Here is a 44,858-nt window from a genome sequence, read left to right as displayed (position 1 = left end):
CATCCGGGGGGGGTCCGGGCTCGCCCCCCCCGGCAAACCCCCGGTCGGCGTCTCGCGCAACGGGCTGCGGACCCCAACTCGCGTGTACGCAGGGTTACTTGACGGGCCTCGGCGGGCGGCGCGGCCCGATCACGCCGGTCGGCTCCGGTGCTCGGCCGCCGCGGCGGCCGCGATGTTGCGGGCCATCCCGCCGAACACCGCCGCGTGGAAGGGCGAGACGAACCACCAGTAGGCGTGGCCGGTCAGTCCGTGCGGGTGGAACAGAGCCCGCTGGCCGTAGAGCGTACGGCCGTGGGCGTCGCGGCCGACCGTCAGTTCCAGCCAGGCCAGTCCGGGGAGCCGCATCTCGGCGCGCAGCCGCAGCAGCCGGCCCGGCTCGACCTCCTCGACGCGCCAGAAGTCGAGGGAATCGCCGACCCGCAGCCGGCCGGCGTCCCGCCGTCCGCGGCGCAGCCCCACCCCGCCGGCCAGCCGGTCCAGCCAGCCGCGCACCGCCCAGGCGAGCGGAAGGGAGTACCAGCCGTTGTCGCCGCCGATGCCTTCGACCACCCGCCACAGCACCTCGGGCGGGGCGTCCACGGCCCGCTCCCGCCGGTCGGTGTAGAGGCTGCCGCCGGCCCAGTCGGGGTCGGTCGGCAGCGGGTCGCTCGGCGCTCCGGGCACCGCGGCGTTGGACCAGCGGGTGGCGACCTCGGCGTCCCGCACCCGGCGCAGCGCCAGTTCCAGCGCGTCGTCGAAGGCGATGGGGTGACCGGGCGGGTCCGGGTCGGGGACGTAGCGGGCGATGTCGTGCTCGTGGCAGACGACCTCGTGGCGCAGGGATTCGGCGAGTGGGCGGGCCAGGCCGGGCGGCACGGGGGTGACCAGGCCGATCCAGAGGCTGGAGAGGCGCGGGGTGAGCATCGGCACGGGGAGGATCAGCCGTTCCGGCAGCGCGGCGACCCGTGCGTAGCGCTGCATCATGTCGCGGTAGGTGAGGACGTCGGGTCCGCCGATGTCGAAGGCCCGGCTGACGTCGTCGGGGAGGCGGGCGCAGCCCACCAGATAGCGCAGCACGTCGCGGACGGCGATGGGCTGGATGCGGGTGCGCACCCAGCTGGGGGTGACCATGACCGGCAGCCGCTCGGTGAGGTAGCGCAGCATCTCGAACGAGGCCGAGCCGGAGCCGATGATGACGGCGGCGCGCAGCACGGCGGTGGGGACGCCGGACGCCAGCAGGATGTCCGCGACCTCGGCACGGGAGCGCAGGTGGGGCGACAGGTCCTGCGCGGGGATGCCCGCTGGGGTCAGGCCGCCGAGGTAGACGATCCGGCGGACGCCGGCGGCGCGGGCCTGCCGGGCGAAGATCTGCGCGGCCCGGCGGTCGGTGTCCTCGAACCGGCCGCCGCTGCCCAGGGCGTGCACCAGGTAGTACGCGACCTCGACACCGGCCATCGCGGTACGGACCGAGTCCTCGTCGGTGACGTCGCCGCGCAGCACCTCCGTCCGCCCGGCCCAGGGGTGATCGCGCAGCTTCTCCGGTGTCCTGGCCAGTGCCCGTACGTCGTATCCGGCGGCCAGCAGCTCGGGGATCAGACGGCCGCCGATGTAGCCGGTGGCGCCGGTGACCAGGGCGCGCGGGTGCGCCGCGGGGTGCCGCCTGCCGTCTGTGCCGGCCATCCGCGCGGCCTCCTCCGGACTCGGTAGCAGCATGATCAGCCTGCCCGCCAAGTCTGTCACCCGTTCCGCTGCCGGGCATCACGGCGCGGGTCAGGGGGTGTCCGGCCGGGCCTCCTGATCAGGTGCGCCTGGCGCGGCGGGCGGAGCCTGCCCACGCACCGGGCGGCGGCCCGTGTGGTCAGCGGGGCGAGGGCGCCGCGGTGCTCTCCCGCGCCTCCAGGTGCGGCAGTTCGCCCTGGACGGTGCGCAGCGGGCCGCCGTCGAGGACCGCGAGGAGTTCCTGGGCGGCGAGCCTGCCGAAGCCGGGGGTGTCGCGGACGAGCGCGGTGAGCCGGGGGTGGGTGACCCGGCACAGCGCCGAGTCGTCCCAGGCCACGATCGACAGCGCGTCCGGCACGGAGATGCCGCGCTCGGCGGCGACCGAGGCGCCGGCCACGGCCATCACATCGTTGTCGTAGACGATCGCCGTCGGCGGCCGTGCGGCGTCGAGGAGGCGGCGGGTCGCCTCGGCTCCCTCGGCGTCGGAGTAGTCGGTGGTCACCGAGCGGACCTGGCGGTGGTCGAGCCCTCGCCGGTCGGCTTCGGTGCGCAGCGAGCGGATCCGGCGTGCGGTGTGGGCGAGGCCGGGCAGCCCGGCGATATGCACGATCCGGCGGTGGCCGAGGCCGTAGAGGTGGTCCAGGACCCGTGCCATGGCCTTGGCGTCGTCGGCCCAGACGGTGGAGAGCAGCGGGTGGGCCGGGGCGGCGGATTCGGCGGCGGATTCGGCGGCGGATTTGGCGGTGGGTTCGGCGGCGGATTTGGCGGTGGGTTCGGCGGTGGCCGGCCCCGAGGGGTCCGGCCCGGGTGTGGCGGGGCCGCCGACGACCACGGCGGGCAGGCCGAGTGCGGCGAGCAGTTCCGGGCGGGGGTCCTCGGTGCGCGGGTCGACCACGAGGACGCCGTCCACCCGTCGTTCGGCCCACCAGCGGCGGTAGAGCGCGCACTCGGTGCCGAGGTCCTCGACGACCTGGAAGAGGAGCGCGATCTGCCGTGCGGAGAGCACTTCCTGGATACCGGAGACCAGTTGGAGGAAGAAGGACTCCACACCCAGGGTCTGGGCGGGCCGGGCGAGCACCAGGCCCAGGGCGCCGGCCCGTTCGCCGGACAGGGCGCGGGCGGCGCTGTTGGCCTGCCAGCCGAGTTCCTCCGCGACCCGGCGTACCCGGGCGCGGGTGTCCTGGGAGACGCCCGGCCGGTCGTTGAGCGCGAACGAGACGGCGCTCTCCGAGACCCCGGCCCGGCGGGCGATGTCCTTGATCGTCGGACGGCGGGCCGGTTTCCGCCGGGCCGCCTCACCGGGCGCTGTCATGGCGGGCTCTCCCTCGTACTGAACCGCATTAGTGCGCACAGTCTGATCAGCGTCGAGTGGCCTGTCAAACATCGTCGGGCTGTCCGGAATCAGGTCGGCCCGGCCCGCCGTCGGGGAAATTGACCGACGAGGTATTGACACCTACTAAAACGCATTAGTAGCGTCTGCCGCATCGTCGCCCGAGGACTCGCGCAATTACCTGCTCAATGGCCGGAAAGGCCGCCGCGTTATTTTCGGCTGCCGTAAAACAATGGGAATTCCCGGCCGCTCGTGACAATGCCCCTGATGCCCGGTCCGAGCAAAGGAGCCGCCAGCCATGCGTCTACCCCGTCGAGCCGCCACGACCGCGGCCCTGGTCACCTCGGTGCTCGCCCTGACCGCCTGCGGCTCCGCCGGAGCCGGCGGACCGGACAGCGCGTCGGGGAAGGTCGAGGGCCGGGTCACCTTCCAGACCTGGAACCTCAAGGCCAATTTCACGAAATACTTCGAGGGCGTGATCGCGGACTTCGAGGAAAAATACCCGGATGCCAAGGTCACCTGGGTGGACCAGCCGGCCGAGGGATATCCGGAAAAATTGAGCGCGGATGCCGCCGGCGGCACGCTGCCCGATGTCGTCAATGTCTCGCCGGATCTCGCCTATCCGCTGGCCAGGGCCGGGCTCGCACTCGATCTGGAAAAAACCGCCGGGAAATATCGGAAGGAGTATCTCGACGGCGCCTGGGAGAGCCATCGGATGCCGGGGATGACGGGCGTCTATGCCTTCCCCTGGTATCTGAACACCGGCCCGATGTTCTACAACAAGGAGCTCTTCAGCAAGGCCGGACTCGATCCGGAGCGGCCGCCGACGTCGTACGACCAGCTCTTCAGGGACGCGGTGACGATGGCGCGGAAGAGCGACCGGAAGATAGCGATGCTCGCCGGCACACCGTCGATCGAGGACTTCGGGCGCTATGGCGTGCGCCTGATGAACGCCCGTGGCACGGAGTTCACCTTCAACGAGCCGAAGGGCGTCGAGCTGCTGGAGCAGTACAAGAAGCTGTATGCGGCCGGGGCCCTGGACTCCCAGGCGCTCACCGCGCAGGCCGAGTCCGCGGGGCGGAAGTTCCAGCAGCAGTCGGTGGCGATGAATCCGGGCAGTGCGCACGACCTGGAGAACTTCAAGAAGGAGGCGCCGGGCCTCTACCGGCACATCGGCATCACCGACGCGGTCAACAACACCGGTAGGGCCAATATGTACGTCCAGGGCCTGATGGTGAACGCGCAGAGCAAGGTCAAGCCGGCGGCGGTCGCGTTCGCGCATTTCGTCACCGGCCGGAAGAACCAGATGGCCTTCGCCAAGGAGGTCACGATCTTTCCCAGCACCAAGGGCTCGCTGGACGATCCGTACTTCACCAAGGAGGACGGCACCGATGCGACCCGGGTACGGGTGGCCTCGGCCAAGTCGCTGAAGACCGCGGTGAATTACACCCCGGTGCTGCTCAGTGACCAGATGAAGACCGTGCTGCGCAATGCGGTCGCCAAGGCCGTACAGGGAAAGCAGTCCCCCGAGGCGGCGCTGGACGGAGCGGTGGCCGCGTGCAATCGCCTGCTCAAGACCGCCTGAGTCCGGGGCGGGTCGTGAAGACCGGAAGCACAGCGCGCGCCCGGGACACCGCGGCCGGGGCATCCACAGTCGCTCCCCCGCCGGGCTCGTCACGGCGGCGTGCCGGAGGCCCCCGTACACAACTGCCGGCCGGCCCTTGGCTCTTCCTGGCTCCCGGCCTGTTGGTCGTCGGCGCCTTCAGCCTGTATCCGTTCCTGAGCACGGTGGCCCATTCCTTCACCGATGCGCGCACGCTCACCGCGGGGCACTTTGTCGGCGGTGCCAATTACCAGGAGCTGGTCCATGACCCGATGTTCTGGACGGGGCTGCGCAACAGCCTGCTGTACGTTCTCGGGGTCGTACCGCTCCTGGTGCTGCTGCCGCTGCTGCTGGCGATGCTGGTGCAGCGCCACCTCCCCGGGATGACCTTCTTCCGCGCGGCTTTCTACACGCCGGTGGTCGCCTCCGTCGTGGTGGTCGGGCTGATCTGGGTGTGGCTGCTGGACGACCGGGGGCTGATCAATGCGCTGCTGGAGGGCCTGGGCTTCGGGAAGGCCGGCTTTCTCAGCGATCCCTGGTTGCTGCTGCTCAGCGCGATGGCGGTCACGGTCTGGAAGGGCCTCGGCTACTACATGATCATTTATCTGGCGGCGCTGGCCAATGTCCCCCGGGAGCTGCACGAGGCGTGCGCGGTGGACGGCGCGGGGGCGGTGCGCCGCTTTCTGACCGTCACCGTCCCCGCGGTGCGCTCCACGATGGTGCTGGTGGCGGCGCTCTCCTCGGTCGGGGCGTGCAAGGTGTTCTCCGAGGTCTATCTGATGGCCGGTCCGACCGGCGGCCCCGGCGGTGAGGACACCACCTTGGTGATGCTCGTCCAGCAGGTCGGCACCGGTCTCAGCGGCCGGGTCGGCTATGCCTCGGCGCTGTCCGTCGTGGTCTTCGTCCTCACGCTCGGGCTGATGCTGCTGGTGCTGCGGGCCCACCACAAGGAGGACGCATGAGCGCCACGGTGGAGCGGGAGCCGGAGCGCCGGGCCGGGTGGGCGCCCGCGAAGCGCCGGGCCGGGTGGACGCCCGCCGGGCGCCGGATGCCGCGGTGGCAGCTGCTGCTCCGCTATCTGCTGCTGCTCGCCGTGCTGGCGCTGACCGTCGGGCCGTTCCTGTGGCAGCTGTCCACCTCCCTCAAGGGGCCCGGCGAGGACATCTACCGCTATCCCCCGAGCCTGCTGCCGCAGCACCTCACCCTGGACAACTACGCCGGCGTCGCCGAGACCATCCCGGTCTGGGACTTCGCGCTGAACTCCCTCAAGGTGGCCGCCACCAATGTGCTCACCAACTGCGCGGGCGCGGCGCTCGCGGGTTATGCGCTGGCCCGGCTGCGCTTCCCGGGCCGTCGGAGCGCACTGGTCGTGTTCATCATGGCGATGCTGGTGCCGGTCGAGAGCATCCTGATCGCCCAGTTCGTGACGATGCGGGAGCTCCAGCTGAACAACACCCTGCTCGGGGTGGTGCTGCCCGGCTGCATCGGCGCGATGAATGTGCTGCTGATGCGCAATGCCTTCGCGGCGCTGCCGTACGAGGTGGAGGAGGCCGCGTATGTCGACGGCGCCAACGCCTGGCAGCGCTTCGTACGGATCGCGCTGCCGTCGGTCAAGGGCACCCTCGCGGTGGTGGCGATCTTCGCCTTCATGGGGGCCTGGGACGACTTCCTGTGGCCGCTGATCGTGCTGAGCGACCAGTCGAAGTTCACCCTGACCATCGGGCTGAACTTCCTCCACGGCACCTTCGCGGACGATCAGCGGCTGGTCGCGGCCGGCACCGTCATCGCCGTGCTCCCGCTGCTCGTGCTGTTCGCGGGTCTCCAGCGCTTCTTCTTCCGCGGCGTCGGCGAGGGCGCCGTCAAGGGCTGACCTGCCCGCCCCGCCCGTGAGTTTCCACCCCATACCCACAGGAGCCCCATGCGCTTCGGTGTCAACTACACGCCCACCCAGGGCTGGTTCCACCACTGGCTGGACTTCGACCTGGATTCCGTACGCGCCGACCTCGACTCCCTCGCCGGCCTGGGCCTGGACCACATCCGGGTCTTCCCGCTCTGGCCGCTGTTCCAGCCCAATCGGACCCTGATCCGGCCGCGCGCCGTGGAGCAGCTGGTGCAGCTCGTGGACGCCGCGGGCGAGCGCGGCCTGGACGTCAATGTCGACGGCTTGCAGGGCCATCTGTCGAGCTTCGACTTCCTGCCCGCCTGGACGCGGACCTGGCACCGCCGCAACCTCTTCACCGACCCCGAGGTGCTGTCCGGCCAGGAGGAGTACCTGCGGACGCTGGCGGCCGCGCTCGCCGACCGGCCCCACTTCCTCGGGATGACGCTCGGCAACGAGATCAACCAGTTCTCGGACCGGCCGCACCCGGACCCCGACCGCATCACCGACGAGCAGGCCGGGGCCTGGCTGACGCGGATGCTGGCCGCGTGCGAGCGGGGCGCGCCGGGCCGGATGCATCTGCACGCCGCCTACGACGCGGCCTGGTACCAGGACGGGCATCCCTTCACCCCGGCGCACGCCGCCCGGCTGGGCGCCGTCACGGCCGTGCACTCCTGGGTCTTCAACGGCACCGCACAGCGGCACGGTCCGACGGGTACCGCCACCGAACAGCACGCCGCCTACCTCATCGAGCTGTCCAAAGCCTGGGCGACGGACCCGCACCGGCCGGTGTGGCTCCAGGAGGTCGGCGCGCCGGCCCCGCACATCCCGGCGGCGGGCGCGGCGCGGTTCACCGAGGCCACCGTCACCGCCGCGCTGGACTGCCCAGATGTCTGGGGCGTCACCTGGTGGTGTTCGCACGATGTGCCGCGGTCCCTCGCGGACTTCCCCGAGCTGGAGTACGGGCTGGGGCTGCTCGGCAGCGACCGTACGCTCAAGCCGGCCGGGCGGGCCCTCGCGGCGCTGATCACGGAGCTGCGCGGGCGCACCCACCGGCCGCCGGTCCGCGGCACCGCGCTGACCGTCGATGCCGGCGGGGCGGAGGGAGCGCCCCGCCGCTCGGCGTGCGCACCGGGCGGCCCGGTCTTCGATGCCTGGGCCGAGCTCACCGCCCAGGGGGCCCGGCCCGCCCTCGTCCTGGCCGAACTCGCCGCCGACACCGCACATCTGACGTCCCGTGGCATCACCGAGGTCTGCACACCCGAGGACATCGCCCGGCCCCGGCGCCGCTCGTCACCGGCCGCCCCCCACCGGAGGAGCAGCTCATGAACCGGCCACCGTTCCCCGTCTCCCGCCGCCGGGTGCTGCTGGCCGGCGCGGGCACCGCGGCCACCCTGCTCGGTCCGGCCCCCGGGGACGGCACCGCGGTGGCCGCCGGACCGCCCCGGACCGGCGCCGTGGACTCCTTGCGGCCCTGTGCCTCGTACTGGTTCCCCGACTCGCTGCCGTCGGGCACCCCCGGCGAGGGCATCACCTGGCGGAGTCTGGCCGCCTGGACGCCCGGGACCGACCGGGATCTGCCGTTCAACACCGCGACGGTGCCGCTGGCCGAGCGGTTCACGCCGGTTCCGGCGAACACCACCGCCCGCGCCGGACAGGCCCGTATCAGTGCGCTCGCGGCCTTCGACCACACCGCCGGCAATCCGTCACAGGGCTCGGCGACCGCTGACTACTACACGCCGACCCACTGGGCGTACCTCGATGAGCTGGTCTTCTGGGGCGGCTCGTCCGGCGAGGGCCTGATCCTGGCGCCCAACGCACCGGTCGTCGACGCCGCCCACCGCAACGGCGTCCCCGTACTGGGCACGGTCTTCCTCCCGCCGGTCGCCTACGGCGGGCAGCTGCGCTGGACCCGCGATCTGGTGCGGCGGGACGCGGCCGGGCACTTCCCGCTCGCCGCGAAGCTGGTGCAGGTCGCGCGGGTGTACGGCTTCGACGGCTGGTTCCTCAACGCGGAGACCGGTGGCGGCGACGCCGCGCTGGCCGCCGAGATGCAGGCGTTCCTGCGGGCCCTGCGCACCGCGGGCGCCCGGCACGGGCTGCGGATCACCTGGTACGACGCGATGAACCGGACCGGGCAGGTCGGCTGGCAGGGCGCGCTCGACGAGCTGAACCGGCCGTTCTTCCAGGACGAGGCCGGGCCGGTCGCCGACTCGATGTTCCTGGACTTCCGGTGGACCGCCGGGCGGCTGGCGGACTCGGGACGGCTGGCGGAGGAACTGGGCCGCGGCCGCTATGAGTTGTGGGCCGGGGTCGATGTCGAATCGGCGGGCTGGGACAGCGCCACGGACTGGGAGGCGATCCTCCCCACCGGGCGCGACCATGTCGTGTCGTACGGCTTCTACCGCCCCGAGTGGACGCTCAGCCATCTGCCGGCGGGGCGTACGCCCGGCCAGTTCCATGCCGCGGACGACCGGTTCTGGTGCGGCGAGGGCCTCGATCCGGCCGGGCCGGGCGGCCCGGGCGACGGCTGGCGGGCACCGGCCTCCGCCGTCGCCGACCGTTCGACGCTCACCGCGCTGCCCTTCGCCACCACCTTCAACACGGGCCACGGCCTGCGCTGGTACGAGAGCGGCGCGGCCACCTCCGACACCCCCTGGAACCACCTCGGGCTCCAGGACCGGCTGCCGCCGAGACGCTGGGCGGTGCGCACCGGGGGCCGGCGCCCGGAGGTGTCCTTCGACTTCGCGGACGCCTGGCGCGGTGGCAGCAGTCTGCTGGTGCGGGGCGCCCTCGACCGGCCGGCGACCCTGGACCTGTTCCCCGCCCGGCTGCCGGCCGGCGCCGCCACCGTCCTCGACCTCACCCATCGCCTCGATCCGTCGTCGGGTCCGGTGACCGTCGAGGTGGCCGTCGCACCGCGGGACGCCCCGGCACCGGGCGAGCCCGCTCCGTACGTCCATCTGCCGGCCGGGACCCTGGAGCCGGGCGACGGCTGGCGCACCGTCTCCCTGCGCCTCGGTGCCGTCGGCACCGGGACCCTGTACGCCCTGGGGGTGCGGCTGACCGGCCGGGGTGGCGCCGCGGTGGCCTGGCGGCTGGGGGCGCTCGCGGTCCGCGACGGCACCGCGTCCCCCGCCGCGCCGAGCGGGCTGAAGATCACCGGGACCGCCGCCACGGACGGGGCGACCGCGGCGCGGCTGAGCTGGCGGCGCGCCACGGGCCCGGTGCGCCACTACGAGCTGCACCGCCAACTGCCGGACGGGCGGCGGGAGTTCCTCGGCGGCACCTGCGGCACGGCGTACTACGTCGCGGGCCTGCGGCGCGCGGGGCACGAGCCGGCCGCCCGGCTCGAAGTACGCGCGGTGCATGAACTGTTCACCGTCTCGAAGCCGTCGACGGTCCAGCTCCCCTGGTAAAGCGCTTTCAGCCGGCCGGCCCCTCCCCCCTCCCACCCGACGCTACGGAGCCTCTCCCATGCATGACGACCGTGCACTGACCGAAGCCCGCCTCAAGCGCGTCCTGGACGAGCGCATCCGGCCCGCCCTGTATCCGGCATCGGTTCCCCTGGAGGTCGCGGCCTGGGTCGCGCCGGACACGGGGGCCTCGCCCACCGGAGCGGAGCCGGGAGCGCGGGAGACCGTGCCGGTGGCGGAGGGCCTGGCCGCCGCCCATACGCCGGTGGCGGTGGGGGACGCCTGGGGCGCGCCCTGGGCCACGACCTGGTTCAAGGTCCGCGGTGAGGTGCCGCGGGAGTGGGCCGGCCGCACCGTGGAGGCGGTGCTGGACCTGGGCTTCGACGAGCGGATGCCGGGCTTCCAGTGCGAGGCGCTGGTGTATCTGCCGGACGGCAGCCCGGTCAAGGCGCTCAACCCGCGCAACCAGTGGGTGCGGGTGGGCGCCCCGGTGCGTGGCGGGGAGCGCGTCGAATGGCACCTGGAGGCCGCGTCCAACCCCGTCATCCTCGATGTCCACCCGTTCCGGCCGACGCCGCTCGGCGACCGGGAGACGGCGGGCAGCACACCGCAGTACCGGCTGGCGCGGATGGATCTGGCGGTGTTCGACACCGAGGTGTGGGAGCTGATCCAGGACCTCGAAGTGCTGGGCGAGCTGATGGCCGAGCTCGCGGTGGACAGCGCACGGCGCTGGGAGCTGCTGCGGGCAGCGGACCGGGCGCTGGACGCGGTCGATCTCCAGGACGTCAACGGGACGGCGACGGCGGCCCGTGCGGCACTGCGGGAGGTGCTGTCGGCGCCCGCCGGGGCCTCCGCGCACCGGATCAGCGCGGTGGGGCATGCGCATATCGATTCGGCGTGGCTGTGGCCGCTGCGCGAGACGGTGCGGAAGGTGGCGCGTACGACGTCGAACATGACCGCGCTGCTGGCGGACGAGCCGGAGTTCGTCTTCGCCATGTCGCAGGCGCAGCAGTACGCCTGGATCAAGGAGCACCGGCCCGAGGTCTACGCCAAGGTCAAGAAGGCGGTCGCGGAGGGCCGGTTCGTTCCGGCGGGCGGCATGTGGGTGGAGTCGGACACCAATATGCCCGGGTCGGAGGCGATGGCCCGGCAGTTCGTGCACGGGAAGCGGTTCTTCCTGGAGGAGTTCGGCGTGGAGAACGAGGAGGCATGGCTGCCGGACACCTTCGGTTTCGCCGCCGGGCTGCCGCAGATCATCCGGGCGGCGGGGTCGAAATGGCTGCTGACGCAGAAGATCTCCTGGAGTCAGACCAATGCCTTTCCGCATCACACCTTCCGCTGGGAGGGCATCGACGGCACCCGGATCTTCACCCACTTCCCGCCGGTGGACACCTACAACTGCCAGATGGCCGGCGGGGAAATCGCCCATGCGGCACGGAACTTCAAGGACAAGGGGGTGGCCCGGCACTCGCTCGCACCGACCGGCTGGGGCGACGGCGGCGGTGGCACCACCCGCGAGATGATCGCCAAGGCGCGCCGGCTGCGCGATCTGGACGGCTCGCCGACGGTCGAGTGGGAGCGGCCCGCGGACTTCTTCGCGAAGGCCGAGGCGGAGTACCCGCAGGCGCCGGTCTGGGTGGGCGAGCTGTATCTGGAGCTGCATCGCGGGACGCTCACCAGCCAGGCGAGGACCAAGCGCGGCAACCGGCGCAGCGAACAGCTGCTCCGGGAGGCCGAACTCTGGTCGGCCACCGCAGCCGTGCTGGCGCAACACCCGTACCCCTACGCGGAGTTGGACCGCATCTGGAAGACCGTGCTGCTCCACCAGTTCCATGACATCCTGCCCGGTTCCTCCATCGCCTGGGTGCATCGCGAGGCGGCCGCGACCTATGCGGCGGTCGCCGCCGAGCTGGAGGGCCTCATCGCCGCCGCACTGACCGCGCTGACCGGCACCGGCGGGACGGAGCTGGTGGTGAACTCCGCCCCGCACGCCCGCGGCGGCGTCGCTGCGGGAGCCGTGGGGCCCGCGGTGTACGAGGGGCCCGAGGTCTCCGCCGTACCCCGCGACGACGGCGGGTTCACCCTCACCAACGGGCTGCTGCGGATCGGGATCGACGGCCGCGGCCTGGTGGTCTCCGTACACGACCTGGTGGCCGACCGCGAGACGGTGGCGCCCGGCGCGGCGGCGAACCTGCTACAGATCCACCCGGACTTCCCCAACATGTGGGACGCCTGGGACGTGGATGCCTTCTACCGCAATGTCGTCACCGATCTGACCGGCGCGGACGAGGTCGTGCTCGGCGCGGTGTCCGGGGAGGCGGCGACGGTGCGCGTCACCCGCACCTTCGGCGCCTCACGGGTGGTGCAGACCCTGACGCTGGCGCGCGGACAGCGGCGGCTGGATCTCGGCACCGAGGTCGACTGGCACGAGACCGAGAAGTTCCTCAAGGCCGCCTTCCCGCTGGACCTGCACGCCGAGCGCTATGCGGCCGAGACCCAGTTCGGCCATGTCCACCGGCCCACCCACACCAACACCAGCTGGGAGGCCGCCAAGTTCGAGACCTGCGCCCACCGGTTCGTGCACCTCGACGAGCCGGGCTGGGGCGTCGCACTGGTCAACGACGCCACCTACGGTCATGACGTCACCCGTACGGTCCGGGAGGACGGCTACCGGGGCACCACCACGACCGTCCGGGTCTCCCTGCTGCGCGCCCCGAGGTTCCCCGACCCGGAGACCGACCAGGGCGTCCACCGCTTCCGCCATGCCCTCGTACCGGGCGCCGCTCTCGGGGACGCGGTGCGCGAGGGCCATCGCATCAATCTGCCCGAGCGCCGGATCACCGGTGCCGCGGCGGTGGCGCCGCTGGTCACGGCCGGCAATGACGCCACCGTGATCACCGCGGTCAAGCTCGCCGACGACGCGAGCGGCGATGTGATCGTCCGCCTCCACGAGGCACACGGCGGGCGGGCGCTCACCACCCTCACCACCGCCTTCGAGCCGGCCGGCGCGGTCACCACGGATCTGCTCGAACGCCCCACGGAGGACGGCCCGGCGATCGAGCGGCAGGGCAGCACCCTGCGGATGCGGCTGCGCCCGTTCCAGATCGTGACCGTGCGGCTGACCCGGGCGGGCGGCCGGTAGCGGCCGGAGGGGGAGCGCCCGGACGGGGGCGGAGCGCCCGGGGCGTGGGTCACGCCCGGGGCCCGCCCCATCGTGACCGGACGTCCCGGCGCGGCTCCGCCCGCCGCTCCCGTCCGGAGCCGCGCCCGCTGCCCGGGCCGCCGTCACAGTCCTGCCCGCTCCCCCTCTCATGGCCGTACGCCGCCTCATGGTCCGGATCACGGCTCGGATCCAGGCCCAGCATGTCCATCAACAACGACAGGTCGTCCGCGTTCCGCGCATGACCGGCCAGCGCCTTCCTGGCGAGCCGTCGTTCCTCGTCACACGGCACGGCGCGCGGCGCGGGGTCCTCGGCACTGCGGTGTTCATCGCTCACCGCTGCATTCTCGGCCGGACCACGGGACCGTGCCCGTCGAGCGGGCCGGGGACCGCCCCGTGGAAACCGCCCGGGAGACGCTGCTCCATACGGGTGGGACGAGCCCCGCGGCCCGGCTCGCGGCAAGGGAACCCGCGGGACCCCTTTTCCCTCTTTATGAGCACTTGAACGTGATCACCCAGCCGCGGAGTCCTCTGTGAAACGCCCCTACGCCGTTGTGCTCGCCGCGACGCTCGCCGCCTCCTCCGTGCTGCTCGCCGGCTGCTCGGACACCGGTCAGCCGGTCGACTTCAACCCCGGCGGGAAGGGCGACGGCGCCGCGCGGGCCAAGCCCGTCGACGACGACACCCTGATGCCGACCGGCCCGAAGAGCGACTTCCGGATCACCCGGACACTGGACGACGGCACCCATATAGCGCGGGCGACGCTGCACGGCCAGAAATCCGGTGTCACCGGAAGCGTCTGGGTATGGGCTCCCAAGGAATACGGGGACCCGAAATACGCCAAGAGCGGATTTCCGGTGCTGATAGCCCTGCCGGGCGGCCTGGGCAGCCCCAAGGAGCCCGGCGGGGTCACGAATTACTGGGTCGGCGGCGACATCGAGCTACCGGAGAACATCACCCGGTGGACCGCGGAGGGCAAGAGCCTGCCGTTCCTCGTGGTGATGCCGATGCTCAATCCGGACACCCGGTACCACGACGCCAGTGACATTCCCGGCAGCCAGAAGATGGGGACCTGGCTGACGGAGGACGTCGTCCAGCTGGCCCGGGCCAACTTCCGTACCTTCAAGTCCCGCGACGGCTGGGCCTTCATGGGGTCGTCCTCGGGCGGCTTCGCCGGGCTCAAGTCGGTGCTGAAGCACCCGGACAAGTTCAAGGCGGCGATAGCCAGCGGCCCGGATCTGGCGCCCGACTCGCCGTTGTGGGCGGGCCACCAGACGGAGAAGGACGCGAACGATCCGGCGAAGCTCGCCCAGCGCCTGCTGCGCAACGGCGGTCCGGACGTCTATCTCGCCTTCCAGGCCGGCTCCCGGGAGTCCACCAAGGTCACCGACCCCATCCGCCGCTTCCGGCAGACCTACGGCAAGGGCCCGATCCACACGCCCTACAGATCATCCCCGGCGGCCGGCACAACGCCTGGGACTACCAGAAGGGCATGGCGGCCGGTTCCATCAAGTTCATCAGCGACCGGATGAAGGCCCCGGTCCCGAGCGGTTCCTGAACGGGGCGGCCCGGCTGCCGGGGCCCTGGCAGTGCCCCTGGCGCGCGGATGCAGATCGCCGGGGAGGGGGTGATGCTGGAGTCGTGGGGGACCTTCGTGAGGAGGACGCATCATGTCCATGATGGACAAGATCAAGAGCATGCTGAAGGGCCACGAAAGCCAGACGGAAAAGGGCATCGACAAGGCCGGCGACATGGCCGACGACAAGAGCCAGGGCAAGTTCAAGGGCCAGGTGGACACCGGCCAGGAGAAGCTCAGGGACGAGTTCGGCGGCGGGCAGGGCCCGGATCAGCCGCCGCGGCCCTGAAGCACGGCCCTGAACCGGTGGCGGTCACCGCCGCCCCACCGCTTACGCCGTACGGATGAGCACCGCGTGGTCCGTCCGGGCCGCGCGCCACACGACGGTGCCCGCCCCGGGGGTCGGGAGCGGGCACCGAGGGGCGAGTCGGCCGGACCTACGCCAGCCGGATCTTCTCCGCCTGCGGGCCCTTGTGGCCCTGGGTGACCTCGAAGGTCACCTTCTGGCCCTCCTGAAGCTCGCGGAAGCCCGTGGCGTCGATGTTCGAGTAGTGCGCGAAGACGTCGGCGCCGCCGCCGTCCTGGGCGATGAAACCGAAGCCCTTCTCCGAGTTGAACCACTTCACTGTGCCGGAAGCCATATTCCGTCTCCTTCGTTCAATGGGCTCGAATCGGCTTCCGCGTGCTGCGGAACCCGGAGGTGATCGCCCTGGCCCGGAGACGCGCTACACAGCAAGGACGCCCGTGAAGGCGACACGGGCGTCCGGCACTTCGGAACCACGACAGCTGATCAGGACGCTACACCGAGCAACGCCCGGCAGGCCGCACAACCGTGGCTGACGCGTCGCCCTTCACCGGGCAAGGCCATCGGCTGTCCTCCGTATCCCTGACCGATCGGATGGATGTACGACGGCCGGCGCCGCGGGGACGGCCTCAGGCGGACCCGGACTCGGACCCGCCCCCGGACCCGGACTCGCCGCCCGCGTTCGCGCGCGCGGTGCGCCGGCGCCGCCACAGCGCGGTACCGAGCCCGGCGGCGCCGATGACCCCGACCGCGCCGGCCGCGGACAGGAACCACCAGTACCGCGTGAACGGCGCGCCGTCCGGCTGTCCGATCCCCGCCTTGTGCAGCGGCACCGGCCGGTGGGCGACGGGCCGCGGTTCACCGGTGACCTCATCGGGCTCCATGGCGGGGAGCACCCCCACGGCCGCGGCCCGGGGGGCCGCCTCGAACCCCCAGTCCAGCAGGGCGCGGGTCTCCTCGTAGACGGCGTTCCGGCCGCCGGACCGCGGATTCATGAGGGTGACCAGCAGCGTCCGGCCGTCGCGCCGGGCGGCGGCGATCAGGGTGTTGCCGGCATGGGTCGTGTAGCCGTTCTTCACCCCGATCAGGCCCTCGTACGGTCTGACGCCGTGTGAGCCGACCAGCAGCCGGTTGGTGTTCTGGATGGTGAACGCGTCCGGGCCGCCGTCCTCCGGGAGCTGGGCCCGCTTCGTCGAGGCGAAGTGGGCGAAGTCCGGATTGGTCAGCCCGGCCTGCCCGAAGAGCGTCAGATCGTAGGCGGACGAGACCTGTCCCGGCGTGTCGAAGCCGTCCGCGGACGCCACCCGGGTGTCGCGGGCGCCGAGGCGGCGGGCGGTCTCCTGCATATCGTCGATGGTCTTGCGCCAGCCGCCGTTCATGCTGGCCAGGGTGTGCACCGCATCGCTGCCCGAGCTGAGGAACACACCGCGCCACAGGTCGGCGACCTGGTAGGGCATGTCCTCCCTGAGGCCGGCGAGGGAGCTGCCCGACTCGATCCCGGCCAGGTCCTCCAAGGAGACGGTGTGCACCTCCCCCTGGGAGAACTTCGGCAGCACCGTCAGGGCGAAGAGGGTCTTGAGGGTGCTGGCGGGTGGCAGCGGCCGGTGGGCGTCCTTGGCGGCGAGGACCTTGCCGCTCGTCAGGTCCGTCACCATCCACGACAGGGCGGTGACCTCGGGCAGCTCGGGCACGTCCGGCCGGGGCCGGAACCGCACTCCGCGCCCGTCCAGCCGGCTTTCGGCCTCGGCCGGTTCGGCCGTGTGCGCCGCGGGCCGCAGGTCGTCGATGCCGTGCGGGCCATCGGCGGCTGCCGGGCCGGGCACGGCCCACAGGCTCGCGGCACAAACAGTGGCGGCGGTAACGACTCTGACGGAGGCCCAACTCACGCTAGACATGTGGCCCACGCTAAAAACGACCGCGGCCGGGCGCTGGTTGGCCTACTCCATCCGGTGCGTGAGCGCCCCGACTGCCGTAGGCGGTGGGCCGGGCCCGGCGGAATGACCGCCGGGCCCGGCCGGAAGGGCTACCAGATCTCGCCGACCCATTCGGGGTGGTCGATGAACGGGTTCCTGTTGTGCTGGTACTTGTCGAATATCACCTGGTTGCGGTGCTTTTCGAAGGTGTCCGGCGGGTCCTGCTCGCTCCACTTCTTGAGGACGGAAAGCCGGCCGATATGCGGCTGGGTGCCGTTGTCGACCTTGTCATTGGGCTCCAGATCGGCGAATCCGTCGCCCCCGTCATAACGGACGGCCATGTACAGGATCATGCGGGCGACATCGCCCTTGACCGCGTCTCGGGGCTCGAAGGAGTCGTCGTCGGTGTTGTTTCCGGGCGCCTCGTCGACCTTCGTTCCACCGTTGTCGAAGTCCTTGTTGCCGCGGATGCTGTTGACCGACACATCCTCCGGGCGCAGATGGTGGATATCCGTACCGGGGCCGGTGTCGGTGCCGAAGTCGCCATGGGACTTCGCCCAGACGTGCTCACGATTCCAGTCGTCCGGGTTGCCGCCGTTGGCGTTCTTGCTCTGCGAGCGGCCGGTGTACAGCAGAATGACGTTGTCGCTGTTGTCCGGGTCCTGGTCGGTTTCCTTGAGGGCGTCCCAGACCTGGTCGTACGTCAGCTTTCCGGTCTGGGTGCTGCTGATGATCTGGTGCAGCGCGTCCTTGAGCGCCTGGCCGGTCTTGCCCTCGGCGTCTTTGTAGTACGTGTCGTCATACGACGTGCCGTCAGCCGTGCCGGCGGACCGGGACGCATGCTGTGCGGCGGATGCGGCAGCGGCCCGGTGCGGTGCGGCCTGACCGGCCGTCGCATTCGCCGGAATCTGTGCGACCACCGCCGTCAATGCCGTGCCGCCGGCGAGAGCCAGCGCGATACGGGCGCGACGGGTCACGCGTTTGTTGTCCACGAGGGGTGTCCTCTCCCCGAATTGTGGTGCCGAGTCGTGAAAATGTGGGGCACGACCGGCACCGGCCGTTGGGAGCGGCCATCAGCAGCTTTCCATCGCGGTAATCACCACAGTGTGAACACCAGGGGAGAGTTATGTGTCCACCCCGTGGCAATCACCGAATTCCCCCGAAAATGCCGCCGGTTCACCAACGGTCGTGCGCCGTCGGTACGTTGAATGCATTCGGCCCGCCGGCCCGGCCCCGCCCCCGAAGTACCGGCTCCCTGCGCGGTGTTCAATGACGCGGTTTGTCCCACACCAGCGAATAGCGCCACAGCAGATGGCGGCGGAAGCGGCTGCCCGGCAGACACTCCCGGGCGGCCAGCCGGACCTCGCCCCAGGCCATGGCCGGGTCCAGCATCGGCATCTCCGGCGGCCCGGTCTTGCCACCGTGGCGCCGGGCCAGGAAACGGGCCGCGGGAACACCGGCGCCGCTGATGGCCCAGTCCAGGGGCGTCCGGTTCCTGGCGAGCCCGACGAGGACGAGGCGGCCGCCCGGGGTGAGCAGTTCGGCCATCCGGTGGACCGCGCCGGCGAAGTCCAGGTGATGGACGACCGCCACGGCGGTGAGGAAGTCGAAACCGCCGGACGGGGGACCGTCCGGCGCCATGAAGTCGGCCTCGACGAACGCGGCGTTCGGGACCTGTGCACTGCGCCGGCGGGCCAACCGCACCATCGCGGCCGAACGGTCCACCCCGGTCACCTCGCGGATCCGCTCCGCCAGCTTGCGGACCAGCAGCCCGTCGCCGCAGCCGACGTCCAGCGCCCGGCCGCACCCGTCCGGCACCGCATCGAGCACCAGCCGGTGGTAGTGCACATTGTGGTTCCAGTACAGGTGCGGTGCTTCGTCACGTCGCGGCATCCGGCCACCGTAACGAGGACGGCGGCACCCCTTGGGCTCATCGGGTGAACCCACGCGCCCTGCGCAACCGAACAGGCGCCGCCCGGCTTCCGGAGAAGTGACAGCCGCATTCTCCGAATCCCCTGGATTCTTCGGACCGTGAGTTGTGGAGGCCCCATGGCGCACTTTCGCCCCACTCCCCCGCCGTACGGCGTGACGCCGGATTATGTGCTCGCTCCCCCGCGCCCCGAGGAACGCCTCGGCGCGCCCACGGATTCGCTGGGGGCGCCGCCCCCGTCCCGCGTGGACCCCGTGCTGCCGCCCCCGCGCCCGGAGGACCGGCTTCCGTTCGGCCCGCCGCAGCCGCAGGACCGGCCGTTCCTGCCGCCGCGCCCCCAGGAGCAGCGGCAGGGGCCGGTGGCCCTGCCCGATCGCCGGCGGCAGGACCTCCAGGCCGCGCTGACCGCGGCCGGTGTCGCCCCGACGGACGGGGACCTGGCCGCCCTGGCGCAGATCGCGGCCCTGGGCGACACCACGGCCGGTGCCGTCATCAACTGGCTGGGGACCGCCGCGCGCGCCTCATGGCCGCGGCCGCACGCGGTGTGAGCGGCCGGCCGGCCCGCCACCGGCCCGGGGCTCGCCCCGGGCCGTTCCCGGCCGACGGGGGGCCGCGGTGGGCAGCGGGCGGGCGCGGTCCGGATCGAGGAGCGGGGCGAGCAGATCGCCGTGGCGGGCGCAGCGGGGCTCGATCTCGTCGAAGAGAAAGGTGAGTTGCCGCGGGTCGGTGCAGTCGGCGATCTCGTCCCAGGTGACCGGGGCCGAGACGGTGGGGGTGGCACGGGCGCGCAGGGTGTAGGCCACCGCGGTGGTCTTGGCGGCGGCGTTCTGGGAGAAGTCGATGAAGACCTTGCCGGGGCGCAGCGCCTTGGTCATCTTGTGCACGACCAGGTCCGGGAGGGCCGCCGCGGCCTCGACGGCGAGGCTTCTGGCGTACGCGGTGGTCCGCTCGGACGGGGTGGGCTCGACGGGCACGATGAGGTGCAGGCCCTTGGAGCCGCTGGTCTTGGCGTAGACATCGAGGCCGTCGGCGGCCAGCCGGTCGTGCAGCCACTGCGCCGCGGTGCAGCACTCCACGATGGTGGCCGGGGCGCCGGGGTCGAGGTCGAAGACGAGCCGGTCGGCCACGCCCGGTGCCTGCCGCGTCCACTGCGGGGTGTGCAGCTCGACGACCAGGTTCGCGGCCCAGACGAGCGCGGGCAGGTCCTGGAGCAGGACCTGCCGGGTGGGCCCGGACCTCGAATGGGGGACCTCGCACGTCGTCACCCAGGAGGGCGTGCCGGGCGGCACGTTCTTGGCGAAGAAGCGCTGGCCGTCCGGCCCGTCGGGGTAGCGCAGGAAGGACAGCGGCCGGTCGTGGAGGTGGGCGAGCAGCGGGCCTGCCGTGGTGGTGCAGTAGTGCAGCACCTCGCCCTTGGTGGTGCCGGTCTCGGGATAGAGGACCTTGTCCAGGTTGGTCAGCGAGAGGCGCCGCCCCTCCACGACGGTGATCGGCGACATACGATGAGAATCCCACACAAGGGATGAAATATGCGTTCTATATGGAATGGGTCCATATCGTTCGGTCTGGTCACCATCCCCGTGAAGACCTACAGCGCCACCGACCGCACCTCGTCGGTGTCCTTCGTGCGCATCCACGAGAAGGACGGCGCGCAGATCCAGTACCGGAAGATCTGTGAGCTGGACGGCGAGGAAGTCCCGAACGAGGAGGTCGGCAAGGGCTATCAGGCGCCGGGCGACGACACCATCGTGCCGATCACCGACGACGATCTGTCCCGGCTGCCGATGCCCACCGCCAAGACTCTGTCGATCCTCTCGTTCGCCGACCCCGACGAGATCGACCCGCTCCAGATGGACAAGGCTTACTACCTGGGGCCCAACGGGGCGGCCGCCACCAAGCCGTATGCGCTGCTGCGGGAGGCGCTGGAGGACCATCGCAAGGTCGCGATCGGCAAGGTGGCGATGCGGGGGCGGGAGTCGCTGGCGATGCTGCGGGCGCACGACGGGGCGCTGGTGATGCATACGCTGCTGTGGCCCGATCAGATCCGGCCCGTCACCGGTGTGGCCCCCGACGATGTCGAGCTCCGCGAGAACGAGCTGACGCTGGCCGAGACCCTGATGGACTCCCTGGGCGAGCTGGACCCCGCCGAACTCCACGACGACTACCGCGAGGCCGTCGAGGAGCTGGTCGCCGCCAAGCTGGAGGGCGAACCGGTCGCCCCCGCCGCGTCGGCCGCCTCCGGCGCCCAGGTCATCGATCTCACGGCGGCGCTGGAGAAGAGCGTGCGGGCGGCACGGGGCGGCGGGGAGGCCGATACGGAGGCGGAGTCGGCGTCCGTGACGCCCATACGGGGGCGGAAGACGGCGAAGAAGGGCGAGGCGGAGCGGGGCGCCGCCAAGAAGAGCGGCGCGGCGGCCAAGAAGGCCACGGGCAAGAAGACCGCCCCGGCCGCCGCGAAGAAGACTCCGGCGAAGAAGACGGCGGCCGCCCCGAAGGCGGCCGGCGGCCGGGCGAGGGGCACGTCGACGGCCAAGAAGACCGCATCCGCCGGTACTTCCCGGAAGAGCACGTCGACGAAGACCCCATCGAAGAGCGCATCGAAAGGCACCGCGTCGAAGAGCACCGCCAAGAAGACCGCCGCCAAAAAGACCGCGGCCAAGAAGACGGGCAAGAGGTCGTCCGCGTAGGGCCGTCGGGCCGCCCCACCGGCGGGCGGCCGTTCTAGAGTCTTGGTATGGCTTCAGACGAGGGGACCACCCGCATCGACAGCTGGATCTGGTCCGTACGGCTCACCAAGACGCGCTCGCTGGCCGCGGCCGCCTGCCGCGCGGGGCACGTACGGGTCAACGGGGAGCGGGTGAAGCCGGCCCATGGCGTGCGCAACGGTGACGAGGTGCGGCTGCGGCACGCGGGCCGGGAGCGGATCGTGGTCGTCTCGCGGCTGGTGCGCAAGCGGGTGGGCGCGGCCATCGCCGCGGAGTGCTTCATCGACAACAGCCCGCCGCCCCCGCCGCGCGAGGAGATTCCGGTGGCCGGGCACCGCGACCGCGGCACCGGCCGTCCCACCAAGCGCGACCGCCGCGAGATCGACCAGCTGCGCGGCGGACGGTGACCGGGGCCGGCCGTTGCGAGCACGGGGACGGGCCCGCCCCGACGGGTGAGGGCTACGCCGACGGCAGCGCGTCGAGATAGACCCACTGGCCGCCCTCGCGGACGAAGCGGCTGTGTTCGTACTGGCTGTCGGCCTGGCCGTGCAGGCTGTAGTGGGCGCGGAATTCCACGGTGCCTTCGGTGTGGAAGGCGCTGCCGCCCGTCGTGGCGAGGATGTCCAGGCCGGTCCAGCGCTGCGCCGCTTCGAGATCGAGGCCGGCCGGGCGGGTCGTGGGGTGCCAGGTGCGCAGCAGATACGCGGTGTCACCGACGGCGAAGGCGCTGTAGCGCGAGCGCATCAGGCGCTCCGCGGTCGGGGCCGTGGCATGGCCCTGATGGAACGGGGCGCAGCAGTCGCGGTAGGTCTCGTCGCGTCCGCAGGGGCACGGCGAGGCGGGGGTGACGGCGGCGGGGCGGCGGGGCTTGTTCTTCTGCTTCGACACCCCACGATTGTGCCGGGTGGGCGGGGCCGGTCCGCGACACGCCGAGCACACCGGGACCCGGCACGCCCTGGAGCTGCGCCCATTTAGGGAATTTCCCTGATAAATCACCCATTTGCAGCTTTTCGTGGCTTGATACGTGCTGTGAGGCTGGAAGAACTCATGGTGACCGTCCCCACCACCCAGGAGAGAACCCCCCATGATTCTGTCCATTTCCGGCGTCGTCCTGCTCGGTGTCATCGTCTTCCTCTTCTTCCGGAAAGACGGCCTGAAGTTGTCCCACGCTCTGGTCTCCGCGCTCTTCGGGTTCTACCTCGCCAGCTCCGCCATCGCGCCCAGCATCAAGGCCGGCGGGGCGAGCCTGGCGAGCCTCCTCGGGGGGATCAAGATCTAGGGGGTCCCGCAGTCCGCTTCCGGCGCACCGCCACGGGTCCCGCCCGAACGGGCCGGCTCCCGTCCGGGCGGCTCCGTGTGCGTCCCCTGCCCGCAGCCCCGCCGATCCCCCACGACCACCGCACGAGCAACAGGAGAAGATGTGGCCCGGCGCCCCCTGCCCCGCATCCTGACCAACAGCGCACCGCTCGCCCGTATGGCACACAGCGCCTCGCTCGCCCGCAGCCGCGAATTCGCGCGTACCGCGGCCGACAGCGCCTCCGATGTGTTCCATCCACTGATCACCATCGGCCGGGGGCTGCGCCGGCTGGGCGCGGCCGGCCGGGGACGCTGGGCCCAGACGCCCAAGGATCAGCGCGGTCCGCTGGCGTTCTTCGTGGGCGCGTGTGTGCTGGTGGTGTGGCTGGTGCCGTACGGGCCGCTGCTCGCCCTGATCGGGGTGATGGGCGCGGGGGCCTGGGCGGGGCGGGAGCGTACGCCCGTGGTGACCGGCCCCAGCGAGGCCGAGACCGAGCGGCTGCGGGCGTTGTACGAGGCGCTGGTGCCCTACCTCTCCGCCGAGGGTGACCCCAGCCCGCTGTATGCGCACGGCGGTGACTGGGAGCGGGCCTTCGCCGAGTACGCCTTCGACGACAGCGGGCGGCTGGAACGACTCCAGCTGAAGTACCCGGCGTACTTCACCGACGGTGAGGACCGGTCCCGGGTCCGCATCGAGCAGGTGCTGTACGCCAAGGCCGGCCGGGGCCGGGAGTACCGCTTCACCTGGGACGAGCTGGCCAATCAGCTCACGCTGACCGTGCTGGAGGCGCTGCCCACGGATATCGCCGCCCAGCGCTTCGTCACCTCGCCGGGCGAGACGGTGCTCGGGTTCACCGACCCGGACTCCGTACAGCGGACCCTGCCGGTCACCGGCGGGGAGGAGACCCGGGATGCCCCGCCGGTGGTCTGGCGGACCGGGCAGCGCTCCACCGAACCGCATCTGCTCGTCCTGGGGCAGCCGGGGACCGGCGCCACGACACTGCTGCGTTCGATCGCCCTCCAGGCGCTCCAGCACGGCGATGTACTGGTCATCGACGGCAGCGGCACCGGGGAGTACGGGTGTCTGGTCGGCCGCCGGGGCGTGCTCGGGGTGGAGAGCGGGCTGGCGGGGGCGCTGGCGACGCTGGAGTGGGCGTCGCACGAGACCGAGCGGCGGCTGATCGCGGGGAACCGGGCACGGCAGGCCGGCGGGGCGGCGCCGGACGACACCCGGCGGCCGCTGTGGATCATCGCGGACCGTCCGACGGCGCTGTCCCATGTCGCGGTCGCGGAGGAGCGGGACGATCCGCAGCAATGGCTTCAGGTGCCGCTGCGGCACGGCCGGGCCGCCCAGGTCACGGTGGTCGTGGCCGACCAGTTCGAGACCGCCGAGCTGCTGAGCGATCCGGTGCGGGCGCACACCAAGGCGCGGGTGGTGCTCGGTCCCGCCACGGCGGAGGAGGTCCGGGCGGTGCTGGGGGCCCCGCCGCACACCACACCGCCGGCACAGGTGCCGCCGGGCCGCGGCTATGCGCGGCTGGGGAACGCACCCGTCCTGCGGCTCCAGGTGCCGGCCACGCCGGATCCGCTCGACGAAGCCACCGGCCAGGCACACCGGGAGGCGGTCACGGCGCTGCTGCCGGAGCACACCGTCCCGGCCGACGGGGCGGGGACCGGCGAGCCGGTGACCGGCGGCAAGCGGGTGGACGTCGGCAAGGCGGGGGCGGCCGGCCCGTCCGCATGCGCCGACGGGGCGGGAGCGGACGACGGGACCGCGGCGGCCGAGGCGGCGCCGGAGGCCACGGAGGACGGATCCGTGGCCGAACCGGTGGGCGCGAGCGCGCGGGTGCGCACCGACAAGGGCGGCGAGCCCCGGGTCCTCAAGGAGTCGGGCGAGCCCCGGGGGCTCAAGGGGTCGGTGGAGGCCGTGCGAGCGGAGGGGTGAGCTCCTCCGTCCGGTGGGGCGGACCGGCTCCTCAAGACGGACCGGCTCCGCAACCGGGCTGCCGCCCGGAAAGACGGGGGCCGGGGCGCGCCGTCAGGCCACGAACGTGTGCCGCAGCTCCGCCTCCACCGGCGCACCCGTCGCCACCAGTCGCGCGGCGCCGGCCAGCCGGACCGCGGCCTCGTCGGCGACCGCCCCGCTGACCGTGAACGGCAGCCGTACGAAGCCCTCGAAGGCGCCGTCGACGCCGAATCGCGGGCCGGAGGGCACCCGGACGCCGAGCCGCTCCCCCGCCTCCGCGATCCGGGAGCCGGAGAGTCCGCCGGTCCGTGCCCAGAGGGTGAGGCCGCCGCGGGGCACGCTGAATTCCCAGTCGGGCAGATGCCGGTGCAGCGCCTCGACGATCGCATCGCGGTTCTCCCGGGCCTGCTCGCGGCGGATGCCGATGGCCTGCTCCCAGCCGCCGGTCTCCAGGAGCGAGGCGATGGCGAGCTGTTCGAGGACCGGTGAGCCCAGGTCGGAGTAGGCGCGGGCGGCGACCAGGCTGCGGATGATGTCGGGGGCGGCGCGCACCCAGCCGATCCGCATCCCGGCCCAGAACGCCTTGCTCGCCGAGCCGACGGTGATCACCGCACTGCCGGCCGGGTCGAACGCGCAGACCGGCCGGGGTGGTTCGGTGTCCTCGTCCAGCCGGAGCTCGGTCATGGTCTCGTCGACGACGAGCAGGGTGCCGGCCGACCGGGCGGCGTCGACGAGGCGACGGCGCTGGTCCTCGGTGGCGAGGGTGCCGGTGGGGTTGTGGAAGTCGGCGACGACATAGGCCATACGGGGGGCCGCGTCGCGCATCACCTGGCGCCAGACGGGGATGTCCCAGCCGGCGAGCTTGTCCCCGAGGGCGACCGGGACGAGCCGGGCGCCGGCGTCCCGCATCAGCTGGAGGATGTTGGCGTACGACGGCGAATCGACGGCCACCCGCTCGCCGGGGCCGGTACAGAGCCGGCAGATCGCGGCGACGGCGCCCATCGCGCCGGTGGTCACCATGATCTGTTCCGGCATGGTGGGGATACCGCGGGCGGTGTAGCGGTCCGCGAGGGCCTGCCGCAGGACGGGCAGCCCGGCCGGGTAGTCACCATGCGTGTGGGAGTAGAGCGGGAGGTCGGCCATGGCGCCCTGGACGGCGCGGGTGAGCCAGGGTTCGGGGGCCGGGAGGGCGGCGCAGCCGAGGTCGATCATGGAGCCGGCGGCTTCCGGGGGCAGTGGTTCCAGACCGCGGGTGGGCAGTGGATTGCCGGCCGGGACGGCGGTCCAACTCCCCGAGCCGCGCCGGGACTCCAGGAACCCCTCGGCGCGCAGCGCTTCATAGGCGGCGGCGACGGTGGTGCGGCTGACGCCGAAGGCCGCGGCCAGTTCGCGCTCGGCCGGCAGCCGGGCGGCGACCGGTATCCGGCCTTCCAGTACGAGCAGGCGCACGCCGTCGGCGAGGCTGCGATAAGCCGGCAACCGGCGGCCGCCGACCGCGAGTTGGGCATCGCGCGGGTCCTGCGACCGGAGCAGCCGGGCGAGTTGGGGCGCACCAACCGCTGAAGTCCACTGAGCCATGAAGATCAGTCCACCTTCCCCGAATTGGCTCTACTTCCCGAGCCCGGACACGCCACATGGTGTCATGCGTCGGTCCAATCCTGCCAGGAGGGGGAAAAGTCGTGTCCATGATCAGTGAGTCCGGCCCGGGGAGGGGCCTGCTGGTGCGCCGCCTGGTGCAGCTCTATACGGGGCTGACGTTGTACGGCGTGAGCATGGGTCTGATGCTGCGGGCCGAGCTGGGGCTGGAGCCATGGAGCGTGCTGAACCAGGGCATATCCCGCCATACGGGGCTGACGATCGGCACGGTCACCATCGTCTCCGGCGCGCTGATCCTGCTGCTGTGGATCCCGCTGCGCCAGCGCCCCGGCCTGGGCACGGTGTCCAATGTGGTGGTCCTCGGCCTGGTGATGGACGCGACGCTGGCCTGGGTGCCGGAGCTGGATTCGCTGGGCGCCCGTATCCCGCTGCTGGCGGGCGCCGTCCTCCTGAACGGCGCCGCGACCGGGCTGTACATCTCCGCCGACTACGGCCCGGGGCCGCGCGACGGCCTGATGACCGGCCTGCACCGGCGGACCGGCCGTCCGGTGCGGCTGGTGCGGACCTGCATCGAGGTGACGGTGCTGGCGGCCGGCTTCGCGCTCGGCGGGTCCGTCGGCGTCGGCACGGTCGTCTACGCGCTGGCCATCGGCCCCCTGGCGCAGTTCTTCCTCCGCCGCTTCGCGGTCCGGGGCACAGCCGTGCAGCCGTCCCCGGTGGTGGCCCGCGGAGAGGCTTCACCTGAGCGCGCCATACTGCCGGAGTGACCTCAGCGATACGCATCCGCCACGCCTATCTCGACCACCCCGGACCGCTCCCCTTCGCCCATCGGGGCGGGCACGCGGAGGGCCTGGAGAACACCGCCGCCGCCTTCCGGCACGCGGTCGGCCTCGGTTACCGCTATCTGGAGACCGATGTGCACGCCACTTCGGACGGCCGGCTCGTCGCCTTCCATGACGCGACACTCGACCGCGTCACGGACACCCGCGGCGCGATCGGAGAGCTCCCCTGGCGGGCGGTGCGCCGGGCCCGGGTCGGCGGCCGGGAGCCGCTGCCGCTGTTCGAGGAGCTGCTGGAGGAGTTCCCCGGGGCGCGCTGGAACGTCGACCTCAAGGCCGAGGCCGCGCTGCCGCCACTGCTGGGCCTGCTCCGCCGCACCCGCGCCTGGGACCGGGTGTGCGTCGGCTCGTTCTCGGAGGCCCGGGTGGCACGGGCCCAGCGCCTGGCCGGCCGGCGGATGGCGAGCTCGCTCGGCACCCGTGGGGTGGCCGGGCTGCGGCTGCGCTCGTACGGCCGCGGGGTGCTGCCGCTCGACCGGCTGCTGGGCGCGGCGGTGCGGCGCAGCGCGGTATGCGTACAGGTCCCCGAGCGGCAGTCCGGCCTCCCGGTCGTCGATCCGCTGTTCCTGCGCGCCGCGCGTGCGCTGGGCATGCAGGTGCACGTCTGGACGGTCAATGACGCGGACCGGATGAACGCCCTCCTGGATCTCGGCGTGGACGGCATCATGACCGATCACCTCGAGACGCTGCGGACGGTGCTGACCGAGCGGGGCCTCTGGGTCTGAGCCGCCCGTGGGGCCGTCCGCCGTCCACCGCGGCAAACGGGGGCGGGATGACGGGACGGGCGTGCCCGGCGCACCTCGCCCGGCGTCGGCGGGGCCGTGTGGGGCCGGACCATCGCGGCGGCCGGAAATCCAGTACCTGACCGGATTTAGCCTCCGGGCGTGCGGGGCGGTAGTGTACGCCTTTGGCTCACCAGGCGGACCGTTACTGCGCGCTCAAGCATGGAAGGCGCTGGGTGACATCTGCTGCCAGATGTGACAAACCGGGCGCCGGTGGGTACAACAAGGGGCGGCACGAAGGTAGGCAGCGGCGCACAGCGCCTCCGTCAAGGGCGGTGGTGGGCGACGGGTGGGCTCATATCCCGAATTCGGGAATCTTCACCGCCGACCGGACGTTGACCGGATGACGACGACAGCGACACCTGTCCTGTGGGCGACAAGCCCGGGAGGCACGATTCATGAGTGAGCGAGCTCTCCGCGGCACGCGACTCGTGGTGACCAGCTACGAGACCGACCGCGGCATCGACCTGGCCCCGCGCCAGGCGGTGGAGTACGCATGCCAGAACGGACATCGATTCGAGATGCCGTTCTCGGTTGAGGCCGAGATTCCGCCGGAGTGGGAGTGCAAGGTATGCGGTGCACCCTCTCTTCTGGTGGATGGCGACGGCCCCGAGGAGAAGAAGGGTAAGCCCGCGCGTACGCACTGGGACATGCTCATGGAGCGGCGCACCCGCGAGGAGCTCGAGGAGGTGCTGGCCGAGAGGCTGGCCGTCCTGCGCTCCGGCACCATGAACATCGCCGTGCATCCGCGCGACAGCAACCGCAAGTCCGCCTGACAACGGACCTGCGCCAAGCAAGCACACAAGGGCCGGGGCCACTGCATCACGCAGTGGCCCCGGCCTTTGTTCGTCTGCGCGGCCGGCCGACGTGCTCAGCCGGTCAGCCGCTCACCCCGTCAGCGGCGGATCCTGGCGGCGCGGGGCCGGCGGCTCGTCGTCGCGGATGACCTCGCCCTGTACGACCTTGCCGTCCGGCCGGTGCATCCGGGCCTGCTGGAACGCGTCACCGAACGAGCCCGGGGCGTAGCCCGCCCGCCGGGACAGCAGCTTCTCGGCGCGGCGCTGCATCAGCTTCCCGGCCGGCGGGAAGAGGCAGAGCAGCCCCAGGGCGTCGGACACCAGCCCCGGCAGCATCAGCAGCAGCCCGCCGACCATGGGGAGCGTATTGCCGCTGCCCGACTTGCCGCTGCCCGACTTGGCGTTGCCGGATCTCCCGTTGCCGGACGAGGAGTTGCCGGCCGGGGAGTCGCCGGCCGCGGCCGGATCGCCGGCGGTCTGGAAGCTCTCGGTGAGGTTCCGCCAGGCGCGACGGCCGGCCCGCTTGATCACATAACCGCCGACGATCACTCCGGCGACCAGCAGGAGCAGCACCGTCAGACCGTTGGTGGCACCGGCGACGACGGTCAGCAGCCAGATCTCCAGCACCATCCAGGCGGCGATGCCCAAGGGGACGAACCTACGGGCGCGCGAACGCTGGGGCGGGCGGGGACTCGGCGATGGCGTGGCTCCGAACGTCATGACTCAAGTGTGCCTGGCCCGTCCGGCCGCCTTTCCCAAGGGTCGCCGGAGAGATCAACTCCCGGCGGCCGGGCGGTGGCGGGCCGGGCGTCAGCGGCCGCGGATCTTGTCCACCCGTGAGCCGACGCCCCAGGCCGTGACGCGCCACAGCGCCTCCACGACGATGTCGCGGCTCATCTTGCTGTCCCCGTACTCGCGCTCGACGAAGGTGATCGGGACCTCGACGACGTGATAGCCGGCCTGCACGGCGCGGCGGGCGAGGTCGACCTGGAAGCAGTAGCCCTGGGAGGCGACATCGTCCAGGCCCAGGCCCTTGAGGGCCTCCGCGCGAAAGGCCCGGTAGCCGCCGGTGATGTCGCGCAGCGGCAGATCCAGCGCCAGCCGGGAGTAGGTGCTGCCGCCGCGGGAGATCAGCTGGCGGTACTTGGGCCAGTTGACGGTACGGCCGCCGGGCACCCAGCGCGAGCCGAGGACGAGATCGGCGCCCTTGAGGGCGGTGAGCAGCCGGGGCAGCTCCTCGGGCTGGTGCGAACCGTCGGCGTCCATCTCGACCAGCACGCCGTAGCCGTGGTCGATGCCCCACCGGAAGCCCGCGAGATAGGCGGCGCCGAGCCCTTCCTTGCCCTTGCGGTGCAGGACGTGGACCTGGTCGTCCTCGGCGGCCAGCTCGTCGGCCAGCTTGCCGGTGCCGTCGGGGCTGTTGTCGTCCGCGACCAGGACATGCGCCTCAGGGACGGCGGACCGCACCCGCGAGACGACCGGCTTGATGTTCTCCGCCTCGTTGTACGTCGGAATGATCACCAAGGTGGTGCCGAGCGGACCGTACTGCCGCTGACCGTCTGTCACTGCTGCCCCTTCTCATCCTTCGTACGCCCACGCCGGCCGATGACTGCCGCGGCGGCGCAGGACAGAAGGCCCACGATAGCGAGCGCCCACTCCGGAGCGGCTCCGACGCGGTCGGCGAGCGTCGTTTCGTCCCGCAGCGGAATCCGCGCCGAGACCACGCCCTGGGTGAACTCCGGGATCCGGTGGGTGATCGTGCCGTCCGGGGCGACCACCGCGCTGATTCCGCTGGTCGCGGCGGTGACCACGGCGCGGCCGTGTTCGACGGCGCGCAGCTTGGACATCGCCAGCTGCTGCTCGGGCTGGCCGGTGCGGCCGTAGGTGGCGTTGTTGGTCTGGACGACCAGGGCGCGGGCGCCGGCGTTGACGGTGTCGTGGACGATCTGGTCGTAGGCGACCTCGAAGCAGATGACGTCACCGAGCCGGGCGGGGCCGACCTTGAGCACCCCGGTGTGGTCGCCGGGGTAGAAGTTGCGGGTCACCCGCTGGAAGCGCGTGATGATCTTGCTGAGCTGCTCCTTGAACGGCACGTACTCGCCGAACGGCACCGGGTGCTGCTTGGTGTAGGAGGCGCCCGGCCCCTTCTTCGGGTCCCAGACGATGCCCTCGTTGAAGACATAGCCCTCCTTGGTGGGGTGATCCACCAGGGCGCCCACGAGGACGGGCACGTTGATGGCCTTCACGGCCTCGTCGATCCGGTCGTACGCCTGCGGGTACTTGAACGGATCGAGGTCGGAGGAGTTCTCCGGCCAGATGACCAGGTCCGGCTTCCTGACCCGGCCGGCCTTCACGTCCGCGGCGAGCTTCTCGGTGGCGGTGGCGTGGTTGTCGGTGATCATCATGGGGCGGCCCAGGAAGTCCATCCCGGGTGACTGGACGTTGCCCTGGACGACAGCGATGTCAACGGTGTCGTCGGCCTCGGTGGGCACGGGCACCAGCACACCGGCCGCGGCGACCGCGGCGGCGAGCCCGAACGCCTCGATGGCCGGCACGGCCCGGCGCAGCGACCCGTTCCCGCGCAGCCCCCAGAGGGTGGCGGCACAGGCGGCGAGCAGTGCCCCGGCCAGCGCGACGGCGAAGGTCACCAACGGGGCGCCGCCGAGCGCTGCGAGCGGGGTGAACGGCGAGCCGGTGTTGGCGAACGCCAGCCGGCCCCACGGGAAGCCACCGAGCGGCAGCCGGTCGCGGGCCCACTCCTCGGCGACCCACAGGCAGGCGGCCCACACCGGCCAGGCCGGCAGCCGGGAGGTGACGGCGAGCGCCGCGCCCAGCAGCGCCAGGAAGAACGCCTCGGCGATCGAGAGGCCCACCACCGCGTCCCAGCCGATGACATGCAGCCACTTCAGCAGGATCAGGAAGAACGGCAGCCCGAACGCGAAGCCCGTCCAGGCGCCCTGGCGGGCGGTCCGGCCGCGGGTCAGCAGCGACAGCGCGGCGACGGACACCAGGGACAGCGGCCACAGGTCGTACGGCGGGAAGGCGAGTCCGAGCAGGAGACCGGCGACGACCGCGAGGCCGGTGCGCGGCGCCTCACGGCGGGCCAGTGCGGCGAGCCGCCGGGCGCGGCCGGGGCGTACGGGCGCGGCGGCCGGGGAGCCCGTCCCGGCGGGGGGCACCGGGCCGTCGGGCGTGCTGCCGCTGACGGCTTCTTCGGTGGTGTCGGAGCCCGATGGCACGTCGCGAGCCTTCCTTGCAGGTCGTGGTGGTGAGCTGACCGTACATCGGGAGGCCGGGGTTACGGATGCGGGGTGCACAAAAGGTGAAGGGGCATCCGGGGAGGGCGAGGAGGCGGTGCGGTGCGGATAGGGGCCCGGCGCCCTTCGGGCCGACCTGGGACCCGCTGGCTGCGGGTCGACCGAGAGCCGTTGTCTACTGAGCGTCCGGGCCCCACCCGGGTCGCACCCGCCGGCCGGCCGAAACCTTCCGTCGCCCCGTGCCGCGGGTCCTGGACCTGGCTCCCAGTGGCGGTGTGCCCCAGTGGCGCACCGCCCCATGGCCCAGCTGCGTTCGACGACTGCGCGGAGGATCTACCGGTCGGACGTCCTGTGGTGGACTCGGCCGAACCTACCGGCCGCCGACCGCCTGCTGTCAACAGGTGCTCCGCCTGCGTCGTTTTCGCGTCGCCCCAGGTCAGCCGCGAGCGCCCGCATGGGGGCCAAGGAGCAGCAAGCACGGTCCGTGGTGGCACCTGCCTGCGCGATGTCACTCGTTCGGCGGCCCGAAGACCGTCCGCCCGCCGACGACCGTGCGCAGGCACACCGGGAGGTCGTTGCCGGGGGTGAGATCGGGCAGGCCGGGGGTGCCGGAGCGGGGGTCGGTGGACCAGCGCTCCACCCGCTCGTCGGGCGCCTGGACGAGCAGTTCGCCGGTGCGCCAGACCGCGTAGTCGGCGGGCGCGCCGGGCACCAGGACGCCCGCGTCGTCCCGGCCGATGGCGCGCCAGCCGCCGCGGGTGTGGGCGGTGAACGCGGCGCGGGCGGAGATGCCATGGGCGCGGGTGCGGTGGAAGACGGCGGCCCGCACGGTGCCCCAGGGGTCGAGCGGGGTGACCGGGCTGTCGGAGCCTAGGGCGAGCGGGACCCCGGCCTTGAGCAGCGCGGCGTACGGGTTGAGGGTGCGCGCCCGGTCGACGCCCAGCCGGGCGGCGTACATGCCGTCCGCACCGCCCCACGCCGCGTCGAAGGCGGGCTGGACGGAGGCGGTCAGGGCCAGGTCGGCGAAGCCGGCGATGGTCTGCTCGGTGAGCATCTCGGCGTGCTCGACGCGGTGCCGGGCGGCCCGGATCCGGTCGAGGCCGATGCGCTCGGCGGCGGCCCGTACACCGTCGACGACGCCGGTCAGGGCCGCGTCCCCGATGGCGTGGAAGCCGGCCTGGAGTCCGGCTTCGGTGCAGGCGGCGACATGGGCGGCGACGGCCTCGGCGTCGAGGTGCCCGACGCCGGTGTGGCCGGCATCCGTGTACGGGGCGTGCAGATGGGCGGTGTGCGAGCCGAGCGAGCCGTCGGCGAAGAGATCGCCCGCGGCGCCGAGGGCCCCGAGCTCCCGGATCCGCTCCGCGTCCTTTGCGGACGCGACCAGCTCGGCCCAGTAGCCGACGACGCGCGGGCCGTTCCCCTCCCGGGCCAGGGCGAGCAGCTCCGTGAAGTCGTCCGCACCGGAGATGTCCGGGCCGGCGCACTCGTGGAGGCTGCCGATGCCGAGCGAGGCGGCGCGGGCGAGTGCGGCGGACTGCGCCTCGGCGCGCTGGGCGGGAGTGACGGTGGCGTACGCGGCCTGCCGCACCGCGTGGTGGGCGTCGCCGGTCAGCGGGGCGTCGGCCCGGAATCCGGCCAGCTCACGCACGCCGGGGACCAGATCGAGCAGCGCCGTCGTGACGACCGCGGAGTGCACATCCACCCGGGTGAGGTAGAGCGGCCGGCCGCCGGTGGCCGCGTCCAGTTCCGTGCGGGACGGCGGGCGGCCCTCCGGCCAGGCGCTGGCGTCCCAGCCGTGGCCGAGCAGGATCCGGTCCGCCTGCCGCGCGGCCGCGTAGTCGCGGATACGGGCCAGCGCGTCGGTCAGCGTGCCGGCGCCGGACAGATCGAGGCCGGTGAGCGCGAGCCCGGTCGCGGTGGTGTGCACATGTGCGTCCGTGAACGCCGGGGTGACGAGCGCGCCGTCGAGCCGGACGACCTCGTCCACTCCTTCGGCGAAGGAGTCGGCCGCGCCCTCCTCGCCGACCCAGGCGATGCGGTCACCCTCGACGACCATGGCGGTGGCGAAGGGGTCCGCGGGGCTGTGCACCTCACCGCCGCGCAGCAGGACCGTACGGGGACGTGCCGGGCCAGTGGGGTGCGGTCGGGCCGGATCGGGGATGCGCTCGCTCATACCGGACAGTTTGGCCCCTGTGCACGGACGGGCCGCGCGCAGGGGGGCGATCACCGGTCAGATGCGCGGCGGGCGGGCCTCGTAGGGCGTGGAGAGCACGACCGTGGTGCGGGTCGAGACGCCGGCGAGGGTCCGTATGCGGGTGAGCAGATGCTCCAGCTCCAAGGGGGTGGCCACCCGCACCTTGAGGATGTAGTTCTCGTCGCCCGCGACGCTGTGGCATGCCTCCAGCTCGGGGACCTCGGCCAGGCGGTCGGCGATGTCGTCCGGCGCGCTGGGGTCGAAGGGTTTGACCGAGATGAAGGCGGTGAGCGGCAGGCCCACCGCTTCGGGGTCCACGATGGCGGCATAGCCCCGGATGACACCGCGCTGCTCCAGGCGGCGCACCCGCTGGTGCACCGCCGAGGTGGACAGGCCGGTGGCCTTGCCCAGGTCGGTGTAGCTCATCCGCCCGTCCTTGACGAGCAGATCCACGATTTGTCGGTCCAACTCCTCCACACACTCAACCTACTGCGCGCGGGCGCGTGTGCGCACCGCGCGCCGGATCGTGGACACCCTTGCGCCGGGCCATGTGACCAATGCCACACGTGTGATCCGGTGTCGGTGGGGTGCCCGCGATTATGCGTGCGGCATGAAGGGAATTGCTGCTGGTGGCCGGGACCGCCCGTCACAGGAAGTCAGCGGTACGGCCCACCCGAGGGGGATGGACATCATGCGACGCCTTAAGCAGGACTCAGCTGCCGCGAACATCGGCGCCCAGGAGGGCGACAGTTCCGGCCTCTCCGGCGACGACGGTGCGGACGACTCTTTCGACACCTATGAGATCTACCGAGTGACCTGCCCCGACTGCCTCCAGCCGATCGCGCTGCTGGCGGACGAGGACACGCTTCCGGAGCACGCCCTGTGCGCCTCGCCGTGGAACCCCTTCGGGCTGACGGTGTGCCAGGGCTCCGGCCGGGCGGCATCCGAGGCGCCGGAGTCCGAGGACACCCTGGACGCCCAGGAGCAGGACGCGGCGATGCTGCTGACGCTCCCGGAGAGCCTGGACTGGCGCCGTCAGCCGTTCTCGCACATCGGCGGGCCCGGCACCCGGCCGGTGCGGGTGCCGGGGATGCGTCCGGGCGCCTGAGAGCTTTCCGAGTCTTCCCGAGGGGCCGCGCTCACCAGTAGCGGCCCTCGATCATCGCCTCCAGCGTCTCCCGGTGGAGGATCAGCGCATCGGCGTCGGCCGGAACCGGCATCTCACCGAAGTGGACCTGGCGGTAGGCCACCCGCAGCATGACGATGGCGTGCCGCAGGGCCGCGTAGAGCGTGTGGAAGTCCATATCGCGGGGCGGGTGTCCGGTGAGTGCGGCATAGCGGCTCTCGACGCGGTCGCGGGTCAGGAGCCCGGGCAGACCCCGTTGGCCGCCGGCCTCGGCGAGATCCTGGAAGAAGCGGTGGAGATAGACCATCCACCCCAGGTCGAGTTCGCGGGGGCCGAGAGCGGCCATCTCCCAGTCGAGGACGGCGGCCGGCTCGAACCCGTCGTAGACGATATTGCCGATCCGGGCGTCGCCCCAGCTCAGCACGGTCTCGCCGGGGTCCGACGGCCAATGGTCGGCCAGCCGGGCGAAGGCCCGCTCGATGAGCGGGGAGCGCGGGCGGCCGTCAACGACCCAGGAGTAGTAGTCCCGTTGGGCCTCGACATGCCGGTGCAGCGCGCTCCCGGTGCCGGTTCCGGCGAGGAAGTCGGCCGCGGCGGGCGGGACTTGGTCGTGCAGCCGGGCGAGGACCGAGACACTGGCGGCTTCCAGGTGGTCGCGCTGGGCGTCGGTGGCGTCGTGCAGCCAATTCCCCTCGTACGTATAGGGCATGACGTCCGGAGGGACGCGGCCGTCGGCGCGGGCCATGACGAAGAACGGCGCGCCGAGGTGCGCCGGGTCCTCCTCCAGCCAGAGGGTGCGGGGCACCGGGAGGTCGGTGTGGGTGGCGACCAGACGCATGGTGCGGTACTGCCGGGCCATGTCGTAGCGCGGGAAGACGGTGTACGCGGCGGGGTCGGCGGCGAGCCGCAGTGCGCAGGAGACGGGGGCCGCTCCCTGCTCCGCTCCGGCCGAGGGCGCGGGGGACGGCGGCTCGGGGTGCTCGATGTCGAAGAGCAGGGTCTCGCTGGACATCCCGTTGGAGTCCGGGACGGTCGGGGCGACGGCGCGGGCGCCGGGCAGCCGGGTGCCGAGCCAGGCGGTGAGCCGGCGGGTGAGGGCTTCGGGGTCGCGGGTGCTGGTGCGGGGGCGCCGCCCGGCGGGCACTCCCCCGGGCTCCTTTCCGCCCGGGGTGGCGGCGGGCGGTGGCTGCGCCGTCATCGGCCGGCCTCCCCCGCGACGGAGTCATAGCCGGTGAAGCCGCTGGGATCGTGCCGGCCGAAGCTGCCGTGCTCGAAGATGCCGTGGCCGGTCCGGCCGTCGAGGGTGAAGCGGGCGGCGTGGTCGGTGACTCCGTAGGCGGCGAGCGGGTGTGCCGCCGGGTCGCTGAGGTCGTAACTGCGGCGGTCGGTCCAGCCGCGGCCCCGCCAGGTGCCGTGCTGCCAGTCGTCGGCATGGGGGTCCCCCCTGCTCGAACGGAGTTGAGAGCTTGGGGGAGGATAACCGGCGCCGAGGGCGAGGGGCGAGGAGGTGAGGATCTCGGCGGTGAGTTCCAGGGGCTTGCGGCCGGGGCCGGTGAGGTGGAGGACGGCGCGTTCGGGGTGGCGGGTGCCGGGGCGGTAGCCGATGTCCGTGTGCGGCCAGCCGAGTTGGACCTCGCGGCCGTCGTCGTGGACCACCAGGGCCTCGTTGAGGGTGCGGTGGCCGTCGGCGTCCTCCTGGACGATGACCATCACAAAGCGGTCGTCGAAGCGCACCGGGCACCAGACCCAGTGGAAGCCCTCGGGCCGCAGCTCCTCCGCGGCCCGTCCGCCGTCCTCGCCGGGTATCGGGCGGACGCCCCAGCTGCGGTCGCGGGTGCCGGTCCACTCCCCCGCCGTCACGTCGAGCTCCTGGCCGGCGACGCGGATGCGGCCGGTGCAGGTGCCCGCCTGGACGAACCGGCGGCCTTCCAGCATCAGCCGGTCGCCGCGGTACTGGGTGTGGTGCGGCTCCCAGGTGGCCGGAAACGCCGCGTTCCAGGTCAGGTCGTAGGCCAGGCCGTCCGGGTCACCGGGGTCCGCGGCGCAGGTCAGCCGCAGGCGGGCGAGTGGCTCCTCGACGGTGACGGTGAGCGGGCCGACGGTGAGCGCGAGACGGTCGTCGGTGAGCGCGTCGGAGGCCCGCACGGCATACAGCCGGTCGCCGAGGCGGAGGGTGGCATAGGCGTCGATGACACCGGTGTTGGGATAGACGCCGAGGCCGGTGATCAGCAGGGCGCGGCCGGAGTGGTCCATGACATGGAAGATGCACCGGTCGTAGGCGTTGCGGTCACTGGTGGCGACATGCCGCAGGGACAGCGGGACCTGATGGATCGGGTACTCGTCGAGCGCGATCGGGCGGTCGGGCACGGTCTCCTCCTGGGCGCGCGGGCGGCCGGGCGTCACCCCGGTTCGACGCCCACACAGGGGAATTGACGGTACGTCAGCTACGGACGGACGGCCAGACCCGGAAGGACAAGTAGGGGGCGTAGCGGCACTATGCCTGCGTCGGACCTGCGCCACGGAGGGCATCGGCGTCCATGCAGCGGCGCGGTCGCCCCCTCCGGCACCGGGTCCAGCAGCGAGAGCGCGGTGGCCCCGGCCGGCGGGAAGCCGCGGGGTGGGCGGGAGCGTGCCCGCCCACCCCGTCCCGCTCAGCGCTTCTCGGGGCCGGCGAGATGCCGGGCGATGACCATCCGCTGGATCTGGTTGGTGCCCTCGACGATCTGGAGGACCTTGGCCTCGCGCATATAGCGCTCGGCCGGGAAGTCGAGGGTGTAGCCGTAGCCGCCGAGGAGCTGGACGGCGTCGGTGGTCACCCGCATCGCGGTGTCGGTGCAGAACAGCTTGGCCATCGCCGCTTCCTTGGAGAACGGCAGACCGGCGTCGCGCAGCCGGGCGGCGGTGAGGTAGAGGGCGCGGCCCGCCTCGATCTGCGTCGCCATGTCGGCGAGCATGAAGCGCAGACCCTGGAAGTCGGCGATCGGGCGGCCGAATTGCTGTCGTTCGGCGGTGTAGGCGAGCGCCTCGTCCAGCGCCGCCTGGGCGACGCCGACGGCACAGGCCGCGATGCCCAGGCGCCCGGAGTCCAGGGCGGACAGGGCGATGGCGAAGCCCTGGCCCTCCTCCCCGATGCGGCGGGAGTCGGGGACCCGTACGGCATCGAAGTGCAGCTGGGCGGTCGGGGAGCCCTTCATGCCCATCTTGCGCTCGGGGGCCGCGGCGCTCAGGCCCTCGGCGTCGCCGGGCACGAGGAAGGCGGTGATGCCATGGGCGCCGCTGCCGCCGGTGCGGGCCAGCACGGTATAGAAATCGGCCACGCCACCATGGGTGGTCCAGGCTTTGGTGCCCTCCAGCGTCCAGGTTCCCCCACGCTCGGCTTCGCTCGCGCGGGAGGTGCCCCCATCCTCGCGGGTGGCCCGGGTGGTCAGCGAGGCGGCGTCGGAGCCCGAGGAGGGCTCGGAGAGGCAGTACGCGCCGAGGAGCCCGCCGCCGAGCATGTCCGGGAGGTGTTCGGCGCGCTGCTCCTTGCTGCCGTATCCGGCGAGCGCATGGCAGGCGAGGGTGTGCACGCTGACGCCGAGGCCGACGGTGAGCCGGGCCGCGGCGAGCTCCTCCAGCACCTGGAGATACACCTCGTACGGCTGGCCGCCACCGCCGAATTCCTCGTCGTAGGGCAGCGAGAGCAGGCCGGATTCCGACAGCAGGGTGAAGGTCGCGCGCGGGAAGTGGCCGGCGTCCTCCTCCTCGGCGGCCGTTGGCCGGATCTCGCGGTCGGCGAGCTCGCGTACGAGCGTCATCAGGTCACGGGCTTCTTCGGTGGGCAGCCTGCGGTCCACCGGCCGGGGGCCGTACTCGGTCATGGCGGCGCTCTCCTCCCTGTCGGGCGCTGCGGCGACACGCGCGGGGTGGGCGGCGGCGCCGGTTTCCGTAGTGCCAGGCCGATGATCGCGTTCCGGGTCTCGGAAGGCGATGACCTGCGACTGTGGCGCTAGGAGTATGCCCGATCGGAGGCTCCGCGTCACGGGTTGATCATCACTGGCCAAGGAGATCCGGCCCCGGTACCGGCTGGACGGGAAATTGGTCCGAACCATTGACTCACTGGTCTAGTCCTTCTACCTTCTCCTCCAACGTTCAACGCGTTCATGCCAATTCGGAACGCGGGTCAGGCTCCCTCCAGGGAGTGTCCGCAGAGCCCCGCCGTCCGTCTGGAGCGCGGGCCGTTGGGGAGCGCGGGCACCCCTACCCCCCTCCGAGGAGACGACATGCCCATACCGCACCGGCCGCGCGCCCCGCGCAGAGTGATCGCCGCCGTGACCGCGCTGTGTACGGCGGCACTGGCCGGCACCCTGCTCGCCGGACCGGCCTCCGCCAGCCCCGCGAACGCCCCCACCGCACCGCGCGACACCGCCCCCGCGGCACCCGCGGCGGCAGGTGGGAAGGTCGTCGGATACTTCACCAACTGGGGTGTCTACGACCGCAATTACCACGTCAAGAACATCGAGACCTCGGGCTCGGCGGCCAAGCTGACGCACATCAACTACGCCTTCGGCAACGTCCAGGGCGGCAGGTGCGCCATCGGCGACTCCTACGCCGACTACGACAAGGCGTACACCGCCGACCAGAGCGTCGACGGCAAGGCCGACACCTGGGACAACGGCGCGCTGCGCGGCAACTTCAACCAGCTCAGAAAGCTCAAGAAGCTGCACCCGAACCTCAAGGTGATCTGGTCGTTCGGCGGCTGGACCTGGTCGGGCGGCTTCGGCGAGGCCGCGAAGAACCCGGCCGCCTTCGCGCAGTCCTGCTACGACCTGGTCGAGGACAAGCGCTGGGCCGATGTCTTCGACGGCATCGACATCGACTGGGAGTACCCCAACGCCTGCGGTCTGACCTGCGACACCAGCGGCCGGGACGCCTTCACCAAGGTGCTGCGGGCGCTGCGGTCGAAGTTCGGCGGGAGCAATCTGGTGACCGCCGCGATCACCGCGGACGCCTCGGCCGGGGGCAAGATCGACGCCGCCGACTACGCGGGCGCGGCCCAGTACGTCGACTGGTACAACCCCATGACCTACGACTACTTCGGCGCCTGGGACGCCAAGGGCCCGACGGCCCCGCACTCCCCGCTGACGTCGTACAACGGCATCCCGAAGGCGGGCTTCAACAGCACCGACACCCTCGCCAAGCTCAAGGGCCTGGGCGTGCCGGCGAGCAAGCTGCTGCTGGGCATCGGCTTCTACGGCCGCGGCTGGTCCGGCGTCACCCAGGACGCGCCGGGCGGTACCGCGACCGGCGCGGCACCGGGCAAGTACGAGGCCGGCATCGACGACTACAAGGTCCTCAAGGGCCGCTGCCCGGCCACCGGCAAGGTGGCCGGCACCGCGTACGCCAAGTGCGGCGACCAGTGGTGGAGCTATGACACCCCGGAGACCATCGGCACGAAGATGGCCTTCAAGGACGCGCAGGGGCTGGGTGGCACGTTCTTCTGGGAGCTGAGCGGTGACACCGCCAACGGTGAGCTGATCAAGGCGATCAAGTAGCGGCAGCCGGCGCGGAGTCGGGCGGGAGGCAGCGGCCTTCCGCCCGTTCGTCGTCCGGCCCTCCGGCTGCCGGCACGGCGCACGACCGCTCGACGCGCGCCCCTCGATGGCACCCGGCGCGCCTCGCGGGGTTTACGGTCCCGCCCGCTACGAGCACCATCGGCCGTACGGGGGCAGGAGCCGCATCGAAGAGGTGACACGTGGTCAACCCTTGGCTGGCGATGGAGGCCGGAGCCGATCCGGTGGAGCGCACCCGCACGGTACGCAGGGCCCATGCGGCGTTCCTGGCCGACGGGACGGTCGCGCCGCCGGTCCGCCGGGTGGTCGCCGACTCCTGGCGCCGTTCCGCCGACGCGCACGCGGCGCCCGACGGCGCCGCCCCCATCGAGCTGGACGAGGCCGCGCTGAGCGCCTACCGGGAGGGGCATCCGCTGGCCCGCGCGATGCCGGTCTTCCGGGAGCTGCTGGGCAGCTTCGCGCAGGACGGCGCGCATCTGCTGGCCGTCTGTGATCCGCAGGGACGGCTGCTGTGGGTGGAGGGGCACCCCGGGGTGCGGCGCAGTGCCGAGCGGATGAACTTCGTCGTCGGCGCCCGCTGGGACGAGCGGCACGCCGGCACCAATGCCCCGGGCACCGCCCTCGCCGCCGGTCACGCCGTACAGATCTTCGCCGCCGAGCACTACAACCGGCAGGTCCAGCGCTGGAGCTGTGCCGCCGCCCCGCTGCACGACCCACGGACCGGCCGGCTGCTGGGCGCGGTGGACCTCACCGGCGGGGACCATGTGGCCAGTCCGCACTGCCTGGCGCTGGTGCAGGCCACCGCCCGCGCCGCGGAAGCCCATCTCGCGTCAGGCGTACCGGAGTTGGGCGTCTTCCTGTCCACCCTCGGCCGGGACGAGGCGCTGCTGGTCCTGGACGGGGAGCGGCTCCGGCTGGGCCGCCGGCACAGCGAGATCATCACGCTGCTGGCCCGGCACCCCGAGGGCCTGACGGGCGATCAGCTCTCGGTGCTGCTGTACGGCGAGCGCGAGCGGCGCCCGGTCACGCTGCGGGCCGAACTGTCCCGGCTGCGGCAGCTGGTCGGCACCCTGCTGCACTCCCGTCCGTACCGGCTGAGCAGGTCCGTCGAGACCGATCTGGACGCGGTCGAGGAGGCGCTGGCCGCCGGCGAGGTGCGCTCCGCGCTGAACGCCTATCGCGGCCCGCTGCTGCCGTCGTCGGAGGCGCCCGGTGTCCAGCGGCTGCGCGGCACGCTCGCGGACCGGCTGCGGTCCGCGCTGCTCGGCGCCCGCGATCCCGGCCTGCTGTGCGAGTGGTCGCGCACCCCCTGGGGCGAGGACGACCTGGAGATCTGGGAAGCCCTGGTCGACGCCCTGCCGGAGCGCTCCCCGGCCCGCAGCGCACCGCTGGCCACCGCGCACCGGCTGCGCGCGGCGTACGGCCTGACCCGCGGCGGTGCGGTGGGTCCACCGACCGCCACGCGCGTCGCAACGTCCACGCAACCTCCCCGGCTCTAGCCTGCGCGCAACGCCCGGCACACGGGAGTGCCGGGCACCGCGCCGAGAGCGATTGGGAGGCCGCACCATGGCCCGTTACGCCAGCCCGGGTTCCGCCGATGCCGTGATGAGCTATCTGCCCCGCTACGACCACTGGATCGGCGGCGAGTATGTGGCGCCCGCCCTGGGCCGGTACTTCGAGAACCCGACCCCGGTCAACGGAGCGCCGTTCACGGAGGTCGCCCGCGGCACCGCCGAGGACGTCGAGCGCGCCCTGGACGCGGCACACGCGGCCGCCCCCGGCTGGGCCCGCACGGCCGCCGCCGAACGCGCCGCCGTCCTGAACAAGATCGCCGACCGGATGGAACAGCATCAGGAGGCCCTGGCGGTCGCGGAGAGCTGGGAGAACGGCAAGCCCGTACGGGAGTCCCTCGCGGCCGACATCCCGCTCGCCATCGACCACTTCCGCTACTTCGCGGGCGCCATCCGCGCCCAGGAGGGCTCGCTGTCGGAGATCGACGAGGACACCGTCGCGTACCACTTCCACGAGCCGCTCGGGGTGGTCGCCCAGATCATCCCCTGGAACTTCCCCATCCTCATGGCGACCTGGAAGCTCGCCCCGGCCCTGGCCGCGGGCAACGCCGTGGTCCTCAAGCCGGCCGAACAGACCCCCGCCTCGGTGCACTTCTGGATGAGCCTGATCGCGGATCTGCTGCCGCCCGGCGTGGTCAACATCGTCAACGGATTCGGCGCCGAGGCCGGCAAACCACTGGCCTCCAGCCCCCGGGTCGCCAAGGTCGCCTTCACCGGTGAGACCACCACCGGCCGGCTGATCATGCAGTACGCGTCCGAGCACCTGCGCCCGGTGACCCTGGAACTGGGCGGCAAGAGCCCCAACATCTTCTTCGACGACGTCTCCTCCGCCGCGGACGACTTCCACGACAAGGCGCTGGAAGGCTTCACCATGTTCGCCCTCAACCAGGGCGAGGTGTGCACCTGCCCGTCCAGGGCCCTGATCCAGCGCGGCCACTACCAGGACTTCCTGGAGGCCGGCGTGGCGCGCACGGAAAAGATCGTCCAGGGACACCCGCTGGACACCGACACCATGATCGGCGCCCAGGCATCCAACGACCAGCTGGAGAAGATCCTCTCCTACCTGGACATCGGCCGGAAGGAAGGCGCCCGCATCCTGACCGGCGGCTCCCGCGCCGAACTCGGCGGCGAACTGGAAGGCGGCTACTACGTCCGCCCGACCATCTTCGAGGGCAACAACGACATGCGGGTCTTCCAGGAGGAGATCTTCGGCCCCGTCGTGGCCGTCGCCCCCTTCAGCGACTTCGACGACGCCATCGGCATCGCCAACGACACCCTCTACGGCCTGGGCGCCGGCGTCTGGACCCGGGACGGCTCCACCGCCTACCGCGCGGGCCGCGCCATCCAGGCCGGCCGCGTCTGGACCAACTGCTACCACGCCTACCCGGCCCACGCGGCCTTCGGCGGCTACAAGCAGTCCGGCATCGGCAGGGAGACCCACAAGATGATGCTGGATCATTACCAGCAGACGAAGAACCTGCTGGTGAGCTACTCGGCCAAGAAGCTGGGGTTCTTCTAGAGGCAAAGAACTCCAAGCACCTCCTGGGGGTGCGCCCCCAGGAGGTGCTCCCAATGGAGCCCGGCGGCCGGCGGGCCCGTGGGTGTCAGGCCACGGCGGGTGTGTAGTGGTCGGCGCCACCGCCTTCGAGGGCGCGGCTGGAGGTGCCGTCGATGCCTGCCGGAGCGTCCCCTGCGACGGTCACCCGGTGCAGCAGGCGCGGGAGGTCACCGTAGTCGTCGGGGGCGTAGTGCTGGGTGATGCGGTTGTCGAACAGGACGAGGTCACCTGGCGTCCAGGCCACCCGGACGATGTTCTCGGGGCGCGTCACGTACGACTGGAAGATGCGCAGCAGGTCCCGGGACTCGGAGGGGCCAAGGCCCTCGATGGTCTGCGCGAAGCCGCCGATGAACAGGCCGCGCTCCCCCGTCTCGGGGTGCACGCGTACTACGGGGTGGGCGGTGCGGTACGTGCGCGAGACGAACCGCTTGCGGTGCTCGGCCGCTTTGTCGTTCTTCGGGGCGGCGTAGTCGTAGTCGTTGGTGTGCACCGCCCACAGCTTGTCCGCCAGCTCGCGCAGCGGCGCGGGCAGATCCTGATAGGCCGCGGCCGAGTTGGCGATCAGCGTGTTGCCGCCGTAGGGCGGGACGACGATGCTGCGCAGGGTCGACGCCTTCGGGGGTGTGCGGACGAAGGTGACGTCGGTGTGCCAGTGATTGGCGCGGATGCCCTCGTCCCCGTCGACGGGAAGGATGTGGGGCTGCCCGTCGACGGACGGGACGGTGGGGTGGGCGGTGGTGAGTTCGCCGAAGAGGGAGGCGAAGCGCAGCTGCCCGGCGTCGTCCAGCTGCTGGTCTCGGAAGACCAGCG

38 protein-coding genes and 1 pseudogene (1 of these 39 only partly in view) are annotated in these 44,858 nt (G+C 72.2%); 20 read left to right on the top strand and 19 right to left on the bottom strand.

Features of this window, described 5'->3' with window-relative positions:
* Nucleotides 1-129: 129 nt before the first annotated feature.
* Together ACFWJW_RS22360 and ACFWJW_RS22355 are read right to left on the bottom strand one after the other, a co-directional pair.
* Nucleotides 130-1,659 carry an SDR family oxidoreductase gene (locus ACFWJW_RS22360; RefSeq protein ID WP_387244047.1) on the bottom strand — a complete coding sequence of 510 codons (1,530 nt, stop codon included), beginning with the start codon at nt 1,657-1,659 and terminating at the stop codon, nt 130-132.
* A 178-nt stretch (nt 1,660-1,837) separates the two neighbouring features.
* Complete coding sequence (locus ACFWJW_RS22355) at nt 1,838-3,010, bottom strand: LacI family DNA-binding transcriptional regulator (RefSeq protein ID WP_387244044.1); 1,173 nt, start codon at nt 3,008-3,010, stop codon at nt 1,838-1,840.
* A gap of 316 nt (nt 3,011-3,326) precedes the next feature.
* On the opposite strand from ACFWJW_RS22355, the gene ACFWJW_RS22350 reads away from it, so the two are divergent.
* From ACFWJW_RS22350 to ACFWJW_RS22325, 6 genes are all read left to right on the top strand, one after another.
* Nucleotides 3,327-4,613, top strand: a complete 1,287-nt coding sequence (locus ACFWJW_RS22350) for an ABC transporter substrate-binding protein (protein WP_387244041.1) — start codon at nt 3,327-3,329, stop codon at nt 4,611-4,613.
* Nucleotides 4,614-4,735: 122 nt separating this feature from the next.
* Nucleotides 4,736-5,593, top strand: a complete 858-nt coding sequence (locus ACFWJW_RS22345; RefSeq protein ID WP_387244064.1) for a carbohydrate ABC transporter permease — start codon at nt 4,736-4,738, stop codon at nt 5,591-5,593.
* A gap of 86 nt (nt 5,594-5,679) precedes the next feature.
* Nucleotides 5,680-6,501, top strand: coding sequence for a carbohydrate ABC transporter permease (locus ACFWJW_RS22340; RefSeq protein ID WP_387244061.1), 822 nt, complete (start codon nt 5,680-5,682; stop codon nt 6,499-6,501).
* A 48-nt stretch (nt 6,502-6,549) separates the two neighbouring features.
* Nucleotides 6,550-7,839, top strand: coding sequence for a glycosyl hydrolase (locus ACFWJW_RS22335; protein WP_387244038.1), 1,290 nt, complete (start codon nt 6,550-6,552; stop codon nt 7,837-7,839).
* A complete protein-coding gene (locus ACFWJW_RS22330; protein ID WP_387244035.1) occupies nt 7,836-9,929 on the top strand; it encodes an endo-beta-N-acetylglucosaminidase in 2,094 nt (697 codons plus the stop codon). The genes ACFWJW_RS22335 and ACFWJW_RS22330 overlap by 4 nt, the downstream gene beginning before the upstream one ends.
* Before the next feature lie 58 nt (nt 9,930-9,987).
* A complete protein-coding gene (locus ACFWJW_RS22325) occupies nt 9,988-13,068 on the top strand; it encodes an alpha-mannosidase (RefSeq protein WP_387244032.1) in 3,081 nt (1,026 codons plus the stop codon).
* 49 nt (nt 13,069-13,117) lie between these two features.
* Here the strand turns inward: ACFWJW_RS22325 and ACFWJW_RS22320 are convergent, their stop codons facing one another.
* Nucleotides 13,118-13,423, bottom strand: coding sequence for a hypothetical protein (locus ACFWJW_RS22320; RefSeq protein ID WP_387244030.1), 306 nt, complete (start codon nt 13,421-13,423; stop codon nt 13,118-13,120).
* A 196-nt stretch (nt 13,424-13,619) separates the two neighbouring features.
* On the opposite strand from ACFWJW_RS22320, the pseudogene ACFWJW_RS22315 reads away from it, so the two are divergent.
* Nucleotides 13,620-14,644, top strand: a pseudogene (locus tag ACFWJW_RS22315) (alpha/beta hydrolase).
* A 112-nt stretch (nt 14,645-14,756) separates the two neighbouring features.
* The gene (locus tag ACFWJW_RS22310; RefSeq protein WP_387244028.1) at nt 14,757-14,951 is read left to right on the top strand and encodes an antitoxin; all 195 of its coding nucleotides are present in this window, start codon (nt 14,757-14,759) and stop codon (nt 14,949-14,951) included.
* Nucleotides 14,952-15,099: 148 nt separating this feature from the next.
* Here ACFWJW_RS22310 and ACFWJW_RS22305 read toward each other — a convergent pair whose 3' ends face one another.
* The 4 genes from ACFWJW_RS22305 to ACFWJW_RS22290 all read right to left on the bottom strand — a co-directional run bounded on the left by ACFWJW_RS22305 (nt 15,100) and on the right by ACFWJW_RS22290 (nt 18,772).
* Nucleotides 15,100-15,303, bottom strand: coding sequence for a cold-shock protein (locus ACFWJW_RS22305; protein WP_006601696.1), 204 nt, complete (start codon nt 15,301-15,303; stop codon nt 15,100-15,102).
* A 292-nt stretch (nt 15,304-15,595) separates the two neighbouring features.
* On the bottom strand, nt 15,596-16,861 hold the full coding sequence (locus ACFWJW_RS22300; protein WP_387244025.1) for a D-alanyl-D-alanine carboxypeptidase family protein: 1,266 nt from the start codon (nt 16,859-16,861) through the stop codon (nt 15,596-15,598).
* A 128-nt stretch (nt 16,862-16,989) separates the two neighbouring features.
* Nucleotides 16,990-17,871 carry an endonuclease I family protein gene (locus ACFWJW_RS22295; protein ID WP_387244022.1) on the bottom strand — a complete coding sequence of 294 codons (882 nt, stop codon included), beginning with the start codon at nt 17,869-17,871 and terminating at the stop codon, nt 16,990-16,992.
* A 274-nt stretch (nt 17,872-18,145) separates the two neighbouring features.
* The gene (locus tag ACFWJW_RS22290; protein WP_387244019.1) at nt 18,146-18,772 is read right to left on the bottom strand and encodes a class I SAM-dependent methyltransferase; all 627 of its coding nucleotides are present in this window, start codon (nt 18,770-18,772) and stop codon (nt 18,146-18,148) included.
* A gap of 156 nt (nt 18,773-18,928) precedes the next feature.
* On the opposite strand from ACFWJW_RS22290, the gene ACFWJW_RS22285 reads away from it, so the two are divergent.
* Nucleotides 18,929-19,357, top strand: a complete 429-nt coding sequence (locus ACFWJW_RS22285; RefSeq protein ID WP_387244016.1) for a hypothetical protein — start codon at nt 18,929-18,931, stop codon at nt 19,355-19,357.
* Here the strand turns inward: ACFWJW_RS22285 and ligD are convergent.
* Nucleotides 19,331-20,308 (bottom strand): non-homologous end-joining DNA ligase, encoded by a 978-nt coding sequence (gene ligD, locus ACFWJW_RS22280; RefSeq protein WP_387244013.1) that lies wholly within the window; start codon nt 20,306-20,308, stop codon nt 19,331-19,333. The two genes, ACFWJW_RS22285 and ligD, sit on opposite strands and share 27 nt — an antisense overlap.
* A 30-nt stretch (nt 20,309-20,338) precedes the next feature.
* Here ligD and ACFWJW_RS22275 point away from each other — a divergent pair, with 30 nt between their 5' ends.
* The gene (locus tag ACFWJW_RS22275; RefSeq protein ID WP_387244010.1) at nt 20,339-21,496 is read left to right on the top strand and encodes a Ku protein; all 1,158 of its coding nucleotides are present in this window, start codon (nt 20,339-20,341) and stop codon (nt 21,494-21,496) included.
* Nucleotides 21,497-21,543: 47 nt separating this feature from the next.
* Complete coding sequence (locus tag ACFWJW_RS22270) at nt 21,544-21,921, top strand: RNA-binding S4 domain-containing protein (protein WP_387244007.1); 378 nt, start codon at nt 21,544-21,546, stop codon at nt 21,919-21,921.
* A gap of 52 nt (nt 21,922-21,973) precedes the next feature.
* Here ACFWJW_RS22270 and ACFWJW_RS22265 read toward each other — a convergent pair whose 3' ends face one another.
* Nucleotides 21,974-22,402, bottom strand: a complete 429-nt coding sequence (locus ACFWJW_RS22265) for a YchJ family protein (protein ID WP_387244004.1) — start codon at nt 22,400-22,402, stop codon at nt 21,974-21,976.
* 196 nt (nt 22,403-22,598) lie between these two features.
* Here ACFWJW_RS22265 and ACFWJW_RS22260 point away from each other — a divergent pair, with 196 nt between their 5' ends.
* Both ACFWJW_RS22260 and ACFWJW_RS22255 read left to right on the top strand, forming a co-directional pair.
* Entirely contained in the window at nt 22,599-22,793 is a 195-nt protein-coding gene (locus tag ACFWJW_RS22260; RefSeq protein WP_018092434.1) for a hypothetical protein, read from the top strand.
* Nucleotides 22,794-22,934: 141 nt separating this feature from the next.
* Nucleotides 22,935-24,755 (top strand): hypothetical protein, encoded by a 1,821-nt coding sequence (locus tag ACFWJW_RS22255; RefSeq protein WP_387244001.1) that lies wholly within the window; start codon nt 22,935-22,937, stop codon nt 24,753-24,755.
* 93 nt (nt 24,756-24,848) lie between these two features.
* On the opposite strand, the gene ACFWJW_RS22250 is transcribed toward ACFWJW_RS22255, so the two are convergent.
* On the bottom strand, nt 24,849-26,354 hold the full coding sequence (locus ACFWJW_RS22250) for a PLP-dependent aminotransferase family protein (RefSeq protein WP_387243998.1): 1,506 nt from the start codon (nt 26,352-26,354) through the stop codon (nt 24,849-24,851).
* A 194-nt stretch (nt 26,355-26,548) separates the two neighbouring features.
* Here ACFWJW_RS22250 and ACFWJW_RS22245 point away from each other — a divergent pair, with 194 nt between their 5' ends.
* The 3 genes from ACFWJW_RS22245 to ACFWJW_RS22235 all read left to right on the top strand — a co-directional run bounded on the left by ACFWJW_RS22245 (nt 26,549) and on the right by ACFWJW_RS22235 (nt 28,769).
* Entirely contained in the window at nt 26,549-27,139 is a 591-nt protein-coding gene (locus tag ACFWJW_RS22245; protein WP_387244058.1) for a YitT family protein, read from the top strand.
* Entirely contained in the window at nt 27,136-27,936 is an 801-nt protein-coding gene (locus tag ACFWJW_RS22240) for a glycerophosphodiester phosphodiesterase family protein (RefSeq protein WP_387243995.1), read from the top strand. The genes ACFWJW_RS22245 and ACFWJW_RS22240 overlap by 4 nt, the downstream gene beginning before the upstream one ends.
* Nucleotides 27,937-28,391: 455 nt before the next feature.
* Nucleotides 28,392-28,769, top strand: coding sequence for an RNA polymerase-binding protein RbpA (locus tag ACFWJW_RS22235; protein WP_026170122.1), 378 nt, complete (start codon nt 28,392-28,394; stop codon nt 28,767-28,769).
* A gap of 111 nt (nt 28,770-28,880) precedes the next feature.
* Here ACFWJW_RS22235 and fxsA read toward each other — a convergent pair whose 3' ends face one another.
* The 5 genes from fxsA to ACFWJW_RS22210 all read right to left on the bottom strand — a co-directional run bounded on the left by fxsA (nt 28,881) and on the right by ACFWJW_RS22210 (nt 34,718).
* Nucleotides 28,881-29,510 carry an FxsA family membrane protein gene (gene fxsA, locus ACFWJW_RS22230; RefSeq protein WP_387243991.1) on the bottom strand — a complete coding sequence of 210 codons (630 nt, stop codon included), beginning with the start codon at nt 29,508-29,510 and terminating at the stop codon, nt 28,881-28,883.
* A 90-nt stretch (nt 29,511-29,600) separates the two neighbouring features.
* Nucleotides 29,601-30,356 (bottom strand): polyprenol monophosphomannose synthase, encoded by a 756-nt coding sequence (locus tag ACFWJW_RS22225; protein ID WP_387243988.1) that lies wholly within the window; start codon nt 30,354-30,356, stop codon nt 29,601-29,603.
* Nucleotides 30,353-32,029, bottom strand: coding sequence for an apolipoprotein N-acyltransferase (gene lnt / locus ACFWJW_RS22220; RefSeq protein WP_387243985.1), 1,677 nt, complete (start codon nt 32,027-32,029; stop codon nt 30,353-30,355). The genes ACFWJW_RS22225 and lnt overlap by 4 nt, the downstream gene beginning before the upstream one ends.
* A gap of 526 nt (nt 32,030-32,555) precedes the next feature.
* Nucleotides 32,556-34,220, bottom strand: coding sequence for an amidohydrolase (locus tag ACFWJW_RS22215; RefSeq protein WP_387243982.1), 1,665 nt, complete (start codon nt 34,218-34,220; stop codon nt 32,556-32,558).
* Nucleotides 34,221-34,277: 57 nt separating this feature from the next.
* Nucleotides 34,278-34,718 (bottom strand): Lrp/AsnC family transcriptional regulator, encoded by a 441-nt coding sequence (locus ACFWJW_RS22210; protein ID WP_026170119.1) that lies wholly within the window; start codon nt 34,716-34,718, stop codon nt 34,278-34,280.
* A gap of 205 nt (nt 34,719-34,923) precedes the next feature.
* On the opposite strand from ACFWJW_RS22210, the gene ACFWJW_RS22205 reads away from it, so the two are divergent.
* The gene (locus tag ACFWJW_RS22205) at nt 34,924-35,349 is read left to right on the top strand and encodes a hypothetical protein (protein WP_387243979.1); all 426 of its coding nucleotides are present in this window, start codon (nt 34,924-34,926) and stop codon (nt 35,347-35,349) included.
* A 31-nt stretch (nt 35,350-35,380) separates the two neighbouring features.
* Here the strand turns inward: ACFWJW_RS22205 and ACFWJW_RS22200 are convergent, their stop codons facing one another.
* The 3 genes from ACFWJW_RS22200 to ACFWJW_RS22190 all read right to left on the bottom strand — a co-directional run bounded on the left by ACFWJW_RS22200 (nt 35,381) and on the right by ACFWJW_RS22190 (nt 39,227).
* On the bottom strand, nt 35,381-36,565 hold the full coding sequence (locus ACFWJW_RS22200; RefSeq protein WP_387243976.1) for a phosphotransferase family protein: 1,185 nt from the start codon (nt 36,563-36,565) through the stop codon (nt 35,381-35,383).
* Complete coding sequence (locus tag ACFWJW_RS22195; RefSeq protein WP_387243973.1) at nt 36,562-37,734, bottom strand: hypothetical protein; 1,173 nt, start codon at nt 37,732-37,734, stop codon at nt 36,562-36,564. Before ACFWJW_RS22195 ends, ACFWJW_RS22200 begins: the two co-directional genes overlap by 4 nt.
* 284 nt (nt 37,735-38,018) lie before the next feature.
* Entirely contained in the window at nt 38,019-39,227 is a 1,209-nt protein-coding gene (locus ACFWJW_RS22190; RefSeq protein WP_387243971.1) for an acyl-CoA dehydrogenase family protein, read from the bottom strand.
* Nucleotides 39,228-39,629: 402 nt separating this feature from the next.
* Between ACFWJW_RS22190 and ACFWJW_RS22185 the strand changes: the two genes are divergently transcribed.
* The 3 genes from ACFWJW_RS22185 to adh all read left to right on the top strand — a co-directional run bounded on the left by ACFWJW_RS22185 (nt 39,630) and on the right by adh (nt 44,009).
* A complete protein-coding gene (locus ACFWJW_RS22185; RefSeq protein ID WP_387243968.1) occupies nt 39,630-40,901 on the top strand; it encodes a glycoside hydrolase family 18 protein in 1,272 nt (423 codons plus the stop codon).
* Between the two features lie 200 nt (nt 40,902-41,101).
* Nucleotides 41,102-42,418, top strand: a complete 1,317-nt coding sequence (locus tag ACFWJW_RS22180) for a GAF domain-containing protein (RefSeq protein WP_387243966.1) — start codon at nt 41,102-41,104, stop codon at nt 42,416-42,418.
* A gap of 67 nt (nt 42,419-42,485) precedes the next feature.
* On the top strand, nt 42,486-44,009 hold the full coding sequence (gene adh, locus ACFWJW_RS22175; protein ID WP_387243963.1) for an aldehyde dehydrogenase: 1,524 nt from the start codon (nt 42,486-42,488) through the stop codon (nt 44,007-44,009).
* An 85-nt stretch (nt 44,010-44,094) separates the two neighbouring features.
* Here the strand turns inward: adh and ACFWJW_RS22170 are convergent, their stop codons facing one another.
* Nucleotides 44,095-44,858: the 3' portion of a TauD/TfdA dioxygenase family protein gene (locus ACFWJW_RS22170; protein ID WP_387243960.1), read on the bottom strand. Its footprint extends 136 nt past the window's final position; 764 of the gene's 900 nt are visible here — the last part of the coding sequence; the start codon falls outside the window, past its right edge — the gene reads right to left on this strand; the stop codon is at nt 44,095-44,097.

The organism is Streptomyces sp. NPDC127097, from assembly GCF_042724075.1.
Lineage (GTDB): Bacteria > Actinomycetota > Actinomycetes > Streptomycetales > Streptomycetaceae > Streptomyces.
This window is presented reverse-complemented; position numbering and strand designations above follow the sequence as displayed.

What these genes read in the sequence shown, in the direction of transcription:
- fxsA (WP_387243991.1), bottom strand. Translation starts at nt 29,510, where the DNA reads ATGACGTTCGGAGCCACGCCATCGCCGAGTCCCCGCCCGCCCCAGCGT.
- ACFWJW_RS22360 (WP_387244047.1), bottom strand. Translation starts at nt 1,659, where the DNA reads ATGGCCGGCACAGACGGCAGGCGGCACCCCGCGGCGCACCCGCGCGCC.
- ACFWJW_RS22325 (WP_387244032.1), top strand. Translation starts at nt 9,988, where the DNA reads ATGCATGACGACCGTGCACTGACCGAAGCCCGCCTCAAGCGCGTCCTG.
- ACFWJW_RS22245 (WP_387244058.1), top strand. Translation starts at nt 26,549, where the DNA reads ATGGGTCTGATGCTGCGGGCCGAGCTGGGGCTGGAGCCATGGAGCGTG.
- ACFWJW_RS22340 (WP_387244061.1), top strand. Translation starts at nt 5,680, where the DNA reads ATGCCGCGGTGGCAGCTGCTGCTCCGCTATCTGCTGCTGCTCGCCGTG.
- ACFWJW_RS22190 (WP_387243971.1), bottom strand. Translation starts at nt 39,227, where the DNA reads ATGACCGAGTACGGCCCCCGGCCGGTGGACCGCAGGCTGCCCACCGAA.
- ACFWJW_RS22235 (WP_026170122.1), top strand. Translation starts at nt 28,392, where the DNA reads ATGAGTGAGCGAGCTCTCCGCGGCACGCGACTCGTGGTGACCAGCTAC.
- ACFWJW_RS22335 (WP_387244038.1), top strand. Translation starts at nt 6,550, where the DNA reads ATGCGCTTCGGTGTCAACTACACGCCCACCCAGGGCTGGTTCCACCAC.
- ACFWJW_RS22270 (WP_387244007.1), top strand. Translation starts at nt 21,544, where the DNA reads ATGGCTTCAGACGAGGGGACCACCCGCATCGACAGCTGGATCTGGTCC.
- ACFWJW_RS22310 (WP_387244028.1), top strand. Translation starts at nt 14,757, where the DNA reads ATGTCCATGATGGACAAGATCAAGAGCATGCTGAAGGGCCACGAAAGC.
- ACFWJW_RS22300 (WP_387244025.1), bottom strand. Translation starts at nt 16,861, where the DNA reads ATGTCTAGCGTGAGTTGGGCCTCCGTCAGAGTCGTTACCGCCGCCACT.
- ACFWJW_RS22305 (WP_006601696.1), bottom strand. Translation starts at nt 15,303, where the DNA reads ATGGCTTCCGGCACAGTGAAGTGGTTCAACTCGGAGAAGGGCTTCGGT.
- ACFWJW_RS22250 (WP_387243998.1), bottom strand. Translation starts at nt 26,354, where the DNA reads ATGGCTCAGTGGACTTCAGCGGTTGGTGCGCCCCAACTCGCCCGGCTG.
- ACFWJW_RS22200 (WP_387243976.1), bottom strand. Translation starts at nt 36,565, where the DNA reads ATGACGGCGCAGCCACCGCCCGCCGCCACCCCGGGCGGAAAGGAGCCC.
- ACFWJW_RS22350 (WP_387244041.1), top strand. Translation starts at nt 3,327, where the DNA reads ATGCGTCTACCCCGTCGAGCCGCCACGACCGCGGCCCTGGTCACCTCG.
- ACFWJW_RS22285 (WP_387244016.1), top strand. Translation starts at nt 18,929, where the DNA reads ATGGCGCACTTTCGCCCCACTCCCCCGCCGTACGGCGTGACGCCGGAT.
- ACFWJW_RS22205 (WP_387243979.1), top strand. Translation starts at nt 34,924, where the DNA reads ATGGACATCATGCGACGCCTTAAGCAGGACTCAGCTGCCGCGAACATC.
- ACFWJW_RS22290 (WP_387244019.1), bottom strand. Translation starts at nt 18,772, where the DNA reads ATGCCGCGACGTGACGAAGCACCGCACCTGTACTGGAACCACAATGTG.
- ACFWJW_RS22215 (WP_387243982.1), bottom strand. Translation starts at nt 34,220, where the DNA reads ATGAGCGAGCGCATCCCCGATCCGGCCCGACCGCACCCCACTGGCCCG.
- adh (WP_387243963.1), top strand. Translation starts at nt 42,486, where the DNA reads ATGGCCCGTTACGCCAGCCCGGGTTCCGCCGATGCCGTGATGAGCTAT.
- ACFWJW_RS22275 (WP_387244010.1), top strand. Translation starts at nt 20,339, where the DNA reads ATGCGTTCTATATGGAATGGGTCCATATCGTTCGGTCTGGTCACCATC.
- ACFWJW_RS22330 (WP_387244035.1), top strand. Translation starts at nt 7,836, where the DNA reads ATGAACCGGCCACCGTTCCCCGTCTCCCGCCGCCGGGTGCTGCTGGCC.
- ligD (WP_387244013.1), bottom strand. Translation starts at nt 20,308, where the DNA reads ATGTCGCCGATCACCGTCGTGGAGGGGCGGCGCCTCTCGCTGACCAAC.
- ACFWJW_RS22260 (WP_018092434.1), top strand. Translation starts at nt 22,599, where the DNA reads ATGATTCTGTCCATTTCCGGCGTCGTCCTGCTCGGTGTCATCGTCTTC.
- ACFWJW_RS22355 (WP_387244044.1), bottom strand. Translation starts at nt 3,010, where the DNA reads ATGACAGCGCCCGGTGAGGCGGCCCGGCGGAAACCGGCCCGCCGTCCG.
- ACFWJW_RS22185 (WP_387243968.1), top strand. Translation starts at nt 39,630, where the DNA reads ATGCCCATACCGCACCGGCCGCGCGCCCCGCGCAGAGTGATCGCCGCC.